Here is a 55,496-nt window from a genome sequence, read left to right as displayed (position 1 = left end):
CCACCGCGGAGATGGTGAAGATCGCCTACGAGTACAAGCCGGACGTGGTGACGCTCGTCCCCGAGCGGCGCGAGGAGCTCACCACCGAGGGCGGCCTGGAGGTCGCGGGTCAGCGCGAGTCCATCGCGAAGATCATCAAGAACCTCAAGGACGGGGAGATCGCCGTCTCGCTGTTCATCGACCCGGACCTGGACCAGGTGCGCGCGTCGCACAAGGTGAACGCGGACCGGATCGAGCTGCACACGGGCCGCTACTGCGAGGCGCGCAACGAGAAGGAGCGCGCGCGGGAGCTGGCGCGCATCGTGGACGCGGCCAAGGCGAGCGCCAAGCTGGGCATGGGCGTGGCCGCCGGGCACGGGCTCAACTACGACAACGTGCAGGCCATCGCTCGCATCCAGGAGATCGACGAGCTGAACATCGGGCACGCCATCGTGGCGCGCGCGGTGCTGGTGGGCTTCGAGCGCGCGGTGCGTGAGATGCTCGAACTGATGCGCGACCCGGGGTAGGCCCGCATGCCCATCGTCGGACTGGGGTTGGACCTCTGCTCCATCGAGCGCATCCAGCGCATCCTCGAAGGTCCGCGCGCGGAGGCATTCCTCACGCGCGTGTACACCGACGGCGAGCGCGCGTACTGCGCGCCCCGGCACGACGCGGCCAGCGCGTACGCGGCGAGGTTCGCGGCGAAGGAGGCGCTGGTGAAGGCGATGGGCGTGCCTCCGGGCGTGAAGTGGCGGGACATGGAGGTGGTGCGCGAGGGCGGTCCGCCGCGCTTCGTGCTCTCCGGCGTGGCCCGTGAAGTGATGGAAGCGCGGGGGTGGGACGCGATGCTCGCGCTCACCCATGATGCCGGCGTGGCCGCGGCCACGGTGGTGCTCCAGACGAAGTAGGGAGGTTGGAAGCCATGCAGCGCGTGCTCACCGCGAACCAGATGCGAGAGGCCGAGAAGGCCGCCCAGGATCAGCACGGGATGCCGTCCGGGCTGTTGATGGAGAACGCGGGCCGTGCGCTCGCGGAAGCCGCCCGGAGCATCGCGGGCGCGGGCGGGCGCTTCACGGTGCTCTGCGGCCCCGGCAACAACGGCGGGGACGGCCTGGTCGCCGCACGCTTCCTGCTGGAGGGAGGCGCCCGGGTGGTGGTGTCGCTGGTGGGGGACACCGGCAAGCTCACGTCGGAGGCGAAGCGCAACCTCCAGGCGCTGGAGGGCTTCGGTGAGTCGCCGCGCGCCTTCGAGGCGCTGCCGGAGGCGGGCCCGGGCGACGTGGTGGTGGACGCCCTCTTCGGCACCGGCCTGAAGCGCGCGCCGGAGGGCGTCTTCGCGGACGCCATCGGCACGGTCGCGCGGTGGCGGCGCGCGGGGGCGAAGGTGGTGGCCGCGGACGTGCCCTCTGGCCTCCAGAGCGACACGGCGGAGCCCTTCTCGCCGTGCGTGGAGGCGGATGTCACGGTGGCCTTCGGCTTCGTGAAGCCCGCGCATGAGCTGGAGCCCGGCGCGTCGCTGTGCGGCGACGTGCGGCGCGTGGACATCGGCCTGGGCGGTGAGTCCACTCGCGCGGTGTCCGGCGCGGAGCTGTTCCGCGTGGAGGAGAAGGACGCGCGCGAGGCGCTGCCCAAGCGGCGCGCGGATTCGCACAAGGGCACCTACGGCCACGTGCTGGTGGTGGCGGGCAGCCCGGGCAAGACGGGCGCCGCGGCGATGGTGGCCCTGGCCGCGCTGCGCAGCGGGGCGGGGCTCGTCACCGTGGCCACGCGCCCGGAGGCGCTGCCGTGGGTGATGGCGCACTCGCCGGAGATCATGGGCATTCCGCTGCCCGGTGAAGGCCCGCTGGGGAAGGGTGACCTGGATGCGCTCAAGGCCGCGCTGGAGGGCAAGGACGCGCTGGTGATGGGGCCGGGCATCCCTCGGGGGCCGGAGACGGGCGCGCTGATTGGCGACCTGCTGGCGTCCGTGGAGGTGCCCGCGGTGTTGGACGCGGACGCGCTCAATGCCGTCGCGGAGGATCTCAAGGTGCTGCGGGAGGCGAAGGGGCCCGTGGTGCTCACGCCGCATCCCGGGGAGATGGCGCGGCTGTGGGGCCGGACGACGAAGGACGTGCAGGCGCACCGCGTGGGCGTGGCGCTCAACCTGGCCACGTCGCTCAACTGCACGGTGGTGCTCAAGGGCTCGCGCACGCTCATCGCGGAGGCGGGCGGGCGCGTGTTCATCAACCCCACGGGCAATGCGGGCATGGCCACTGGCGGCACGGGCGACGTGCTGTCGGGCGTGTGCGGCGCGTTGCTCGCGCAGGGGATTCCGCTGCCCAAGGCCGCGTGGACGGCGGTGTACGCGCACGGGCTCGCGGGCGACCTGATGGCCCAGCAGCGCGGGTTGCTGGGCCTCATCGCCACGGACCTGCTGGTGGGCCTGGGCCACGTCTGGACGCGGTGGGAGCGATGAGCGGCGCGGAGCAGCCCACGCGCTCGCGGCGGCTGGTGTCTCCGTCACCGGAGGAGACGCACCGGCTGGGCGTGAAGCTGGGATTGCTGCTCCAGCCCGGGGACTTCGTGGGGCTGATTGGCGACCTGGGCGCGGGCAAGACGCACCTGGTGCGCGGCGTGGCGGAAGGGGCGGGTGTGGCGCAGTCGGAGGTGGCCAGCCCTACCTTCGCCATCGTGTATCCGTATGCCGGCCGCATCCCGCTGTACCACGCGGACCTGTACCGCCTGACGGACTACGACGAGCTGTACGCCACCGGGTTCCTGGACCTGGTGGGCGGTGACCACGCGATGCTGGTGGAGTGGTTGGACCGCATCCCCCAGGCCGCGCCGCGCGACTTCCTGCGCGTCACGCTCCGCCATGAGGGAGAGGACGCGCGGAGCCTCGACGTGGAGGCCTTCGGCGCGCGTCCTGCCGCGTTGCTCGAGGCGTGGCTGGGCTGAATCAGACCAGGGCGGGCTGCTCTGGCGGCCGCGGGTTCAGCACCCCGTCCGCCAGCGTCTGCACCTTCCAGCGGTGGAACGTGAGCCGCGAATCCACGCCCACCACGTCCTCTTCATCCACCGGCACCCAGTGCGGCCCGCCGCACAGCGACTCGCTGGAGACGAGGAACTGCTGGAGCGGCACCCCCGTGTTCGGCGTGCGCAGCGCTTCCGGGCAGCCGCTGATACCGGAGGAGATGAAGAGGGTGCGGTTGCGGCGCGTGGCCACCATCGCCTCGCCGTCCGTGACGAGGAAGTTCATCGCGGAGCGTTCCTTCGGCTCGCGGCTTCCCGGCACGTCCGTCAGCGTGGACACCAGCGTCATCGTCTCCGCGAGCGCCTGCGCCATCGCCTCCACGCTCACCGTGCCGTCGAGCGGCCCGCGCGCCGACAGCCGCGACAGGAACAGGTAGAAGCAGCGCTCGCTGTCCGTGGTGCCCTTGATGTTGACGCGCAGCTCCGGGTGGATGAGCCCTTCCACGGTGGCCTTGTGCTTCGCGAACTCGCGCAGCGTGCCGTTGTGCACGAAGGACCAGCGGCCGAAGTGGAACGGGTGCGAGTTGCGCAGCTCCACCGCCCCCACGCTCGCCAGCCGGATGTGCGCCACCACGGTGCGCGCCGAGACCTGGCTCGACACACGCTCGAAGTCGGGGTCGCAGTGCGCGGGGCCCACGCCATGCGCGACGAGCGGCGAGGACTCCTGCCCGTACGTGGCGATACCCCAACCGTCCTTGTGCTCACGCGACTGGATGAGGAGGGAATTCCTCTCCGTCACCAGGGCGGTATGGACAGCGGCGGGAACAGCACTCCTGAATCCAAATAATCGGCACATGGTGGCAGCTGATCTCTACAACGGCCGGCCCACGAGGGAAGTTCCACCTGCCCCCTCGGCCGATGCCAGTTGTTCAGCGGCATCCACTCAGGGACAGTGATTCATACGCGCGCGAAACACCACACGTCCGCCCTTCACCACCACGCGCGCGTGACTGATACCCAGATGATAAGGCAGATGCCGGTAACTGCGACAGGCGAACACCACCAGGTCGCCCGCATCACCCACGGCCAGCCGCCCCTGCCGTTGCAACCCCAAGCATTGCGCGGCCCCTCGGGTGGCGGCCCAGTAGGCCTCCGCGGCTGACAGGCCGTTCTCCAGGCAGGCGAGCCCCAGCACCAAGGCCAGGTTCTCCGTCATGGACGAGCCGGGATTCACGTTGGAACCCAAAGCAATGTTGACGCCAGCGTCGCGCAGCTTCCGGCCGGGCGCGTAGGGGCGCATGCGCAGGAAGAGGGTGGAGGTAGGCACGAGTACGGCGGTGACGTTCGCGGCGGCGAGCGCGCGGATGCCCTCGTCCGTCACCTGCTCCAGGTGGTCCGCGCTGGCGGCGCCCACCTCCGCGGCGAGCGCTGAAGCGCCACACGCGGTGAGCTGATCCGCGTGCAGGCGTGGCGTGAGGCCCAGCGCCTTGCCCGCGTTGAGCAGCCGGCGGGACTCCTCCACGGTGAAGGCGCTGTCCTCGGTGAAGACGTCGCAGAAGCGCGCCAGGCCCTCGCGTGCGACGGCGGGCAATATCTCGTTGATGCAGAGGTCCAGGTACTCGGCGCGGCGGTCCTTGTACTCAGGCGGCACCGAGTGCGCGCACAGCAGCGTGGGCACCAGCTCCAGCGGTGACAGCGCGCCCAGGCGGCGCACCGCGCGCAGCATCTTCAGCTCATCCGCCAGGTTCAGTCCGTAGCCGCTCTTCACCTCGGCGGTCGTCACGCCCTGCGCGAGCAGCCGCTCCAGGCGGGGCAGGGCGAGCGTGGCCAGCTCCTCCTCGCTCGCGGCGCGCGTGGCGCTCACCGTGTTGGCGATGCCGCCGCCGGCCTTGGCGATTTCGAGGTACGTGGCGCCCTGGTTGCGCAGGTCGAACTCGGCGGAGCGCTCGCCCGCGAACACCAGGTGCGTGTGCGGATCCACGAAGCCCGGACCCACGAAGCCGCCCTCGGCGTCGATGATCTCCGTCGCGTCCGTGAGCGCGCCCCTGGGCAGGCCGGACTCCGGGCCCACGTAGGCCACGCGTCCGTCCTTCACGCCAATGCCCGCTCCCGGGCGCGGGGTGAGGGCTGCTTCCGCGGGCTCGCGGTGGGTGCCCTCCACGGTGAGCACCTCGGAGGTGTTGCGCACCCACAGGTCCAGGGCTTCCATGCTCAGCGTCCTCCGCGTACGCCCGCCACGGGCGCGTTCCAACTGGTGTCACCCGAGTGCGCCCGGCCGAAGCCGCCGGACAGCTCCAGCTTCGTGCGCGACTCGCCGAACTTGAGCTGCGCCGCCACCACCGCGCCGTAGAAGTGCGTCGTCACCTGCGAGCCGGGGTTCACCAGCGACTGCTGCACGCTGAAGAACGGCACCAGGCCCAGGGACATGCCGGGCTCCGGCTGCACGGTGAACGCACAGGTGGCCTCCACGCCGAACAGGCTGCTGGTGCTGTCCGTGTCACCCAGCCCGAAGTCGGACGCGCCTCGCAGGGAGAGGGCCGGGGCCATGCCCACCTTCTCCGAGCCGATGTAATACGACACGCCGGAGTACACGCCGTAGCCGGGCGCCGGCAGGCCGACGAATTCGCCTTGCAGGCCCACGTGCCACGACAGCCGATCGCTCACGGGCACCGTCACCGAGCCGTCGATGTCGATGCCCCACTGATCATTGTGGAAGGGCTTCGCGTCACCCTGGAAGGTGCCGTTCTCCCCGCGCTCCGACAGCTGCGGAGCGTTGAGGCGGGGGCCGGCGCGCAGGCCCAGCTGGAAGAAGTTCTGCTGGGGGACGCCCGGGCCCAGGCGCATCACCATGGGCCCGGCGGTGGTGGGCGTGCATCCCGCGAGCACACCCATCACCGCGGTCATCACGAAGGGTCGGACGCGTCGTGGCATCCGACGCACTCTAGGCGGTGAGGCCGGGGATGCGCACGCCCCGCTCCTTCGCCACGTCGATGGCCTCCGGGTAGCCCGCGTCCGCGTGGCGCAGCACGCCCATGCCGGGGTCGGACGTGAGGACGCGCTCGATGCGGCGCGCGGCTTCCGGCGTGCCGTCCGCGACGATGACCTGTCCCGCGTGCAGCGAGTAGCCCATGCCCACGCCGCCGCCGTGGTGGAACGACACCCACGAGGCGCCGTTCACCGCGTTCACCAGCGCGTTGAGGATGGGCCAGTCCGCCACCGCGTCCGAGCCGTCCTTCATGGCCTCCGTCTCGCGGTTGGGGGACGCGACGCTGCCGCAGTCCAGGTGATCACGCCCAATCACGATGGGGGCCTTCACCTCGCCCTTGCGGACCAGCTCGTTGAACGCGAGGCCCGCCTTGGCGCGCTCGCCGTAGCCCAGCCAGCAGATGCGCGCGGGCAGGCCCTGGAACGCCACGCGCTCCTGGGCCATGTCCAGCCAGCGGTTGAGCGACGCCTTCTGGGGGAAGAGCTCGCGCACCGCGCGGTCCGTGCGGCGGATGTCCTCCGGGTCTCCGGACAGCGCCACCCAGCGGAAGGGCCCCAGGCCCTCGCAGAACAGCGGGCGGATGTACGCGGGGACGAAGCCGGGGAACTCGAAGGCGTTCTGCATGCCGCCCACCTTCGCCTGGCCACGCAGGTTGTTGCCGTAGTCGAAGACGTGGCTGCCGGCGGCCTGGAAGTCGTTCATGGCCTGCACGTGCATGATCATCGACTCGCGGGCGCGCTTCACGTAGCCCTCCGGGTCGCGCTTGCGCAGCTCCGCGGCGGCCTCCAGCGACAGGTCCGTGGGGATGTAGCCGTTGAGCGGATCATGCGCGCTCGTCTGGTCCGTCACGAGGTCCGGCTTGATGCCGCGCTTGTACAGCTCCCGGAACACCGACGCCGCGTTGCCGATGATGCCGATGGAGCGGCCCACGCGCTTCTGTTGCGCGTCCTTCGCCAGGGCCAGCGCCTCATCCAGGTCCTTGGCCACGACGTCCAGGTAGCGCGTCTCCACGCGGCGCTGGGCGCGGTGCGGATCGATTTCCACGCCCAGGAACACGGCGTTGTTCATGGTCGCGGCCAGGGGCTGCGCGCCGCCCATGCCGCCCAGGCCACCGGAGAGGATGAGGCGGCCGGCCAGGTCCTCGCTGCCGAAGTGGAAGCGGCCCGCGGCGGCGAAGGTCTCGTAGGTGCCCTGCAGGATGCCCTGCGTGCCGATGTAGATCCACGAGCCGGCCGTCATCTGGCCGTACATCATCAGGCCCTTCTTCTCCAGCTCGTGGAAGTGCTCCCAGTTGGCCCAGTGGCCCACGAGGTTGGAGTTGGCGATGAGCACGCGCGGCGCGTCCGGGTGCGTGCGCAGGATGCCCACGGGCTTGCCGGACTGCACGAGCAGCGTCTCGTCGTCGGTGAGGCTCTGGAGGCTCGCGACGATGCGGTCGAAGGAGGGCCAGTCCCGCGCGGCCTTGCCGGTGCCGCCGTAGACGACCAGGTCTCCGGGCTGCTCGGCCACGTCGGGGTCGAGGTTGTTCATCAGCATCCGGAGCGCGGCCTCCTGCACCCAGCCCTTGCAGGAGAGGGTGGTGCCGCGAGAGGCGCGGATGATGCGGGACATGCGGAAGACTCCTGGAAAGGGGGCGCCGCACCCTAACCGAACCCCCGGGGCCGCGGGGGGCTTGCGTGCAGGGCCAGCGTTGCTCCCGGACACGCTGGACGCCGTGCGTCAGTAGTCCTTGCGCGCGTCGATGTAGGCGCTGAAGTGGAACACGTTGGTGGAGTCGTAGAACTTGAAGTAGTTGCCCAGGCCCGCGGGCTGGCTCAGCCAGTAGGCGGTGCCCGAGCAGCCGGTGCAGATGAACGCGCCGTTGCGGCGGATGTTCCAGATGCCGGTGATGTCGTCCACGGTGGTCGCGATGGCCGGCGAGCCCACCAGCTCGAAGTCGTACTCGTTGCCGGCCGCGAACCCGTGGAAGTTCACGAACGCGGTGTTGGTGGACTGGTTCCAGGCGACGACGACGTTGGCGCTCGTCACCGGGTAGCGCCCGGTGGTGTCGGCGACGTAGAGGCCTCGGCTGGACCAGATGCTGTGGACCACCGGCGCGGACAGGGCGGGGAGTGACAGGAACAGCGCGGCGACGACGGCGGAACGGAAGGCCTTCATGGGGGATGCCTCCTGCTGCGGGGGTTGACGCGGAGCGCCGGGGAGCACTCCGCGTAGAACCCATGCTGCCTGAGCCCCGTGAGGCTTGAAATCGTGGTTTTCCGTGAAGTTGCGGGGACTCAGTAGTCGTGGCGCGCGTCGACGGTGGCGCTGAAGTGGTACCGGTAGGTGCTGTCGTAGAACTTGATGCCGGTGCCCACCGCCGCGTTCAGGCCGTAGGCGCTGCCAGTGCAACCGGTGCAGATGAGCACGCCGTTGCGCTGGATGTTCCACAGGCCGGTGATGTTGGACGCGGTCACGGACGTGACGGACGAGCCCACCAGGTCGAAGTCGTAGGTGTTGCCGTTGGCCGTGCCGTGGAAGCTCGCATAGGCGGCGAACGTGCTCTCGTTCCAGCTGATGGTCAGGTTGGAGCTCGTGGCCGGATAGGTGGCCCCGTTGTCGCCAATGTACAGGCCGTGGGTGGACCAGATGCTGTGCCCGGCCAGGGCAGGAGCGGACACAAGCAGCGCGGCGGCGGCGAAGGGACGGATGGCGTTCATGGGAAGGCACTCCAGGACTGCGGGGGGACGCGGGTGCTCCTGAAGGGGCACTCCGCGTGCGCTCCATCCTGCGTGAGCCCCGTGAAGCTTGGAAAACAAGTTTGTGACTGATACCGGGAGAGGTGTGTCAGACCCCGGGCCTGCCGGGAAGGCGCGGGCGCGGTAGAGTCGCGCCGCGCAGAGGTGGGACATGGATCAGGGACAGGACGGGAAGGGGAACGCGTTGGCGGTGCCGGCGGCCCAGCCTCCGTTGGAGAACCGGGCTCCGGACGTGGGTCCGGTGAAGACGGTGGCGGGCGGCGTGCCGGCGGTGCTGAGCGCGTTGAAGCACGTGCTGGGCGAGGCGGGCCCGTGGCGCGGCGGCAAGCTCATCTGGAAGGTGAACCAGAAGGACGGCTTCGACTGTCCCGGGTGCGCGTGGCCGGATCCCTCCCATCGGTCCGTGCAGGAGTACTGCGAGAACGGCGCGAAGGCGCTGGCGGAGGAGGGCACGCAGGAGCGCGTGGCGCCGGAGTTCTTCCGCGAGTGGAGCGTGGCGCGGCTGGCGGAGCAGTCCGACCTGTGGCTGGGCAAGGCGGGCCGGCTCACGCACCCCATGGTGTTGCGCGAGGGCGCGGCGCACTACGAGCCCCTCTCCTGGGATGAGGCCTTCGCGCTGGTGGCGGAGGAGCTGAACGCGCTGGGCTCGCCGGACGAGGCGGCCTTCTACACGTCCGGCCGTACGAGCAACGAGGCCGCGTTCCTCTACCAACTGTTCGTGCGGCAGTTCGGCACCAACAACCTGCCGGACTGCTCGAACATGTGCCACGAGTCCAGTGGCACGGGGCTGTCGGAGACGATTGGCATTGGCAAGGGGTCGGTGACGCTGGAGGACTTCGACCACGCGCAGGCCATCTTCGTCATCGGGCAGAACCCGGGCACCAACCACCCGCGCATGCTGACGGCGTTGCAGGCCGCCGCGCGCCGGGGCTGTGAAATCGTCAGCGTCAACCCGCTGCCGGAGACGGGGCTCAACCGCTTCAAGCACCCGCAGGAGGTGCTGCACCTGTTCGGCCCGGGCACGGCGCTGAACAAGCTGCTCCTCCAGGTGCGCATCAACGGCGACGTGGCGCTCTTGCAGGGGCTGGGCAAGGCGCTGCTGGACCGGGAGGCGAAGGCGCCGGGCACGGTGGTGGACCGGGCCTTCGTCGAGGGCAAGACGACGGGCTTCGACGCGTACGTGGCCCACCTGGCCACGGTGTCCTGGGACGACGTGGTGGAGCAGAGTGGGGTGCCGCGCGAGCAGATTGAAGAGGCTGCGGACATCCTGGCGCGCTCGGAGCGCACCATCTTCTGCTGGGCCATGGGGCTCACCCAGCACAAGAACGCGGTGGGCAACGTGCAGGAGATCGTGAACCTCACGCTCCTGCGCGGCAGCATCGGCAAGCAGGGCGCGGGCGTGTGCCCGGTGCGCGGTCACAGCAACGTGCAGGGCGACCGCACCATGGGCATCTGGGAGCACGCCAAGCCGGAGTTCATGGACGCGCTGTCGAAGGAGTTCGGCTTCGCGCCGCCGCGCCACACCGGCCTGGACACGGTGGGGACGATCCAGGCGCTGCACGACGGGCGCGTGAAGGTGTTCTTCGCCATGGGCGGCAACTTCCTGTCCGCGACTCCGGACACGGAGTTCACCGCGCGGGCGCTCCGTCGTGCGCGGCTCACGGTGCACGTGTCCACGAAGCTCAATCGCGCGCACCTGGTGCATGGGCAGCGCGCGCTCATCCTCCCGTGCCTGGGAAGGACCGAGCACGACGTGCAGGCCTCGGGGCGGCAGTTCGTGACGGTGGAGGACTCGATGGGGATGGTGCACGCGTCGCGCGGCGCCGTGGCCCCCGCGTCCGAGCACCTGCTCAGCGAGCCCGTCATCGTGGCCCGGCTGGCGCAAGCGGTGCTGGGGACGCGCTCGAAGGTGTCGTGGATGTCCCTGGTGGAGGACTACGACCGGGTGCGCGAGCTGATCCAGCGGTGCATCCCGGGGTTCGACGACTTCAACCGCCGCGTGCACCAGCCCGGCGGGTTCGCGCTGCCCAACGGGCCTCGCGAGGGACGCTTCACGACGAAGGACGGCAAGGCGCACTTCACGGTGCACCCGATGCCGCGTCACCGGCTGGAGCCCGGGCAGCTCATGATGATGACGCTGCGCTCGCATGATCAGTACAACACCACCGTGTACGGATTGGATGACCGCTACCGGGGCATCCACCAGGGGCGGCGCGTGGTGTTCCTGCACCCGGAGGACGTGAAGGCGCGCGGGCTGACGGCGGGGCAGAAGGTGGACCTCACGAGCCACTTCCAGGGAGAGACGCGGGTGGCGCGCGAGTTCCTGGTGGTGCCGTACAACATCCCGCGTCAGTGCGCGGCCACCTACTTCCCGGAAGCGAACGTGCTGGTGCCGGTGGCCAGCTTCGCGGACAAGAGCCGCACGCCCACGTCGAAGTCCGTGATCATCACCGTGGCCCCCAGTCTTGAGCCCTCGGCCCTGGTCCCCGCCAGCACCCAGAGGTCCGGGTGAGCCTCATGCCGTTGGTGGAAGCCTCCCTCTGGCCGGAGCCGCTCCAGGCCCTCCATGCGCGAGTCGCCGCGACGGCGCCGCAAGAGGCCGTGGCGTCGAGCGCGGAGTGGCGCGAGGACTTCGCCCGCTGGGTGCGTGGTGCTTCGCTGGAGGAGCGCACGCGCGCCCAGGCCGCCGCGTGGGAGCGGCTGTCCCCGGGCGAGCGCACCCCGGCCGAGCTCCTCTTCCTCCTGTCCACCCTCAGTGAGCTGCTCTGGCCCTACGAAGAGCCGCGCCTGGGACTGTTGAAGCAGCTGCTCGCGAGGCGGGACGCCGCGGTGACAGCGCTTCGCGAGGCGGGCGACACGGAGAGCGCCGAGCGCATCCAGAAGGAGAGCACCGTCACGGTCTCCACCGTGCTCACGCGCTACCTCAAGCGCCACCCGGAAGCGCTGTCGAAGCTGGTGCGCGACGTGCCCTGCACCTACGACGGCCGCGCGCTGCGCTTCCAGGACGCGGTGGAGGTAGACCTCAAGTACGTCATGGGCACGGGCGCGAAGTCCGTGGACCTGCTGGAGCAGCTGCGTTCGCTTCTCCCCGACACCCGCGACGGTGGCCGCGACAAGCTCACCGACTTCATCCGCACGCGCGCCGCGCGCATTCCGTGGCGCGAAGCGAGTGAGGTGCTGGGCGAGCGCCTCTTCGCGCTGGCCACGTCCCCGGACGGCCGCAGCGGCATGCGCGGCTTCCTCGCGTGCTACCCCAACGGGCGCAAGGAGCCGGACTGGTGTTCGCGCGCGGGGCTTCTGCTGGCGCGCACCGTGGAGGTGGGCGGACCACCCGCGGTGGTGGAGAACCTCTGCGACCTGCTCACGCTCTTCGACGCGCCTCCGGTGGACGGGCTGCGCGGTGCATTGGGCGCGCTCGTGCAGAGCGACTTCGAGACCGCCGCGGACCTGGGCCACGCGCGCTTCGTGCTCGACCACTGTCAGGGCACGATGCGCAAGGCCGAGCCCGCGCTGGCGCTCACGCTCCTGTGGCTGGAGGAGCGCCTGTTCCGCGCCTCCGTGCGGCGCGGCGTGCCGGAGGCGTTCGAGCGGCGCACCCGCGCTCGCGCCAAGCTGGAGTTGCTGCCTGGCTTCACGCACCTGGTGTGGCTGGCGGAGGAGTGCGCGGAGATGTGGCCGCGCTTCCGCACGCCCGCGCGGCCCGGTCTGGATGGGTTGGTCGCCTGGCGCAAGGAGGTGACCTGGCGCATGGGCAGGAAGCCCGTGCTGCGCAAGGCTGCCATCGAGTTCCTCCTGTGGTGCGCACCCGATGAAGCCTCGTCGGAGGCGGAGCTGGCCACGCTGTCGCTCGTCCGCAACGCCACGGATCGGCGGCTGGTGCGCAAGATGTTGGAGCATCCGTCTCCCCGGGCCCGCTTCCGCGCCCGCTCGCTCCAGTCCTACCTCCAGGCCGGAGCAGGGCAGGACAAGCACGCACCTCCCTCCGAGCCCTCCGAGCCCTCGACGCTGACGGCCTCCCTGCGCCACCTGCACGTGACGCGCGCGGTGCCCGTGGGCGGACGCACCTGGCTGCGCGACCGCGACCTGGAGGACCTGCTCGTGGGCGCGGTGGGACGCGTGGAGGCCGAAGCCGCCCAGCGCCATCTCCAGCGCTTCCGTGAAGAGACGCCGGAGCTGATCACAGTCCTGCTCGAAGGGCTGCGCTCGGAGCTGGCGCATGTGCAAGCCGCGCTGGGTTCGCTGGTGGCGTCGCCGCTGTCGCTGTCCATGACGGTGCACCGCCACCCGGAGCCTCCACCGGAGGCCGCGTCCGAGATCGCCTTCATCGTGTCCGTGGAGCGCGAGGGCTTCGTGCGCACGCGCCGGGTCGTCCGCGTGCCGGTGGCGAAGCTGGAGCAGCGTGGAGAGGGGCAGTGGCTGCCCACGTTCCGCCTGGGCCGTGATCGTCTGGATGCGCTGCTCGCGCGCACGGAGGCCGCGTTCTGCCTCTTCCTGGTGCCCTCCTTCGTGCGTCCGGAGCTGTGGGTGATGCCGGCCCGGCTGGCCCGGGCCTCGATGGAGGCGCAGGGCGCCTTGTCCGGCGTGCCGCGCGAGGCCGCGCAGGGGGCCTCCCGGTCCCTGGCGCAGTGGCTGGTGTACGACGTGCTGGGCCTGTGGGTGGGCGACGAGCGCCCCGACGTCATCGACGCCTCCCGCGAGGGAGATGCCGCCGCTGGCTTCGTGGTCGACCTCACCGTGCGCTGAACCCCCGGAAAAGCCCCGGGGAATTGTCCGGGAATATCCAGAAGCCCCGGCGTAATGGCCCATGAGGGGTGCTGGAACATGCCTGGGAGGGGTCCCGGGCAAACAAGTCCGTCCGTCGGCTGACGGGATGGCATGCCTCCACGCGCGCGTCGTCGCCGTGTCTCCAGGGGAACGAGAGGCATTCGTCATGAAGACTTCGTTGCGCGCGGCGTGGGCACTGTTGGGTCTGGCCGCCACGGTCGGACTGGGTGCGTGTGGTGAAGGCACTGGAGTGAACGCCGAGCACCGGCTCGTGTCGTCCTCCGACGAGCCCGTCCTCGCGCAGCAGTCATCGGCGCTGTCGGACACGCTGGAGCAGTACGCGGCCAAGTGCGACGCGGCCATCGGCGCCACGGTGCCGGACTTCAACTGCGAGCTGGGCACGATCGTGCCCACGACGAACCACGTCAACGGCAAGTGTGACCGGCCCAACCGGCTCAACCAGCAGTGCGATCCCGGCAGCCGCTTCCAGGTGCTGAAGGACACGGCGGACGTGTCCATCGTCGCGCACTGCCGCAAGCAGGGGAACGCGGCGAACTACTACGGCGACATCGCCGTCATCCAGACGAACAAGAAGAACGGCGCCACCTGCTTCTACCAGGCGCTGGGCACGCTCTACGGCGCGGACGTGAAGGCGCCCTCCAAGGGCACGGGCGCGTGGAGCTGGAAGACGCCCGCGGACACGGCGTCCATCCGCTGCGTGCGCTGCCATGACAACGGGGCGCTGGTCCGCTCGCCGTACCTCACGCAGGTGACGGGCGTGAACAAGCTGCCGGGCTCGGGCGACTACGGCTTCAACCGCGACCAGCCCTACCGCTTCATCGGCGCCGACTTCGCGACGTGGAAGGCCTACAAGGTGGAGGTTGCCGGCAACGTGTGCCTGGGCTGCCACCGCATGGGCACGAACAACCAGCTGGGCTACGACGACGGCGTGGCGCTGGACCTGGGCATCCGCGCCACCGCGACGTCGGAGGTGGCGAAGAACCCGCACTCGCCCGCGTCGCCCATCTGGATGACGCCGGGATCCACCTACTACAGCGCGGACAACGCCGCGGCCGCCGCCGCCCTCCGCGCCTGCGCGCTGCGCCGCAACGAGGTGCCGCTGCCCAACACGAACGCGTGCCGCATCACCCAGTACACGGACGTGGGCGTGCCCAACCTCCCGGGCACCTTCACGGCGGTGTGGGAGCCGAGCACGCAGTCGGAGATCCAGGCCTACGCCCGCACCTACGCGGACTATCGCGAGAAGTATGATCAGCTCTGGTCGCAGGGCTGGCGCCTGCACACGCTGCAGCCGTACGTGGTGGGGACGCAGGTGCTCTACAACGCCGTCTGGCGCCCGAGCACGGAAGGGGAGTTCCAGCTCTACGGCGCCACGTACACCGCCTTCCGGGCGAAGTACGACGAGCTGTGGCCGCAGGGCTGGCGCCTGAAGATCCTCCAGCCGTACGTCGTGAGCGGGCAGACGTATTACACGGCCGTCTGGCGCCCGAGCACGGAAGGGGAGATCCAGGTCTACGGCGCCACGTACGCGTCGTACCGCTCGACGTACGACTCGCTGTGGCCGCAGGGCTGGCGTCTGAAGCTGTTGCAGCCGTACGTGGTGAACGGCCAGACGTACTACACGGCCGTGTGGCGCCCCAGCACCGAGGGCGAGGTGCAGGTGTACGGCGTCACGTACGCGTCCTACCGCGCGACGTATGACTCGCTGTGGCCGCAGGGCTGGCGCCTGAAGCTGCTGGAGCCGTACGTGGTGAACGGGCAGACGCTCTACACGGCGGTGTGGCGGCCTGGCACCGCGGGCGAGCTCCAGCTGTATGCGTCCGACTACAGCGGCTACCGGGGCTCCTACGACGAGCTCTGGCCGCAGGGCTGGCGCCTGAAGATCCTCCGCGCCTACTGAGCGCGGTCCACCATCCGTCACCGGTCCCGGGGGGAACCGTTTCCTCAATGAACCTGCCGAGCGAGGAGTCCGCCGTGCCGCGTTTCCACTGCGAGATGAAGTCGGAGCAGAAGGGGGCGCGCGCGCGGGCCCCGGATGAACGCCCAGGGACCTACGTGGACGGGGTCCGGTGGCGCCAGTCGCGGGCCCGGGTGCGGAGCGGATCCACGGGGGGATACCTGCCCGCGCGTCACGAAGCGCGGGACGAGACGGTGGCGCCCGAGCCGTTGAACCGCGATGAGGCCCAGCGGGCGCTCCGGATGCAGGTGGCTCCGGAGCCCGCGGCGGCGTTCCCGGAACCGGCGCAAGAGCCCCGTCCTTCGCCCCCGCCAGAGCAGGCGACCTTCGGCGAGCTGGTGGCCACGTCCGCCGCGGCGAGGGCCAGCTTCGAGCGCATGGCTTGCGCGGCGGCGTGCAACGCCACGGTGCTGCTGGAGGGGGAGACGGGCACGGGCAAGAGCCGCGCGGCGCTCGCCATCCACCGCGCCGGGGCTCGAGCGAACGCGCCGTTCCTCGTCGTGGACTGCGGTGCGCTCCCGGCCAACCTCCTGGAGAGCGAGCTGTTCGGCCACGAGAAGGGGGCCTTCACCGGCGCCATCCAGCGCCGCGTGGGCGCCTTCGAGGAGGCCGACGGAGGCACCATCTTCCTGGACGAGATTGGCGAGCTGCCCGCCGAACTCCAGCCCAAGCTGCTGCGCGTGCTGGAGAACCGGGAGATCCGCCGGCTGGGCTCCAACACGCACCAGGCGGTCAACGTGCGGGTCATCGCGGCCACGCACCGAGACCTGCGCGCGGAGGTCCAGGCGGGCCGCTTCCGCGCGGACCTGTTCTTCCGCCTCGCGGTGGTGGGTATCCCGCTCCCGTCGCTGCGCGAGCGCACGGAGGACATCCCTCTCATCGTCGAGCGCATCCTCGCGGGGCTGGGCGCCACGCCCGAACAGCTCGCGCAGTTCACCACGCCGGACTTCCTCACGCGGCTCCAGCGCGCCGCCTGGCCGGGAAACGTGCGTGAATTGCGCAATCACCTGGAGCGCTGCCTCGTCTTCCAGAGCGCGCTGCCGCCTACGACGCCGGATGCCATGAATGCCCTGGCCCCCGCCGTCCCTCGCGCGGTGGACGCCTCGTTGACGTACGCGGAGTCCCGGCGCCGGGCGCTGGAGACCTTCGAGCACGACTACGTCGAAGCGCTCCTCAAGCTGCACGGAGGCAAGGTGTCCCAGGCCGCCGCCGCCGCGGACATGGACCGCGTCTACCTGTACCGGCTCCTGCGCCGGCACGGGCTCAAGAGCTGACGCGAGCCGGGCTCACAAATCCCGCGCGCGGCGGGGGCGGGTGTCGGAGAATCCTCCGCATGTCCGCTCCCATCCTCGACCTGCACTCGCTCCCGGCGATGCCCGCCACGCTCCTGCGCGCGGCCAATCCCTTCGGGAAGTCCCGGGGCAGCACCACGCTGCCAGCCCTGACGCTGCGGGCGCATGGTTGCCGCGCGTCGCCCGTGCTGCTGGAGCGCTACCGGACCGCGTGTGGCTTCGACGCCGATGGCTTCCTGCCGCTCACGTATCCGCAGGTCATGGCCACGCCGCTGCACCTCCAGCTGCTGAGCCTGCCCGACTTCCCGTACTCCGCGATGGGCATCGTGCACGTGCGCAACCGCATCCAGCAGCACCGCCGCCTGCCGGACACCGCCGCGCTCACCGTGGCCTGCCGCTTCGACGGTCAGCGCGAGGTGCCCGCGGGCCAGGAGTTCGACATCGAGACGCGCGTCGAAGCCCAGGAGAGTGGCGAGCTGCTCTGGCAGGCCGTCAGCACCATGCTGCGCCGCCACGCCGGGCGGAAGGACAAGGACAGCGCGCGCAAGGCATCTCCGCCGGAAGACACGCGCTTCGCGTCCAGCCGCCCCGCGTCCTGGAGCATCCCCGCGGACACCGGACGCCGCTACGCGCGGGCCTCCGGCGACTTCAATCCCATCCACCTCACCGCCGTCACCGCGAAGCCCTTCGGCTTCTCTCGCGCCATCGCGCACGGCATGTGGACGCTCGCGCGCTGCGTGGCGGAGTCGGGCGAGGCGGCCCACGCGGACTCGCTCCAGTTGGATTGCGACTTCAAGAAGCCCCTCTTCCTTCCGTCCCGGGTGACGTTCCAGACGGCTCGCGAGTCCGCGGGCGTGGCGTTCCGGGTGCTGTCGGAGGAGGGGAAGCCGCACCTCGTGGGGCGGCTGGGCTGACGAGACGGGCGACGCGCCGGCGGGCCGGAGAGGGGCCCGCCAGACGCGTCAATCACTCAGCTCCGGGAGGTCCGGCAGACTGTCCGGGTCCAGCTTCATCAGGGCGCACAGCCGGCTCAGCGTGGGGATGGTGGGGACCATCACCCCTCGCTCGACGCGGGCCAGGACTTCCACGCCCAGTTCCAGATGCTCCGCGACTTCCTCCATGGAGAGCCCCGCCTGCTGCCGCGCTGCCTTCAGCGCGGCGCCAAGCGCTTCGGCCCGCTCTCTCCGACTCTGTGTCATCCCCCGAGCATGGCGCCATCTGGCCCGCACGTCACTTGAATCCCACACGCCCCCCTCGTGGACGGTGGCCCGGCCGGGGGGCGCCTCCCCGGGACGTGAAGTCCCCAACAGCCCGTTTCCCCCAGGCTCCAGGCGGCGCCATGCCCCCCGCCAGGCCTTCCGGAGCGCTGTCTCCGCGACCCTGGCCCGCCCCGGAGGACGGGGCCGGGTGGGGTGGCCGCGCGTCCCGGCCGTGCGCACGCTGCTGCCCAGGAGGGGCCTTGCGCATTGGCGCCGGACAGGGGCTGTGTTACGCCGCCGCACCCTGTCTTCCATCTTGGGGACCCCAATCGAGGAGAAGTGAATGACCCGTCGTCACGTGCGAGTCGTCGGCGCGATGCTCCAGAACGAGATGGGTCGCTACCTCATCACCCAGCGTCCTCCCACCGCGTCGCTGCCCCTCCTGTGGGAGTTCCCGGGCGGCAGGGTGGAGGAGGGGGAGCAGGACACGGTGGCGCTCGCCCGCGAGCTGCTCGAGGAGATGGGGGTCCAGATCCAGGTGCTCGAGCAGGTCATGCACACCCGCCACGAGTACCCGACCTACGACATCGACTTCCGCGTGTTCCGCTGCCGCCTGAGCTACCCGGACGCGGAGATCCACCACCTGCGCGTGCATGACCACCGCTGGGTGGCGCTGGAGGAGATGGGCCAGTACCGCTTCCCCGACGCGGACGCGAAGACCCTGGCCCGGCTGCTGGACCTGGACCACTGACCGTGCGCGCCACCACGCGTCTTGTCGCCGCCGCGGGCCTCCTGCTGTCCGCCGCCTGCTCCAGCTCCCGTCCCGCGCCCACGGCCTCCAACGCGCCGGACGCCGGCATGCCGCAGGTGCCCGCCACGGGGCTCGAGGGCTGTCTGCTCTACACGGATGGCCGCCAGACGGGCGCGGTGCCCCGCGAGGTCCCGGAGCTGTCCGGCCTGGCCGCCAGCCAGCGCCACCCGGGCATCTTCTGGGGACACAACGACTCCAACAATGCCTTCGAGCTGTTCGCCCTGGACGAGACGGGCGCGGTGAAGGCCACGCTGAGCCTCACCGGCGCGGACCCCCGCGACATCGAGGACGTCGCCGTGGGCCCGTGCGCGCCCGGCGGCAAGGACTCCTGCATCTTCCTGGCGGACACCGGAGACAACTTCGAGCGGCGCAAGGAGGTGCGCCTGTTCCGGTTGCCCGAGCCCACGTCCGTCGCCAACGCCACGCTCCCGGTGGAGGCGCTGCCCTTCACCTACGAGGACGGCGCCCATGACGCCGAGTCCCTGATTGTCGACAGCCGCTCCGGCCAGGTGGGGATCCTCACCAAGACGCGTGCGTCCCTGGGCGACCTGTACGCAGTGGAGGGCCTGAAGCCCGGCGCCACGGGCAAGGCGCGCAAGCTGGGCACCCTGCGCGTGCCGGATGACGTGGACCGCCTGTCCACCGCCGCCGCCTTGCACCCCTCCGGCGAGCGCCTGCTGGTGCGCACGTACACCCGCGTGTGGGAGCTGCGCCGCCCGGACGCGAAGCGGCTGGAGGACTTCGTCCAGGCGCAGGTGGTGGAGGTGCCGGGCGCCAGCCAGGCCCAGTCAGAGGCCGTGACGTTCCTCCAGGACGGCCGCGGCTACCTGTTGGGCAGTGAGTTCGCAGGGGAGCCCCTGGTCCGCGTCGACTGCCGCTGATCGGACAGTCGGGCCCGCGTTCGTCATCGTCCTGTCACGCCCTGCGGTTGACGGCTTGGCGGGGGTGACCATCTTTGGCCGGCTAAGGGAACCGTCACACGACATGGTGTCTGTGTGTACGGGGGAGGGGGAGGGCGAGCGTGCCGACGATGAAGCCACAGGACCTGCCGCCGGGGATGGGCCCGCGCGGAAAGAAGAGCGACAAGCCAACACCCACGAAAGGTGGGTTCAAGTTCGGCTCACCACTGGGCTACATCCTCCTGCTCGTGCTGGGGTTCCTGCTGTTCCGGAACGTGTTTCAGGACGCGGGCGTGCGCCGGGTGTCGTACAGCCAACTTCGCGACGCGGTGGAGAACAATCAGTTCAGCCGCGTGCAGATTTCAAACGAGTGGGTGAAGGGCTTCCTCAAGGACAACGCCCAGCCTCCTCCGGGTGAGCGCGGCACGCTGCGCAGCGAGCCCAGCGCCCTGCCGTGGATGGCCTACCGCGTCCCCGGTGACGAGGGCCTGGTGCCCCTGCTTGAGCAGAAGGGCATCCAGTTCGAGGCCGTGCCGCAGTCCAGCTTCAGCGAGGTGCTGTGGATCTGGCTCATCCCGATGGGCCTGCTCATCCTCTTCTGGAGCTTCATGATGCGCCGGATGTCCGGCGGCATGGGCCAGGGCCCGCAGAGCGTCATGTCCTTTGGCAAGACGCGCGCGAAGGTGCAGGCGGAGTCCGACACCGGCGTGGGCTTCAAGGACGTGGCCGGCGTGGACGAGGCCGTGGAGGAGCTCAGCGAAATCGTCGAGTTCCTCAAGACGCCGGAGAAGTTCCGCCGCCTGGGTGGCCGCATCCCCAAGGGCGTGCTGCTCGTGGGCCCTCCTGGCACGGGCAAGACGCTGCTCGCACGGGCCGTGGCGGGTGAGGCGGGCGTGCCCTTCTTCAACCTCTCCGGTTCGGAGTTCGTGGAGATGTTCGTCGGCGTGGGCGCGGCCCGCGTCCGGGACCTCTTCGCCCAGGCCACCGCGAAGGCGCCGTGCATCATCTTCATCGACGAGCTGGACGCCATCGGCAAGAGCCGCAACTCGGGCGTGGCCGGCGGCCATGACGAGCGCGAGCAGACGCTCAACCAGCTGCTCGCGGAGATGGACGGCTTCGACAGCCGCGCGGGCCTCATCATCCTGGCGGCGACGAACCGTCCGGAGATCCTGGACAGCGCGCTGATGCGCCCGGGCCGCTTCGACCGGCAGGTGCTGGTGGATCGCCCGGACAAGCGCGGCCGCGAGCGGGTGCTGGAGATCCACGCCAAGGGCGTGAAGCTGGCCACGGACGTGGACCTCAAGGTGATTGCCTCGCGCACGCCGGGCTTCGCCGGCGCGGACCTGGCCAACGTGGTGAACGAGGCGGCGCTGCTCGCCGCGCGCAAGAACCGCGACGCGGTGATGCGGGCGGACTTCGAGGAGGCCATCGAGCGCGTGGTGGCGGGTCTGGAGAAGAAGAACCGCCGCATGAACGAGCGCGAGAAGGAGATCGTCGCGCACCACGAGGCGGGCCACGCGGTGGTGGGCTGGATGCTGCCCTACGCCGAGCGGGTGACCAAGGTGTCCATCATCCCGCGCGGCTTGGCGGCGCTGGGCTACACCATGTCGCTGCCGCTGGAGGACCGCTACCTCATGTCGCTGGACGAACTGCGCGACAAGATGGCGGGCATGATGGGCGGCCGCGCGGCGGAGGAGATCTTCATCGGCGAGGTGTCCACCGGCGCATCCAACGACATCAAGCAGGCGACGGAGATCGCCAAGATGATGGTCCGCGACTACGGCATGAGCACGCTGGGTCCGGTGGCGCTGAGCGGTGAGCAGGGGCCGGGCTTCTTGCGGTCCGCGGGCCTGCCGGAGTCGCGCAGCTACTCCGAGCAGACGGCGCGGATGATCGACGAGGAGGTCCGCAAGATGGTCTCCGAGGCGTTGGACCGCGCCCGGGACGTGCTCAACACGAACCGCGAGAAGGTGGAGGCGCTGGCGGCGCGGCTCCTGGCGACGGAGGTCATCGAGGAGGAGGCGATGATCCTCATCCTGGGGCCCAAGGTGCAGGCGCAGCGCGGCCTGCTCCACCCGGAAGCGCGCTCGGTCATCTCCGCCCACCCCGTGGGGGGCACGGAGTCCGAGCCGCCGGTGCCGCCCACGCAGCACGCCGCGGGCAAGCTCGACTCGTAGCGTGTGCCTGCCTGCCCTCCGGGCAGCCCTTCGCCCACCGGATCCACCGCCAGCCTGCGGTGACCGGTGGGCGAAATTACTTTCCAACGACAAGGAGGCGTCGCCGTGGAGAACCGGATCGGGAAGAGCTACGTCGCGCGGAAAGCGTTGTTCGCCAAGGGCCTGAAGGACGGCCGGCTCACGGTGCAGGAGATAGAGGAGGCGCTGCCCGCGGGGACTCTGACGGCCGCCGAGCGGTGGCTTCTCTACTACTCCCTTCGCGCCGCGCAGGTGGAGATCATCGACGAGGTGACCGGGCAGGTGGATCACGGCTTCATGGCGGAAGCGCCGCCAGCGGCCCCGTCCAACCACTAGGCGCGTTGACAGGACCGTCCTCGCGGTTAGGTTCGCGCCGCTCATCGAGGTTCGTTTCTTCCAACCCCTGGCGCAGGTTCGACAATGGACGGCAATCCCCGCAGCGACGAGACCCCGGAGACGCAGGCCCCCTCCGACACCCAGGTGGAGGCGGCTGACTCCGACACGCAGGCCGAGGCCGCCCAGGATGGCGAGGTGGCGCGGCTCCAGGCGGAGCTGGAGGCGGCGCGCCGCCGGGTGAACGAGCTGGCCCGGGGGCTCCAGGACCTCACCAAGGACCGCGAGGAGTTCAAGCAGCGCATCACCCGCGAGCGGGAGCGCATGCTGGACGTGGAGCGCGGCAACGTGGCCCACACGCTGCTGGAGGCCATTGACGAGCTGGACCTGGTGCTCAACTCCAGCCAGCAGGACACGTCCCCCGTGGTGCAGGGCGTGCGGATGATCCGCGACAGCCTGCTGTCCAAGGCCCAGGCCACCGGCATCGAGCGCATCCAGGTGGTGGGGCGCCCCTATGATCCGAACGTCGCCGAGGCGGCGGACATGGAAGTGACGCCCATCCCCGCGGACGACCAGAAGGTGGTCGCCGAGTTCCGCGCGGGCTACCGCCTGAAGGACCGCATCATCCGCCCCGCCCGGGTGAAGGTGGCCCGGTACGTGGCCCCAGCCCAGGCCTGAAGTCCCTAGGGCCCGCGACCCCACGGGTGTCGCGGGCCGGGAAGGGGGGCGGCCACCGGACTGTTGGGCCCTGACGCCATGGCCCGCCGTGTAAGCTGCCACCCCGTGTCCGTCCGACTGTTCAGCGTCCTTTTCGCGGTGGCGCTCGCCCCGGTGGCTGGCGCCGCCGAGGATCCGCTCAAGCCCTGGCTCCAGGCCCGGGTGCGCGAGCATCTGGCCTACTTCGCTTCCCCTTCGCCAGCGATGCCGGACACCCCGGCCACCGCGGGCGTGTCCTCGCTGTGGCGCGAGCGCCCCGCGGGCTACGCGGGCCTGCCCCACTTCACGCCCCCCACGTCGCTGGCGCCGCTGATCCGCGCGGTGGAGGCGGGCGTGGTGAACATCACCACGGTGGGGCCCGGCGCGGTGGTGGGCGCGGTGAAGCGCTCCACCGGCTCCGGCTTCGTGCTGACGCCCGACGGGCTCGTCGTCACCAACAACCACGTGGTGGCCAACGCGCAGGGCCCGGCGGTGAACCCCACCGGCTCCGGCGTCACGCCGGGCAAGGACGGCCCCCGCGAGGTGCCGGTGCAGCAGGTGTCCGTGCGGCTGGCGGACGGCCGCGAGTTCCCCGCGGACGTGGTGGGCCGGGACGCGTCCACGGACGTGGCGCTCCTGCGGCTGAACGGCGCCGGGCTGGGGACGCTGCCCGCCGTGTTCCTGGGCGACTCCGACGCGCTGGAGGTGGGGGACTGGGTGGTGGCCATCGGCAACCCGTTCGGCCTGGACCACTCGGTGGCGCACGGCATGATTTCGGCCAAGGAGCGCGTGCTGGGCGTAGGCCAGTTCGACGACTTCATCCAGACGGACGCGCTGATCAACCCCGGCAACTCCGGCGGCCCGCTCTTCAACATGAAGGGCGAGGTGATTGGCGTGAACACCGCCATCATCAGCGAAGGGCAGGGCATCGGCTTCGCGGTGCCCATCAACCTGGTGAAGGACCTGCTGCCCAACCTGCGGGAGAACGGGAAGCTGGAGCGCGGCTGGCTGGGCGTCGTCATCAACGAGGACGGCGCGGACCCCACCGCCACGGCGCCGGTGGTGAAGGACGTCTACCGAGGCAGCCCCGCCGCCCAGGCGCACATCCGCCCCGGGGATCGGCTGGTGGCGGTGAACGGCCGGCCCATTGGCAGCTACCTCCAGCTCCTGCGCAAGGTGGCGCTGCTTGCGCCGGGCACTGAGGCGAAGCTGACGCTGCTGCGTGACGGCGGCACCCAGGAGGTGGCGGTGCGGCTCGTCGCCCGGCCCGCGCAGGAGGCCACGGAAGGGCTCTCCAACCGGGGCGGCAGCAGCGCGAACGACCTGGGGCTGGTGCTGCGGGATTTGACGCCGGAGGTGGCCGCGCCCCTGGGCTACGAGGCCTTCCTGGGCGCGCTCGTGTCCGGCGTGGTGCCGCGCAGCCCGGCGGAGCAGGCCGGACTGCGCGCGGGCGACGTCGTCATGGAGGTGAACCGCCGCCGCGTGAAGGATGCCTCCGGCGTGAAGGCCGCCCTGGAGCGGGGCAGCGCCGGGGCCAGCATCCTCCTGCGCGTCCAGCGGGGCGACGCGCTCCAGTACATCGCCATCGCCCGCTGAACGCAGTCCGCTACTTGCCGCCCGCGTCCTTGCCGTTGAGCCACAGCCCCAGCTGGTTGCCGGTGCGGCCCTCGGTGACGAGGACGGCCTCGATGCGGGCGTTGACGCCGTAGTTCTTCCCGCCGCCCTTCTTGGGCAGCGTCCACACCGACTGCGGGGTGAAGACGACCTGCGCGCGCACGCCCCGCGCCGTGAACATGCGGTTGAAGGTGCCGCCGTTCCACATGTCCGGCGCCGTGCCGCTCACCGTGAGGTAGTTCATCACCGGGTTGCCCTGCGAGTCCGTCTTCTTCGGGGCGCCGTGGCACAGGCCGTACTTCCCGCCCGAGAAGAAGGGCGTGATGTTGATGGTGAACTCGTTGGTGCCGGGGTTGAAGTCACCGGGGGACAGCATGCCCGCGTCGTCCTCGGTGACGATCATGTACAGGCGCTTGCCCGTGTACTTCTTGCGGAAGGCCTCCGCCTGCTGCTTGCACTGCGGATCCACGAGCGCCCCGTCACACTCGCCCACGTACTTCTCCAGGAAGGCCCCCAGCCCGCCCAGGGGTTCGGACTCGTCACGCAGCTTCGCGAAGCGCGAGTCGACGTCGGCCAGGGCGAGCGTGGGCACAAGGAGGGCGAAGGCGGCGGCCAGGATGCGATTCACGGCGGGAAACTCCGGAAAAAGGGGGGAAGGACAGCCCGGGGATGGTGCCACTCCCGCCACGCCGGGGGCAGCGCTTTCCCGTGAAACGGGACGTGGTGCGTCATGGTGAGTCAGGGTGCTCCAGGGTGGATGTAGGTGATTATTTGCCTACATCTGGCTACCGTGTAGTTTGCCCCTGTCCCCACCTGTTTCGGAGCCCTCCCCGAATGATCACGCAGCCCCAGGAACGCCGCTCCAATCTTCGCTTCGACAAGATTTTTACCGTGTACCTGTCCACCCAGGACGGAATGATGCGGGGCATCGGCCGCAACATCAGCGCGCGGGGCATGTTCATCGAGGTGCGCGACTCGCTGGGGCTGGGCGAGAAGCTGAAGGTGACGTTCGCGGGCGAGGACGGCACGGAGATGACGTGCCTGTGCGAGGTCCGCTACCAGGTGGCGCTGGCCTTTGGCCGCAAGGACGGGCGTCCCGGCAACAGCCGCGGGGTGGGGCTGCGCATCGTGGCCTACGAGACCATGGACGACGCGCCGCTGCTCCTGGTGGACCGCGAGCGGGTGATGCACTGAAACACCACGGGGCACGGCCCTTCCCGGCTGAAGCGGGAAGACACCGTGCCCCGGGGGGCAAACGCAGGGCGCTGGCTTGAGGCCGGTTACTGCGAGAAGCCTTCCAGCAGGTAGTGGGCCTCGATGCGCTTGAGCGCCAGGATCATGGCGGCGCAGCGGCTGTCCACGGCCTTCCCGATGCAGTACGGGCGGCTGTCGTGCATCTCCGTCTTGCGCGGCTGGTTGCGCGAGATGTCCCGGATGATGCGGTAGTTGCGCTTCATGGCGCGCTCGAGGCGCTGATCGACTTCCGCCTCGCTCCAGCGCTCCATGCGCTTGTTCTGGATCCACTCGTAGTAGGACACCGTCACGCCGCCGGCGTTGGCGATGATGTCCGGGATGAGCTCGATGCCGCGCTTCTGCAGGACGCGGTCGGCCTCCGGGGTGGTGGGGCCGTTGGCGCCCTCCGCGATGAGCTTGACCTTGAGGCGCTCCGCGACGTCCGCGGTGATCTCGCCACCGAGGGCGGCGGGGACGAGGATGTCCGCCTGCACGTCCCAGAGGTCCTTCTTCTCGATGCGCTGGGCGCCGGGGAAGCCCACGACGGAGCGCTTGAGGTTCTTGGGGTCCGCCACGTAGGCGGCCAGCGCGTTCACGTCGATGCCGTCGCCGTTGAAGATGGAGCCGTCAGCGTCGTTCACCGCGAGCAGGCGCGCGCCCATGTTCCCCAGGATCATGGCGGCGTGGCTGCCCACGTTGCCAAAGCCCTGGATGACGAAGGTCTTGCCCTTCACGCTCTCGCCGCGGTCGGCGTAGTAGTCCTCGATGCAGAACGCGACGCCCTGGCCGGTGGCCTTGCCGCGGCCTTCCGAACCACCGATGCGCACGTCCTTGCCGGTGACGATGCCGCGCAGGTTGTGGCGCTCGCGCTCACCGTCGGAGAACTGGCGGTAGAGGAGCGCCATGATCTCCGGGTTGGTGCCCACGTCCGGCGCCGGGATGTCGATGTTCGGCCCGATGAGGCTCTTGAGCCGGTACATGAAGCGCAGGGTGATGGCCTCGATCTCCTCGCGGCCGTACTCGCGCGGATCCAGCTGGATGCCGCCCTTGCCGCCGCCGAACGGGACCTCCGCGATGGCGGTCTTCCAGGTCATCTCCGCGGCGAGCGCCTTGAAGAGATCCAGGGACACCTCGCGGTGGTAGCGCAGGCCGCCCTTGTAGGGGCCACGGGCCTGGTTGTGCTGGACGCGGTAGGCCTTGAAGCGCTGCGACTCACCGGGGACCAGCTGGTACACCAGACCGTCCGGCAGGCGCAGGTGGCCGTGGCGGATGGCGACGTCCGAGCCCAGCAGGGCGCGGCCGTTCAGGATGAGGTTGCCGTTGGCCAGGCGCTCCAGGCCTTCGGGGTTGCGCACCTGGGTGACGGACAGGTCGGCGAAGGACTTCGCCGCCTCGGCGGACAGCGGCACGAGCCGGTCCTTGAGCTTCGCGGTGACGTAGAAGATGTGCTCGTAGTCGGGCTCTTCGAGCTCCAGACGCACCCGCTTGTCCAGGCCGATGAGATCCGCCGCGTAATTGAAGATCTCCATCGCCTCCGTGTAGATGGTGCGCTTGGGCGTAGGGGCCGGGGCGCGCATGAAAGTCTCTTCGCTGGCCATGATGGAACGTGCTCCTTGAGGGCCCACCCGGATGGGGGCCACTGGGGAAAGCGGCGCCCTTATGAGCACAGCCGCCACGGGGATTCAACCAGTCTGGCGGCAGGCCATTTCTCCAAATTATGGAGAAAAGTCGCGGGCTTAGCCGACGCGGTGTGTCACCCCAACAGATGCGCCGTGTCATCAATGTCAGGGCTTCTGGGGGATAGAAGCGGGCAGGGGGGGCGGGGGCTCGAAAATCCCCTGAGAAACTCCTTGCCGGGTCCGGATGCGGATGGTACTTACGCGCCGCTTTCGGTGCGCCGACATAGCTCAGTTGGTAGAGCAACTGATTCGTAATCAGTAGGTCTCCGGTTCAAATCCGGATGTCGGCTCCAAGAAGAGAAAGGCCGGTTGCCCCTGTGGCAGCCGGCCTTTTTCGTTTTCGCGCTCCGGAGATTCGCATGCGGCTGCCGTGGCTGGTGTTGTGCCTGTGGTGGGCGCTGGTCGGGTGCGGCGGCGGGACGCGGGTCGTCCGGCTCGACACGGGGCACGGTGCACCGGTTGTCCATGTTCCTCGTGCGGAAGGAGTGGGCCGGCCGGTCGCGCTTGGTGGTGAGGCTCTGAAGGAGGCGGTGGCTCGGCTGGCTCCGGGGCTTCGGTTGTCGCCTCGGGCTCAGGACGCGGCTCGACGCCTCTTCGAGGTGGAGTCCCGGAGCGGTTCGTACCTGGTGGATGTGCAGCGCCGTCGCATTACGCCACTCGGGCCCGGGGAGACTCTGGCCGCAGAGCTGTCGCAGCCGGATGTGGAGCTGACTCGCGCGTACTTGCGTTGGTGTGGACGGACCGGACGCGCGGGTGACTGTCTGGGGCTACTGAAGGAGAGCCCGGTCGTCACGGAGGATGCTCGCTTCGCCCTGGCGCTCGCGCTGGCGAAGGGGGCGGTGCTGGACGAGCTGTGGGACGCCGTGAAGGACATGGCGAATCCCGAGGCGCTGGTGCAGGCGGCGTTCTGGACGGCGGCCACGTATGCGTTGCTCTGGACCGTGCCTGAGCCCGCGACGAAGGGCGTGGCGGCGGTTCTTACGGCAGCGCTCATTGGCTACGTGGGCATCGATACGTTCTGGGCACTCATCCAGGGCTTCCGGCACCTGATGGCCGAGGCGGACGCGGCGCTGACGTTCGATGAGCTGCGCGGGGCGGGGGAGCGGTTCGGCAAGGTGATGGGCCGGCAGGCGGCGCGGGCGTTCGTGATGCTGGCGACGGCTGCGATTGGGAGTACAGGCGCGACCTTGAGCGCGAAGCTTCCGGGCTTGCCAGGAGCGGCTGGGGCCGCTGTCCGGACCGAGGCGGAAGCCGGTGTGGTCTACGCGGCCGTGGGGCAGGTCGAGACGGTCGCCATCGCCGCGGACGGCTTCACGTTCGGCCTCGCGCCTGGTGCAGTGGCGATGTCCGCGCGCGGCACGGGATCAAGCACTGGGGCGTCGGGTGTGAAGGCATGGAAGTCCTTCAGTGGTTTCAAGCATGCGATGGGCCCCGCGGGGCCTGGCATGCAGTGGCACCACATCGTCGAGCAGACGCCCGGGAACGTGAAGCGTTTTGGGCCCGAGCCCATACACAATACGGAGAATGTCATTGCCGTTGACGTGAGAGTCCACGAGCGGCTCAGCGCGTATTACTCTTCCAAGCAGCCTTTTGCTGGACGAGTGACCGTTCGTGAATGGCTTCGTGGGCAGTCCTATGCGCAACAGCGGGAGTTTGGCCTCCAGATGCTCAGGAAATATGGAGCGATTCCATGAAGGCAGATGCTTGGAAGAAACTCTCCACTGAGGCGTTGGTGGAGAAGTATCGAGAGGCCTCCGCGAAACACGGACACCTCCTGGATGCGCTGAAGACGCGGGCCGCGAACAAGGAGTATGACCGAGTCATTGCCATCGATGCGGAGCTGAAGGGGCGCGGTGAGAAAGCGCAGGGGGGAATCCTGACGCTGCTGGGCGACGCAGAGCCGGGGACACGGTTCTGGGCAGCGACGTCCGCGCTGAGGTTCTCCTCTGCGGAGGCGGAGCGAGTCCTTGCAGAACTCGCGAGGCCCCCGCTGAGCCAGATTGGCCTCAGTGCGGCAATGCTACTGGATGCGTGGAAAGACGGAACCTACACGCCCAGGTGATGGCTTGAGAACATCGAGGCTGGGATGTGGCGATGATACTTGCGTCTCTCGTTGGCGGTCTCACGCGGTGAACGCACCACTCGGGTGCTCAACATGGCACCCTGCTCGACGGGAGGCGCTGGGTGCGAGGCCGAGGGAAAACAGCAAGACTGACGGGTGAGGACCGGCTGGAGATCCGGCGGCGTGTCATCGCTGGCGAGACCTTCGTGCCGTCAGGCGCTTGCCGCGGCGGACCTCGGCGCCGCGGACGGCGTGAGGAGCACACGGTCCGGCACGTGGAGGCAGAAGCACGTGCGCCCCTCCTTCCGCTCCAGGCTGATGCGCCACTCCAGGCTGCTCACCAGCCGTTGGGTGATGGCCAGCCCCAACCCGGATCCGCCCTCCTTGGTCGTCACCCACGGGTTCCAGATGCTGTCGCGCAGCGCCTCGGGGACTCCGGGCCCGGAGTCCCAGCACTCCACCCGGACGCCCCCCTCCGCCAGTGAGGCGCTCACGCCGAGACGTCCCCCGGACTCCACCGCCTGCGCTCCGTTGCGCAGCAGGTTGGCGAAGACCTGAAGCACCATGTCCGGATCCGCCAGCACCACCAGGTCCTCCGGCACCTCCACGGAGACGGAGAGCCGCTTCTCCTCCACGGGCTCGCGGATCAGCTCCAGCGCGCGCTTGAGCGGACCCACCAGCGCCACTGGCGCGAGCTGAGGCGCGGGAGACTTCAGCTTGCGCAGCGTAGCGAGCATCCGCTCCAACCGCGCCACCTCCTCGCTGCCAATCTCCACGTCCTGCGGCTCCAACGTGTGGCCTTTGCCGCTGCGCCTGAGCAGGTAGCGGAAGAAGTTCAGCGGGTAGGCGATTTCGTGCGACAGCTCTGCGCCCAGCAGCCCGAGCGTGAACCGCTTCTCGTCGCGCGTGGCCTCCACGTCACTGCGCCGCAGGGCCTCCAGTTCCTTCAGCGCCTCGGCGTGGTGCAGGGACACCGCGCCCAGGCTCGCGATGGTGGCCAGCAGCGTGAGGTCCTCGCTGGTGTAGAGGGCGGCCTGGTGCTTGGGGGGCAACAGCAGCACTCCGCGCAGCCGCCCCAGGGAACGCATGGGCACCACGAGCAGGCGCTGCCACGGCGTCTCCAGCGTCCACACGTGCTGGCCTGTGTTGAGCCGCTCCCGCGCGTCCTCGGGGAGGTTGGGGACCGCCGTCAGCTCTCGCGCCTCCAGCACGCGCACGGGGCCGCTGGTGGGCAGCCATCGGGACACGACCGCCTCCACGGCCTGACGGATGGCGGGCATCTCGTGGAGGCTGGAGAGCTGGTCGCTGAGCTGTTCGATGCTGGGGCGGAATTGCGACGCGGCTGGGAAGAACAGCCACAGCGTCAGGCGGTTGCAGGCCATGAGCCCGCCCACCAGCACGGGGACGGAGAGCAGCGTGGGGAGCCACGTCTCCACGCCCTCGCGCACCAGCAGCCGCAGGGCGAGCCAGGTCAGGAGCGCGCCGCCCAGCGAAGCCAGGACGATGGGCCCCGCGAGCAGTCGCCGCGACAGCACCACGTCCGTCTCCAGGATGTTGTGGCGCACCAGCGCGAAGCCGATGGACAGCGGCAGCAGCGGGATGACGAAGGGAACGAACAGGTGCACCACGCCGCTGCCGGACGCGAGCGCCACGAAGAAGCCCACGGCCAGCGTCGCGGGCGCGGCGGCCAGTCCCCACGCGGCGGACAGCAACTCGGCCCGCTCCCGCCCGCTGCCCCGGCCCAGGCGCAGCACGATGGACAGCAGCAGTACGGCCATGCTGGCCGGGACGCCCTGTCCCACCACCTGGCGCGTGGTGGACGCGTCATGCCCCAGCCATGGCGCGACTACCATCCACGCCGCGGCGCCCACGCCCCAGGCCGTCACCGCCAGCAGCACCGTGCGCAGCAGCGCGCGCCCACGCTTCGGGGGCTCGGGGAAGGCATAGGCCAGCCACAGGAAACCCAGGTCGAAGCCCACGCCGCCCAGGGAGAAGGCCGCCGGGAGCCCCGCCGTCGTGTGGTAGTCGTAGAAGCTCAGGAAGAGCAGGTACGCGCCCACCGTCCACGCGGCGTAGGCGCGTGCGCCCGGGCGGTGTCCCGCCATCACCAGCACCACGCCTCCCGTCCAGAGGAGGAAGAGCGCCACCACGGCGTAGAAGCCGAAGAAGAAGCCCACCTCGTTGGTGCCCAGCGCCAGCAGGGGGCGCCGCACCTCGCGCGGGCCTTCGGACGTGGAGAAGGTGAGCCGTGCTTCCGTGGCCCCGTCTCGCGCCAGCGCGGCGATGCGCGCGGCGGCGGCCTGGGACGGGAAGGGGAGCTCGCGCGGCAATGCCTGTCCTTCGATGGCGACGAGCCGGTCGGGATACTTGAGCGGGAGCCCCTCCTGCGCCCAGGCCGGCATGGAGACGTTGGAGAAGTCCGCGTACGGATCCACGAAGAGCCCGGGGAAGGGCGCTCCGAAACCGCGCCAGGCGTTCACCGCGGCCGCGGCGGCCACTGCCAGCAGCAGGGCCACCGCGGTCACGGCGAGCCACGTCACGGACCTGGATTGGCGCCAGGGGACGTTGCCGGAGGAGGGCATTCGCGCAAGCCTATCCCACCTCGACCCGTGGCTTGCGCGTGGTCAGGATGGCGCGGAGGAGGATTCCAATGGGCGTCCCGGGCCGCCATACCGGGTCGAACGCACTGCCTCCTCCGAATATGAACCGCTGGAGCCAGCGTCCTCCCTTGCGTCCCAGCTCCGCCCGCAGCGCATCGAGCCACGACAGGAGCTCCCCCGCGTCCGCGGGGAATGCGGGGGTGACCAGCTCGTCGCGGAGCGTCTCGAGCGCATGCTCCAGCCGGAGCGCCAGGGCGCCGTGGTCGCGATTCCCCTCGGGATCCAGCAGGGTGTCGTCCCCATCCCAGAGCGCCATCAGGTGGCGCGCCAGCCACATCAGGGACTCCCTCCACCGGGAGGAGGACAGCAGCCTGCGCGCCATCACTCCGCGCACCCGGAGGTAGCCCGAAAGCAGGCGCTGACCCTCGGCGTCCAGGTCGTCTCCCGGTGTCACCGCATGGACCTGGACCCAGTTGTACCAGGCCAGTGCGCGAATGATGGCCGGCTCGGACTCCGCCACGCCGCGCGCGGGGAGCCGGCTCGGGCAAGAGCGGGTGAGCAGCAGGGCGAAGCAGACGGGGTCCGCCGCCGCGAGCATGGCCGCGAGGGCGTTGACCCTGCCTGCGCCGAGCTTGGGGTTGTGGCCCTCCCGGTCCCACGCGTTGAAGTGCTCGTGCGCGGTGCCGGGGCCGTCATCCACGAGAGGAGGAACATCCGCGGTCCGCTGAAGGATTTCCCGCAGCTCGTGCACGTGCAGGTGTGGCGCCTGGCGCAGCACGACGGCGGTGGCGGCGGTGGCCAGCGCGGAGGCCACGCTGGAGTCATCCACGAGTCTCTCTTCGATGCTCGTCACCCGGTACATCTCACCCGGAGCGCTGAATGCGACCGCGGGGCCGAACCGGTTGATGGGGGCGCAGAACGTCTCGTTGTACCGGCGGTACCACCGGCCCGCGGTATCCGTGGAGGAGACCGCGAGCACCTGCGGCTGGCTGGCCAGCTCGTCGGCGCCCAGGGCATATGAGACGGGTCCGTCCCGGCAGTGGTTCTTGGTCGAGTCGCCCACGGCACAGAGGATGGGGACACCCCTTCCCCCGCGCCCCACCCGCTGCGCCTCGCGGAGCACGGCCCGGAGATGGCGCGGGGTGCCCCACAGTGCGTCGCCCATTGGAATGAGGACGAGGTCCGCCTTCCACGCCTGGATGGCGTGCGCCAGGATGAGCGCGAGATCCGTGGGCGCGAGCCACGAGCTGTGCACATCTGCTTCGGTGGGAACGAGGCGGAACAGCCCCAGCTGGACGGTGGGGCCCAGGGCTTCCTGAAGCGTGGCCGCCATGCGAGTGCCATGGCCCACCGCGGTGGGGCCCCTGTACCTGGACGGCGGGCGCGGCAGCCCATGGAAGACCGGAGGCTCGAAGCCCTCCGGGAGCTCATCGGGGAGTCCCGAGAAAGACTCATCGATGATGGCGATGCGGGGCGTGGGGTGCTCCGGTCCGAGGAGGGCATTCGCCTGCGTCAGCCCGATGAGGTCGAGCGCGGATACGAGCAGTGACTCCTCGTGGGCGACGACCTGGGGCTCGGGGATCTCGCCGTGCTTGGGTATTCCTCCCGCGCCCTGCCACAGGTCGAGCAGGGGGAGTTCGGTGCACACCTCGTCATCGATGCCGACGAAGCCATCCACCCTGTCCTCGGTGGAGACCATCAGGCCTCCCCGGCGGGCGCACAGGACGGGCTGCGCGGTGACGAGCTGGGGGCCGGGTGGAGGAACCTCATGCTTCCCCATGAGGTAGAGCTGGAGGTCTCCGATGACGGCCCGCGGGGTGTGACCGTCGAGCCCCGGGCCAGACCAGACGACGAGCGTCTTGTCGCCATACATGGCCATCAGCTCTTCATCGAGCTCTTCGTCCAGAATGACCCTTCGCGCGTATCCGAGGTGCTTCAGGCCCATAGCGCCCCCTCCGCGACGACGGCGAGCCGCCGCCCGAGCTCTTCATTCCTGTCGGCATCGCCCTCGGGGCGGATCCCGTGCGCGAGCCTGGCGAAGCTCCCCAGCCACAAGGCCAGTCGCTCCAGCCGGGCCTCCCTCGCAAGCGTGATCGCGGAGTCAAGCAGCGCCGGCATGGCCCGGACGAGGCTCCCGGAGGGAAGGCCCAACACCGACGGGACGCTCACCCCGCGCGTCCGCTCGTCCTCGGCGCAGTCCAGCGCGTCGTCCATGCACTGCAAGGCGAAGCAGAACAGGTCGTAGCTGCGCTCCAGCAGTTCGGCCCGCCGCGCCTGTCCGGTCTGCCGCAGCAGGCACCTCGCCGCCGTTCCTCCCCAGCGCAGCTTCTCTCGCGTCTGGATGGCGTACGTGCGCGGGTCCAGCTCACGCCGCGCCATCGTCCGCAGCTCCAGCGCGGTGCCGCGACGGAGCGAGGTGAGGGCCCGCGCGAGGGCCTCGCGCGCCACCCGTCGGTCGCCCGTGGCCGCCGTCAGCTCGCGCTCCCACTGACGCAGGAAGATGCCGCGAAACAGCAGCAGCCCCATGTCGGGAGCGACCTGACAATCCACGAGCCGGTCAGCGATGAGCCCATGAATAGCTGCGCAGTGGTGCGCGGCGCGGTAGTGCGCGAGCGCGGCGTCGGAGACGAGGCGGGTGCCGGGGTGCTCCGGATCCTCCGCCACATACCCGGGGAGATCGCGGTTGATGTCGAGCACCCAGAACTCCTCCCAGGCGCCGGTGGGCTCCTGGGTGATGCCCAGACGGTGGGGCAGGGTTTGTCCGTAGTCCTGGAGCGGAGTCGGAAGGCGGCGGAGGACTTCCTGGAAGGTCGCGTCCATGCTCATGGCGGCCCCCCTCACCAGATGTCCGAGACGAAGTGGTACCAGGCCAACCCTCGGAACTCGCTGCTCCGGGTGTTGACCGCCGCGAGCGCGTTCGCGTGCTTCTGGCCCCAAGTCCCCTCGGGGGCATACGCGCGCATCGTCTCGAGCACGCGCTGGAGCCGGGTCGGGTTGCCCGGATCCGCCGCGTAGTCGCTGATCCGGAGGTGGAAGTCCTCCACCTCTCCCGGCTCCTTGGAGAGCAGTTCGCGCCAGAAGTGCAGCGCGTCCTGTGAGATGCGGTTGCGGAAGTCGGGCTGGGCGTAGGGCCCGATGGGCGAGATGGGCGCGTACTTCAGCTCGGACAGCAGGGCCTTGAGCCCATCGCGTTGTTTGTCGTTGAAGCGAGCATCCGTGGGCGTGCCGTCGACAGCGTTCAATGAGGCCAGGATCGCGTTGGCTTCCTCTTTGGCTTGAACGGGCGAGTTGATGAACAAGGCATCGCGCAGCGCCTTCACGTTCTGGCCGCCGTCGCTCTCGTTGAAGAGCGCCCTGAGCACCCGGCGCACCGTCTTTCGCTGATCGTCGGCGACCCTGTTGGGAACGGTCGTGGGGGTCCTCTGTGTCTCCTCCGCGGTGGCCTCGTTCGTCTTCTTCTCGTCCGTCATGGCGATTCCCCTCCCTTGGCACTGCGCGAAGGCCTGCCATGGCAAGGATTGAACCAATGCCTTGTCCCACGGGGGCGCCGCGGGCTTCCGTCGTGCGGGTGGACGTTTCCGACCAGTGTCGCGCGATGGTTGGTCGGTTCCGTCCACGACTCCGGGCGTTGGGGCCGGGGCCACATGCGAGGGTATTCCGTGGCGGTGGCACATGGCTTGCGGTGTCTTGGACCGCAGGAGTACGAACCCGACTGGCCCATGAACATCCTCATCGTTGACGACCAGCGCAGTGCGCGTCGCATCCTCGCGAGCATCCTGTCCACGCAGGAGGGACTGGTGCTGCATGAGGCGTCCTCGCTCGAAGAAGCGCGGAGGGTGCTGACAACCACCGCCATCGATATCGGGCTCATCGACGTGCGGCTGGACGCGGACGCCCGCAATCGGGATGGGCTGGTGCTGGTGGCGGAGATCCGCGAGAAGTTCACGGCGCTTCCCGTCGTCGTCACGGCCTCCAGCGAAATGGAGGAGATCCGCGCGGCCATGCGAGCGGGGGCGTACGACTACATCCTCAAGGACGAGCTGTGCGAGGAGTTGGTGCTCCCCATCATCCAGGGGCTGGGCAGCCGGCGCCGGTTGGAGCACGAGGTGCTGCGCCTCCGGGCGCGCCTCACCCCCGAGACGGGCATCCAGGGGCTGGTGGGCACCTCTGAAGACATTGGCCGGCTGCGCACCGCCATCCAGCGCGTCGTCCTCTCGGATCGGCCGGTGCTCGTCACCGGGCCCACGGGAGCGGGCAAGGAGGTGGTGGTGCGCGCCATCCACGCGCTGGGTCCGAACTCAGCGGATCCGCTTCTGGACCTCAACTGTGGCGCCATCCCGGAGCTGCTGATGGAGTCCCAGCTCTTTGGCCACGAGCGGGGTGCGTTCACGGGGGCGGATCGGCGCCAGGACGGCTACCTCACCGCGGTGCGCCGGGGCACGCTGTTCCTGGACGAGCTGGCCGAGCTGCCGTTGTCCCTTCAAGCCAAGCTGCTGCGCGTGCTGGAGACCGGGCGATTCCGCCGGGTGGGGGCTACCGCCGAAGAGCACTTCCAGGGACGGGTCGTGGCCGCCACGCACGCGAAGCTGGAGGAGCGCGTGCGCCAGGGGCGCTTCCGGGAGGACCTCTATCACCGGCTCAATGTCCTCAACGTGCGCGTGCCCTCCCTGGACGAGCGCACCCAGGACATCCCCGCGCTGATGGCCCACTTCTGCCGCCAGCAGCCGCGCCCGCTGCGCTTTTCCCAGGAGGCAGTGGAGGCCCTGTCCCGGCGATCCTGGCCGGGCAACGTCCGGCAGCTTCGCAACTTCATCGACCGCCTTGCTGTCTTTTGTGACGAGGATCCCATCGGCGCGGAGACGGTGGCTGCCTATCTGGAGCCTTCGCAGGGCCCGGTTCCCGCCGAGGACGGTCTCATGGCCATGGCGCGCGCCATCCTGCAGCTGCCCGTGGCGAACAAGCTGGAGGCCATCGAGTCCACCCTGCTCAACGAGGCCATGGCGCTCGCTGGCGGCAACAAGAGCGGCGCGGCGCGGCTGCTTGGCATCGGGCGTAAAGCAGTGGAGAGACGGTTGGAGCGCAAGGACGAGCCGCCCGAGGTGGAGTAGCCCGCGGGCCTCGGACGCTTTCGTCCATCGTGCCCGTGCCTTCTGGCTGAAGCCGGCCAATGTGCACTGGGTGGATTGCTCCCGCCACCGCGTTCTCCCTCGCGGGTCGGCGCGTGACGGTGACGGCACGACGGTTGCTGTCCTCTGGATGACGGACGGAGCGCCAGGCCCGGCGTCGCCCACTCCGCCCAGGGGGAAACATGCCATCGAAGAATGCTTCGCTGCTGCCTCATTACGAGTCATTGCGCGGTCAGCTCCAGCACGCGCTCGTCGTGGATGCGCAAGCAGGAGAGCTGCTGCACAGCCTGCGGACGCTGGATGCGCCTTTGGCGCAGCTGTTGCCGCAGAACGTGGTGGCGGCGACCGCGCCGCATCTGGAATTGGCCTTCGCGTGGTACCCGGAGAACGCCCCGCTGAGTCTCTACTTGTATTGCAACAACGTGCCCGTTCCCGGCTCGAGGGGCATCTTCTCCGGCGGGCGGCTCTTCCTCCCCATCCCCGCATCGATGCTGAAGCCCTCCGGGACGGAGAACGAGCTGGTAGCGGTCATGCGCTTCCTCATCGGAGGCTGGAAGTACCAGCTCTGGGTGGACGTGGGCGGCCAGCGCGAGTTGCTGGACCAGGGCCGCGACAATGACCCTGGCAATCCGAACGACGACAGCTTCATCCGCACCGTGCGCTTCGGAGGGGGGCAGTCATGAGCATGCGCATCCGCTCCGAGCAATTCAGCAGAGGGCTCATCGTGCTCGCGGGAGTGCTGGCCTCGAGTGCCAGCGCGCAGGACCTTCCTCCCGAGATCTCCGCGGTCAACGCCACCGACTCCGCGGCCAAGCGCGACAGTCAGCCCACGGTGGACCCGTGGATGGCCTCCTCCTCGACGGCGCTCTTCGGCCGGCCGACGGTGGGGGAGTCGTTCAAGTTCTCCAGTGAAGCCAGCAGTACCGGGACGGTGCTGTCGGTCGGCTTCTCACCCGGCGCGCTATGGGCTCCGGGCAATCCGAAGCTGACGAACCTGCAGGTGGCGAGCGCCTACAGCATTGGTGACGGCATCGGATCCTTCTCCCTCAAGTGGGCCGCGCCCTTCCGGGACGTCCGCACCTTCTCCACCGCGGACTGGCAGCGGGTCTCGGATGCTTCCGTGAAGGCCTACGAGGCTTGTGACGCCGAGGTGAAGGACAAGAGCGAAGAGGGTCTGGCTCCGTGCCTGGAGAAGCGCACCGCCGCCGAGGACTCGGAGATTGCCCGCATCCGCCCCGGTCTGAGCCTGGGGGCCAGCGTGGGTTACGGGTTCCGCTCCCAGCGGCTGGAGCGGCTGGCCGCGAACGTTGCCTACGATCAGAAGCTCTGGAGCGGAACGTCGCTCATCATCAACGCGGACATGGAGTCGCAACTGCGGGAACTTCCGCAGGAGGACGGCGGCCTTCGCGTGGAGCGAGCCTGGCAGGCGGGAGGAAGTGTGGGCCTGGCCTGGAGACCCGGGGTGGCATTCCTGAAGCAGCGGCTGGAGCTGTCCGCGGGCGCGAAGGTGCTCCAATGCCTCCAGAGCTGCGGGGAGAACCCATCGAGCGTGAAGTTCGGCCCCCAAGCCAGCTTCGCCCTGGACAAGAACACGGTGCTCGGCGCGTCCGTCAACTGGACGGGCGAGGCCTCCAGCCTGAGGGATGCGCTGGTGGGCGTGGCCGTGTCGCACAGCTTCGGGTTGCTCAAGTAGCGGCGCTGCCGGGGAAAGCGCCCCCCGCTTGTAGGCGCGGCGGGCTTCACAAGGGGACAGGGGAAGGCCCGCCCTGGCCGGCGGACCCCCTGGAGACCTGAACCCGCCGATAAGCGCAAGGCTGCCCGCCGGGCTGCTTCCTCTGGTACGGAGGGGGGAATCTGTCGCACAACATCGCCCGTTAACTGGCGCGTTCGGGTGGTCTAGAACGCCGCCGGCCCTCTTCTGGAGCAACAACCGTGAGCAGTCTCATGAAGGAGTCCGTGCTGCGCGTGCACCACTGGACTGACACCCTCTTCAGCTTCGTCACCACGCGGGACCCGGGTTTCCGCTTCGCCAGCGGCCAGTTCACGATGATCGGCCTGGAGGTCGAGGCCCGCCCGCTGCTGCGCGCCTACAGCATGGTGAGCGCGCACTATGACGACCACCTCGAGTTCCTGAGCATCAAGGTGCCCGGCGGGCCCCTGACCTCCCGGCTGCAGCACCTGAAGGAGGGCGACAACATCCTGGTCAGCAAGAAGGCGACCGGCACGCTCGTCCTCAAGCACCTGCTCCCCGGCAGGAACCTCTACATGCTGAGCACAGGAACGGGCCTGGCGCCGTTCCTCAGCCTGGTGAAGGACCCGGAGATGTACGAGCAGTTCGACCGGGTCATCCTCACGCACACCTGCCGGCGGGCCGAGGAACTGGCCTACCACGACCTCTTCCTCCACGAGCTGCCGCACAACGAGTTCTTCGGGGAGCTGGTGAAGCAGAAGCTCACGTACTACCCGAGCGTCACGCGCGAGGACTTCCGCAACACGGGTCGCATCACCGACCTCATCCAAAGCGAGAAGCTGTTCAAGGACGTGGGCCTGCCTCCGCTGAACCCGGAGGTCGACCGGGTGATGCTCTGTGGCAGCCCCGGCATGCTCTCGGACCTCACGACGATGCTGGAGGAGCGCGGCTTCCGGGAAGGTACCCCCGGAGAGCCCGGCCACTACGTCACCGAGAAGGCCTTCGCCGAGCGCTGAAGCGGCCACGACCCGCTGCCTACTTGAGCGGGTTGTAGCCGGGTTTCTTGTAGAGGCGGTCCCACTGGCTGGCGATCTCCGGCCGGTAGACGGCTTCCGCCCAGTCCGTCGGGGAGACCTCTTCGATGGCGACGGAGATGGCGCCCTCGGAGCTGCCGAGGGCCTCCATCACGTCCTTCACGATCCGCTCGGCGAGCTGGGTCTTCTGCTGCTCGGACTTGCCGGGGTAGAGCTTCACGGTGACGTGGGGCATGGGCCGATCCTCTACTTCTGGGACGGGTCCTTCGCGGGGACTGGCGTCTTGAACGTCTCCTTCGCGACGTTCATCGCGGACAGGGCCTTGGGCCAGCCGCAGTAGAAGGCCAGGTGCGTGAGCGCCTCGACGAGCTCCGGCTCCGAGACGCCGTTCTCCCGGGCCTTCTTCAGGTGGAAGGGCAGCTGTTCGGTGTTGCCGCCCATGGTGAGCGCGGCGACGGTGACGAGGCTGCGGTCGCGGGGCGCGAGCTCCGTGCGCTCCCAGACGTCGCCAAACAGCACGTCATCCGTGAGCTGCACCATCTTGGGCGCGAAGTCGCCCAGCTGCTTCTTCAGCGCGGAAGGTTCCTTCTTCATGTTCATGGCTCCCTGGGACGCAGGCGGTCCCTTGGCGTATTGCTCGTCGCTGACCTTCTCCAGCCAGGTGACGGCCTTGCCGCCGCTCTCCTCCTGGATGGCGATGTGGCTCATCCGGGTGGCTGGCGTGGCGCCGTGCCAGTGCTTGACGCCCGCGGGGATCTGAACGACGTCGCCCTCGCGGAACACTTGAATGGGGCCGTCCCAGCGCTGAAGCCACCCGGTGCCGGACGTGACGATGAGGGTCTGTCCCAGAGGATGGACATGCCACGCGGTGCGGGCGCCGGGCTCGAAGGTGACGGAGCCACCGGTCGTCCGCCCGGGCGGCTTCGCTCCGAAGAGGGCCTGGCGGTGCACGGTGCCAGTGAAGTGCTCGGCCTCCGCCAGCTCCACGGGCCGTGAGCCTCCGCGCGAGATGGCGATCTCCTGGTCTCCCTGGGCCGGTGCCGCCGCCACCGGGGCCCCGTAGAGGGGGAGGGCCACGGCGACGAGGACGCATGACAGACGCAGCGGGTTGCACGGTCTCATGCCGGGATGGGTACGCCCATCTTCCGCCGGTCGCCAGGAGGCAGGCGTGAACGGGCTTTGAACCCAGGTTTGACAATGAGGGCGCGGTGAAGCTCTACACCCGTGCTTCAATCCCATTGCGACGTGATGTTTTATGTGGCTGGTTTTTGCCTTGCTGAATTGCAAGGAGTTGCCGGTTTCCGATATTCAGACAGGCGCGGTACTCACCGAGAGGAGCTCCCGATGCTGACGCGTGTCGTGAAGAGTGCTTTCGTTGTGATGGGGCTGTCCCTTGCGCTGGCCTGTGGCGGAACGGAGACGGCGGAGGTCGACCCGACGGAAGACGTTTCGGCGGAGGTCCAGGCGCCCACGGCGGATGCGGTCTCGGATGACGTCTCCGCCCAGAACAAGCCGGGCTGCGGCGCCTGGAAGCAGCCGTGTTGCGAGTTGAAGTACTGCAACCAGGGTTACGAGTGCGATCCCTCGACCCTGAAGTGCTTGCTCTGAAGCCCGACTTGGAGCGGGCGGCGGATCCATGAAGAGCAAGGCCGGTGGCCACGGTGCCGCCGGCCTTACGTCTGCATGCCGCTTGATATGAAGCCCAGTCCCCATGCTGCAGTTCCATGGGAAGGAACGCCAGTGCCGCGGCGATGCTCACTGGGAATCAGTGCATGCGGCAAGGGCTAGAAGAGAATGTCCAGGGTTCCAGAGCGCCTCATCAATGCGGGTCGAATGGCTTCGTTGTAGAAGAGAGCATGCATGTTGTTGTTCTTTATGTTGTTGTTCTTTATGTTTGTTGCGAATTGTTTTAGCGCTTGCCCTGGGATGGGGCGCGCATGGCCTGGAGTGAAAAGCGCCTGTCGGTCAGCGCGAATGACTCTTGTCTCCCATTGTGCCGGATTGATTCTTAGGTAAATATGTAGCCATGTCACAAGGATCGAAATAGAGCGCAGCGTGACCATGTTGTATTCGTTGCTGAAGTTCTTGGCTTCCTTGACCGTGTTCTGATGCATCATGGGATGTTTTCCACCATAGAGTTGTGCGTATTGGAGCCTTTGATCACCTCCGTCCCCGGCGTAAGTCATCAGCTTTTTCCAGGTATAGAGCTTGGGCGTGACCGTCCCATACGCAACTCTCGCTTCAATCAGATCAAGCATCATGATTCCCAAGGGAAGCATTGGCGGGAGACGGGAGGTTTCGGAGATGAACATCGCGCCAAGCGTATTGGGAAGTTCAAGAATGTCTTGTTGAACTTCCTTGCACTCGCGCTTCATTACCCGTCGCGCCACTTGCGCAAGTTCTCGATCACGCCCCTCGGTCGCCATCCGTTCGTGCTTGATCTCGTAGATCGTCTTGTTCGAACGATCGGCATCTTCGTCAAAGATAATCAGATTTTTTCGAGCTGTCTCACTGCGGGAAACGGCGAATGGATTTCTCACGGAGTCTATCACCGCGGTGATGTAATCTCTGAATTTCCCGGTCGACGAGTTGCGCTCAAGCATGACTCCACCGACTTCATACATCCCGGTGTCATAGCCTGAGTCAATTTCCTGGGCCGCCGCTCCGCGCCACTGCGGGTGTGGCGCCCATCCTGATCAAGCAACGCGCCGCACCTCCGCGCGCAGCGGCGCGAGCGTGAGACGAATGGCGGCGTCCCAGCGGTCCGAGAGCACCAGAGCGCGCAGGTCCAGGATGTGCTGGCCAGACGCCTCCTTCCATCGAGCTCCCGGGCGCTTCATGCGCAGGGCGACCAGGGACTTGCAGGTGGCCTCCACGTTGCCGCTGCCAATAGGCAGACCTCGCGCTCGTGCCTCGGCGTAGTGCATCCGCTCGCCATGGTTCTCCAAGTAGGTGAGCGCCTCATGCACCGGCCGACGGTCGCCGAGGACGACGTTTCGCTTGCCGCTGGCGTGCAGCGCGCTGACGAGGGTCCACACCGCCCCGGGCGTGTTGAGCAGGGACAGCTTCCACTTCTCCGCCAGGGCGGAGGCATGTGCTTCACCTGCCACCACGAGGGCCGCGGCCCCGAGCTTCTCCATCAGGTGCCAGAAGTCCACCAGACGCACCACCGAATCAGCCGCGGGGGCGTGGGCGCACAGCGCCTCGTCCAGCAAGGCGTGCAACTCGGGAGCGCCATCGGTGAGGGCGGTGACGTGCAGGGCGCGCTGCCTGGAAACCAGCGCCTGGACGTCGCGGGCCAGACGCTCCGCCAGGCCTCGGGCATCAGCTTGAGGCATGCGGCCGTAGCGCACGGCGCCCAGCGCTTCGCCCTGGGCATCATGGAACGTGAGGCAGGCGGCGTAGGCCATGCGCCAGGCGACGTCCACGGGGCGTTTGGGGGCGTCCTCGCGAGGCCGTCCCACGGGCCGCTTCTTCGGTTCCTCCATGGGCACTGCCACCCGGTCCACGCTGACGCTCACGCTCCGCGTGCCTTCGGGAGCCTCTAGGGCCTCGGCCATCGCCGCCTCCACCTGGGAGCGCTGGTGCCCATACCCCGCGCCCACTTCATGGCCCATCCGCTCGAAGGAGGAGCGGCAGTAGGGCAGGACACCCAATTGATGCGCCGTCGCTTCCGCCTCGCGCGAAGTGCCACGGGCCAGCAGGTACGCCATGGGCACCGCCGCCTCGGGCAGCCAGCCCTCGGCCACGCACCCGGCCTGCACGCTGAGGGTGTCCACCGTGGGGCCATTCCTGACGCCCACCTGCCGGTAGAGGCTGCGCTCTACTTCGACGGGCCCTTGCCGCGTTTTGTATGTCGCCGGGTACCGGCCGACACGCGCATAGTGCTCGCCCTGGATGAGGACTCGGGGAGCGTCGACGTCGAGCCCTCGAAGCAACCTCCGCTTCAGTTGCAGCTCCGTCTCGTCCATCCCTGCATTCACCGCCTGCCACGCGGCGTCGAACGCGGCCAGGTCCCCGCTGGCCGCACCCACCACGCCCTTCTGGGCGCGCTGCAACGTCTCCTCCAGCGCCTTGACGCTGTCCTCGAACCCTTCCGGCACTTCGATGGTGACCTTCGGCATCGGCGGATGTCCTCCGCTGGCACAACCCGCCAGAACTCTTTCATGCTACCGGCCACCAAGCACCCAGCGCTCCCCCAGCCTGTCAGCTCACTCGCTGCTCAGCATCAGATCCACACCCGCCACTGCTCGATCGTCTCCATCGTCCACGGGCACTTCATGGTGCCCGCGCGATCGGCTTGGAAACTCTGGGGCTCATCGATATTGGGACCCAGTCCCCCTTGTTCAATGCATTCGTTGAGTTGGCAGAGAAGCCAGGTGGTGTGCGCAGGCTCCCATGTGCTCCACTTCGCTGCTCCTGTTTTTCGGAACTCAAGGGATGTTTTCATTTGGATTTTGGTGTTGGGCCTGGTGGTTGAGAGTGAAGCGCTGAAATCATGTCTGTCTGGGGCGAACGCAATGCGCGCGAGAGGCCAGGAGCCTCTCGCGCGGCTAAGCATTGCTCCGGCATTGACTTCACTACGTCTCGTGCGCCTCAGCCCGCGACGGGGGCAGGGCGCGCCTTGCTGGGAAGAGCCGTCACGATGGCGAGCTGGCGCTTGCGCGCGTCGCTGGCGACCTTCGCGTACTCCTTCTCCGCCTCGAGCTTCTCGGCGTGGAACCGGGCCTCGGCCTTCTTGAGCTCGGCTTCGGCCTCCATCCACGTGCGCCGCTTGTCCTGGGCCTTGGCGCGATCTTCCAGGGAGAGCTTCGCCCGCTCGTCGAGCGCGGCCTTGAGCTCCCCCTCCGCCTTGTCCAGCGCCTGCCTGGCTTCGTTGGCGGCCTTGTCCGCGGACTCCTTCTGCGCCTTCGCCGCGGCAAGGGCTTCTTCCGCCGCCTTCAGCGCCCTCGTGGCGACGTCCTGCGGAGGCACCAGCTTCTCAAGCTCCGCCGCCTTGCCGTCGCGGGCGAGCTGCAGGGCGACGATCTTCTCCGGCTCTTCCCTCTTCAAGGCCTCGAACTGCTTCTTCACCTCCGTCCGGGCCTTCTCCGCCTCGTCCACCGGAGGACGGGCCTTTTCGATGCGCCGCTCCTTGTCCAGGAGGGAGATCGCGAGCTCCGCGTCGATCTCGGCGATCAGCCACTCGGCCTGGGCCGTCTCCAGTTCGATCTGGTTCCGCTCGAACTCGTCCTGCTGCTTCTTGAGCTGCTCATCCACTTCCTTGGCCTTCTTTTCCAGGTCCTGGGGCAGCACCTGGGGAGGCTTCGAGGCAACGACATTCGGCTGTGGCGTGGGCATGGACTGCTCCTTCTGGGTGGGTGTTACGGGAAAGGTGTTGGCTCAGGGGACCTGGGTCGTGGCCTGGCCGGGGGTGAGCGTCTGGATCACGCCTCCCCAGGTGCACATCAGCTTCGAGGTGTTGTTCAGCGCGGGCATTTTCCCGATGAGCACCGTGGGCGCTCCCGTCAGCCAGGGCGCGGGCGTTACCGGCACGCAGGGCATGGGCACAAGCACGCCCAGGGCGGCGGCCGTCGCCGCAGCCACGGTGGGGTTGCTCACCGAGGTGCACATCCCGAACGGGGGGATGTTCACGAACGGCGCGTGATCCATGATCGTCGCCGCCGGCGGACCTCCGACGAGCACCTTGTTCGTGGGCAGCACCGCTAGCGTGCTCGGCGCCACTCCGAAGCTGCACTGCATCGTGGCTCCCATACAAGTCTGCAAACTCATGCCGGTTTCCCTTTCAGTTGGGTCAGTCCCATTGCGACCTTGATGAGCCACGGGCGGGTATCCGCTGGCGCGAACTCCTCCGGCCCCTCGATGGGCGCTCCGTGCTCGAAGACCGTTCGTTTCGCGAGCTGCCCGTCCGCATGGAACTCCAGTGCCTCGCCGTGGAACTTGCCGCTCACGTAGGAGGTCCGGCTGCGGATCTGGCCGTTGTCATAGAACTCGACGACCTCGTCCGTGAGCTGGCCCTTCGCATAGCGCGCCTTGCGGAGCAGGGTCCCTTGCGGGCTGAAGCTCTCGTGGTCTCCGTGCAGCTTTCCGTCCCGGTAGTGGGCCTTCAGCGCGGGCTGCCCCGTCTCGGCGTGGAACGCGGTGAAGGGGCCGTGCAGCACGCCTTGGGAGAACGTCTGGATGAGTCTCTTCTGTCCGTGCTCCTGGACAGACGCCTCTCCGTGCAGTTGCCCATGGCTGAAGGTGAACTGCTGCGCCAGCGTGCCTTCCTCGTACAGCTTCAACACCCCGTGTGGCTTGCCTTCAGCGTCGAGCGTGTATTGCTTGCGCTTGCGGCCCTGCTCGTCGCGCTCGGTCACCGTGGCGGTCTTGTCGTCGGGCGGGCTCAATTGATCTTCACCAGTCCGCCCTTCACGGTGAGCGTCGCGCCGCCATCCACGATCTGGGCCATGCTGGCCTTGTTGGTCAGCTCCATGCCCGCGTCGTTGACCAGATTCTGGCTGGCCTTGTTCGTCAGGTTCGTTCCCGCCTTGTTGGTGAAGTCCGTTCCCGACTTCTGGGTGAGGCTCGTGCCGGCGGTGACCGTCAGCTCCTGCTCCGCCTTGAGCGTCAGCGACTTGCCGGCCTTGATTGTCACGGCCCCCGTCACGTCGAGCGTCAGGTCCCCCTTCACCGTGAGCACGTAGTCACCGTCCACGTCGTGGGTGAACTTCGCCTTGCTGGTGTGCGACTCCTCACCGGTGATGGTCAGCGTCCGCTTGCCTTTGACGTCATGGGTCTCATCCCCGGTCTCCACGGTGATGACGCGGTTGCCCTTCTTCACCGTCAACGTGTCGTCCGCTTCCTCGATGGTCGTGGTGCGGGCGTTCTTGACGGTGACGTTCAGGTCCTTCTGGGCCTGGAGGAAGACCTCCTCCTCGTCCTTCTTGTCCTCGAAGCGCAGCTCGTTGAAGCCGTCGCCCTCCTTGGAGGACTGCGTCTTGAGCGTGCTTCGCGTCTGGTTCTCCGGAAGCGCGTAGGGGACGGTCTGCTGCGCGTTGTAGATGGCGCCCGTGACGAGCGGCCGGTCCGGGTCCCCTTCGAGGAAGGTGACCAGCACCTCCTGGCCCACGCGCGGCAGGAACAGGCTTCCGAAGGACTTGCCAGCCCAGCCCTGCGCCACGCGGATCCAGCACGAGCTGTTCTCGTCGCTCTTGCCCTGCTGATCCCAGTGGAACTGCACCTTCACGCGCCCGTACTTGTCGGTCCAGATCTCCTCGCCGCTCTTGCCCACGACGAGGGCGGTCTGCGCGCCCACCATCACCGGGCGGGGTGTCCGCGGCGCGGGCCGGAAGGGGACATCCGCCGGGAAGGCCTCGAAGCTGTTGCTGTACGCCTCGTCCGTCGCTGCGTGGACCACCTGGCGCAGCACGTAGTCCCCGTTGATGCTGGCCCGGTCGTGCTCCGCGAGCGTGAACCTGCCCCCCGAGGTGAAGGCCCGGACCCGTCCCCGTCCGCACAGCGTCTTCGCTGGCGCCTCGGCGGCCTGCTTGCGCAGCTTCACCCGCGCCTCTCCGTCCGCCTGCTTCAGGAAGCCGCCGGGGTACTCGTAGCGCCGCAGCGAGGGACTGGCGCCCGCGGGCACCTCCGCGCTCAGGGGGGCGGTGGGGACCTCGAAGTCGAAGTCGCCCATCGCGTGCGCGGTGGGGACGAGCTGCTGCTCCAGCGTGCACTCGGTGAGGGTGTCCTCGGGCCGGAGCGTCGTGTCCTGTCCGGCCACCCGCACCTGCTCCAGTCCCGCGCAGGCCGTGTGCGCGGAGGCGTCGTCCGCGAGCACCAGGGTGTGCTTTCCCTGCGCGTGCTCGAAGAAATAGAAGATGCCCTCGTCCTCCAGGAGCCTTGAGACGAAGTCGAAGTCGCTCTCCTGGTACTGCACGCAGTAGTCGCGCGGGGCATACGTGCCCTTCAAGTCCTTGCGGAAGTCGCCCAGGTTGTGGCGCTTGAAGGTCGCCTCGACGATCTCCGGTACGCTCAGGTTCTGGTGGATGCGGCTGTCGCGCGTGAGGGTGAGCAGCCACAGCCAGGGCCGCAGCTCCGCGAAGTAGGTGGTGAAGTCCTTGCGCGTGCCGGCCTGGATGAAGCGCGTGACGAGACCGTGGATGTACCGCGGCGTCCCGTCCGGCAGCTCCAGCGTCACCGTGGCGCCCTGGCCCACCACCTGCGTGAAGTCCAGGTCGCCGTGGCGCGAGTGCAGCTCCAGGTCGAAGCGGAAGGGCGCGCAGAGGCGCTCCTCGCCATGGAAGGAGCGCGCCAGCAGCACGTCCTTGCCCAGGGGCGTCTCGATGCTCAGGTAGATGGAGTCCTGGGTGTCCATGGGCGGCTCAGGCGCTTCGGATGTGACGGCTGGAGAGGCGCACTTCGAGAGGCTCGGCCGACGGCGTGATGGGACTCAGCCAGGAGGTGCGTCCCAGCCTCGGTCCGCGATTCAGCTTCCTGCGGCTGCGCAGCCTCAGCGCGGGGGCATCCTTCGCATCCAGCAGCAGCACGAAGTCGAAGGAGAGGTGGGGCGGCGCCACCAGTCGGGTGTACGTGACGGCCGTGCCGAAGGCGGTGTGACCCGGGAGGAGCTGGACGAACTCGCGCCACGGCAGCGGGCCGAACCGCAACGTGAAGCGCGCTTGCGGATCCCACGCGCGCGTGCCGAGCACCGCGCCCCGGCCGAGCGCCAGGCTGCCCGTGCCGATGCGTGTCTGCTGTTCGGGCGCGAGCGGAAGCCAGTCGCCCACGAGCGGCTGGCCCTCCACTCGGGTCCCCAGTCGCTCCGCCAACAGTTGCTCCAGGGCCGACATGGAGTCGTGCGCACCCGACGTGAGGACCCGGGTGTGGGGAATCAGTCCCAGCTGGAGCCGCTCCGGCCAGTCCAGCGTGCCCAGGACCGCGCTCAGGTACCGCGCGAATGGGTGGTGCCGGGGATGGCTCACCCCCATGCCCACCCGGCGCCGGGCGCGCGCCTCGTACATCAGGGACACGAGGCGGTGATTGAAGATGTCCAGGAAGTCCCGCAGCGCGGAGTCCCCGTCACGGAGCCGGTCGCGGAGCAGCTCGGTGAACGGATCCGGCAGGGGGCCGTGCGCTCCGGCCATCCCGAGGAAGTTCACCCACAGCTCCAGCGTCCCGTCCTTGTCCCGGCGGAGCGAGTCCACGTCCGTGGCGGGGAAGGCCATGGACGTCGAGGAGCGGAAGCGGACCTTCTCGAGCGGGTCCGCCTTCGTTCGCAGGTTCATCTTCAGCAGGCGCACGGCCTGGACGCGGTCCTTGTGTCGCGGGGCACCCTTCCTTCGCCAGTCCGCCTTCCTTGGCAGGTCAATCCTCAGCCGGCGCACGGCCTGGGAGAAGTCGAAGCGGTCCTTGTGTCGCAGGGCCTTCTTCCTTCGCCGGTCCTGCTTCCTTCGCAGGTCTATCTTCAGCAGGCGCACGGCCTGGTAGAAGTCGAAGCGGTGCGCTTCCTCCCGCAGCCGCTGGTTCACAGAACGTGCATCTCGCCGGACATGGGTGGCCATTGCTTCCTCCTCTCCGTCTTTCCGGTGAGCGGGTTGTGCGCCTCGAGCGTCAGCCGGACCAGGGTGTTCACCGGCGCGTTGAGCCCGAAGAAATGGTTGAGCACCGCGCTCAGCAGCAGCGCGCTGCCGCCCACGAACCGCGACTCATCCACGGTGAGCACCAGCTCCAGGCCCCGGCAGAAGCCGCGCCAGCCGTCCGCGGTCATCGGGTGCACGAACTCGCGGCTCCCCAGCATGAGCAGCCCCTGGAGCTGGTCCTCCAGTGCCTCGTCGCCCTCGTACCCGTGGCGCCGGATCATCTCCCGCAGCACCTCCACGCCATTGGGGAGCGCGGTGATCGAGTGGTTGCCGAAGGAGACCTGCGAGACGAACTGCCAGAGGGTGCTCCCTCCCAGCGGTGGATCCCGCTGCGGCGTCGGCGCTTTCAAGAGGCGCACCTCCTGGAGCGGGAGGCCCCCCGCCCACTGCAGCTGGGCGCCGGAAGGCAGCCGCGAGGCGAGGTGCCGGTTGGTGCAGAGAATGCGCGCGTAGAGCGTCCGCTCGTCCGGGACGCTGGGGTTGAAGTCCAGGTCCAGGAAGGACAGGTACAGGTCCGTCCCCAGCGCCTGCTCGCCACGGGCGGGCTCGCGGCGCGCGCTCCAGAACGTCCGGGGCTTGCGCTGCCCGACGGCGTGGTTGAAGGCAAACATGGGCGAGACCACACCCGTCGAGTCCTTTTCGTTCGTGGAGGCGCGCACATCCTGGATGGAGTGCACCTCCGTGGTGGACTCCCACTGAGCGTCAGGAACCAGCCGGTACTCGGTGCGCCGGTGATCCACCCGGATGGGCTCGCTGACCCGGGGGAAGAGGTTGACGACGGGGGTGCAGCCCGTGAGCAGGCTTCGGTCCGAGAAGCCGGGCCGGTCGTCGGGTTTGACGTCCAGCGGGATGGCCAGCTCCAGGAGGTTGCCCTTCGCCGCCTGGACGTTCTGTCTGCCGGGCTCCAGGTCGAAGAACAGGAACTTCTCCGGGAAGACGCAGTACTCCTGCAGGAGCCGGTGGCCGGTCCGCCCGTGCCGGTGGCCCGGGAGCATCGCTTCGTCCGCGGCGAACCCCACCGGCCGGATGGGCTGTCCTGGCAGCAGCCGCAGCTCCTCACGCCTCTGTGAATCCCGCTCGCCGGAGAGGACGGCCAGCCCGAGCGCGTGGTGCGCGAGCAGCTCGTAGAGCCAGCAGGCCTCCATCGCGCCTCCGCCGAGGAACAGCCGGAGTGTGTCCATCTCCAGGCTGGCGAAGGGACGGCGCTGTGATTCCAGCCGGATGGACAGGACCGCCTGGGCGGGGCCCCGGTCCGTCGAGAGGGGCTTGAAGTCCTGGATGGAGCGGAGGCGGACCTCCTTCACCTCCACGGGCCACAGCGTGGTGGGGTAGCGGGTCCGGAACCAGCAGCTGGCCTTGCCCGGTGTCTCCTTCGTGAACAGCGGGGTGTCCTGAGGGAGCGTCAGGCCGCCGGGAGGAACGGCGCCAGGCTCCGGCACCAGGCGGGCGATGGCCATGGAGGGCATCGGCTCCACCAGATGGGGGGCGATGAGGCCCAGCAGGGCGGTGCTGATCTCCGGGAGCTGTTGCTGGAAGCCGTGCTGCACCCGCGCGGTGAGGAACGCGAAGGACTCCATCAAGAGCGCGGTGTGCGGATCGTCCCAGGCCTGGTCCACCAGGCCCAGCCGCTGGGAGACCTTGGGGTGCTTCATGGCGAAGCGCCCGGTCGACTCCCGAAGTTGAGCCAGCTCCTGTTGATACACCCGCAGCAGGGCATCTCTGGGTTTCACGTGGGACCTCCCGCGCGGTTGCGCAGTTCCAGGGCGAAGGTGAGGGGCTCGGCCCGCTTCTCCATCCACAGCAGGCCGGACACGAGCACGCGCAGCACGTCCTCCCGGGTGGCGTGCGGCTCCACCGCGACCCGCACCTCGCCCAGCCGGGGCTCGAAGGCGGTGATGGTGTGTGCCAGCACCTGGGCCAGCCGGGCGCGGTCCGTGGACGACGCGGAGCGGAGCGTCGCCATGTCGGGCAGGCCGTAGTCGAGGACGGTCCACGCGTCCGGCGCGAGTGTCTCCGCCTGCTGGAGCGTGAGGCGGCTCCGGGTGTTGAGCAGCCGGGTCAGCTCCCGGTGCACCGACTCCCGCAGCTGCTCCTCGCTCAGGGTCTTCGGCAGGTGGGCTCTCCGCCGCCGCGGCTCATCGTCAATGAGCCGATCGAACAGGGGCATCGGGGCCACATGATTGTCATTGCGCTGTTTCATCTCGTGGCTCCGGTGCCCCTGTCGTGGGGACCTACGCGTTCTTCTCCAGGTCCCAGGACGCCGAGACATCACCGCTGGCGGTGCCCGGGCTGTCCTGCTTCTGCTGCTTGTAGGCCCACTTGATCGCCGTGTAGTTGAGCGAGAGGGTTTCGATGGGCAGGTCCCCACCACCCGCGCCCACCGACACCGAGCCGATGATCACGTTGTCCAGTTCGTAGGTGAAGAAGGCCACCGGCGCGCTCTTGGAGTCCTCTTCGCTCGCCTGGTAGATGGTGATGACGGCCTTCTTCAGGTTGTTGCCACCGCTGCAGTAGTGATTGAGCGACGGTGACGTCTTGTCGACGTACTTGGTGATGGTGAAGTCCTGGTGGGAACACCGGCCGTGCCTGCGGCTGGTGTTGGAGGCGGAGCCCGCGGAGAGCGGCATGGACACGCCATGGCTGAAGGAGAGCAGCTCGATCTGATCCTTGCCCTCCGTGGTGGTGGACTGGCCGGCGAGCGTCTTGACGTCAGGGAAGCTGATGTAGATGTTTTGCATGGTGGGTTATTCCAGGCGTGAAAGGGTTCAGGCCGCGGGCGGCGGCAGGCTGGCGACGAGCCGGATGGAGGCGTTCAGCTCGTTGAGCTGGAAATGGGGCTTGAGGTAGACGATGGCCTTGTAGGAGCCCACCTTGCCGGGCACCTCGGTGACGTCGATCCGGGCCTCACGCAGCGGCTGCCGGGCCTTGATGTCCTGGGAGGCCTCGTCGTTGAGCTGGACGTAGTCGCTGATCCAGTTGTTGAGGAACGAGGCGACGTTCCCGCGCGTCATGAAGCTGCCGACCTTGTCGCGCATCATCGCCTTGATGTAGTGGGCGAAGCGCGAGGCCGCGAGCAGGTAGGGCATCATCGACGACACCTGCGCGTTGGCGGTGGCGTCCAGGCTGGCGTACTTCGTGGGCTTGTTGGTGCTCTGCGAGCCGAAGAAGACGGCCTTGTCGTCCCCCTTGCGGTAGACGAGCGCGAGGAAGCCCAGGTCGTTGAGCTCCTTCTCCCGGCGGTCGGTGATGGCCAGCTCCGTGGGGATCTTCACGACGTCCTCCCCGCTGTCCGTGGTGAAGGTGTGCAGGGGCAGGTCGGAGACGGTGCCTCCGCCCTCGAAGCCGCGGATGGCCGCGCACCAGCCGTACAGCGAGAAGGCGTGGGTGATGCGCTCGCCCAGCTTCCAGGCGGCGTTGCCCCACAGGTACTTGCCGTGGGCCTTGGCGCCCTCGCCGCCCTTGCCTTCGACGCTGAGGTCCTCCTCGAAGATGAAGCCATCCACGGGGACCGTGGCCTTGCCGTAGGGCAGCCGCATCAGCACGCGCGGCAGCACCAGGGTGGCGTAGCGCGAGTCCTCCGTCTCCCGGAAGCTGCGCCACTTGATCATGTCCGACGCCTCGAAGCGCATGGCCAGGTCGCGCGGCACGTCGAGCCCGGTGAAGTCGTCGTCCTTGAGGCCGAACAATTTGGGACTCGCGGCGGCGATGAAGGGCGCGTGGGCGGCGGCGGCCACGTTGGAGAGGTTCGTCAGCAGCGCCACGTCCTGCGGCAAGTGGGTGAACTCGTAGTCGCCGATGAGCAGGCTGAACGGATGCCCGCCGAAGGTGCCGTACTCCTCCTCGTAGACCTTCTTGAAGAGCGCGCTCTGGTCGAAGTCGATGGCGCTCTCCAGGTCCACCCGCAGCTCCTCCTTCGTGGCGTGCATCACGCGCAGCTTGAGGCCGGTGCCGGTCTCCGTGTTCTTGACCAGGGAGTGCAGGCCGCGCCAGGTGGCCTCCAGCTTCTGGAAGCTTTCGTCGTGGAGGATGTCGTTGAGGAGCCTGGAGAGTTCCTCGTCGACGTGGGCGATCTGGACCTGGAGCATCGTCACCGTGTTGGGACCGACGACGACCTCCTCGGTCTCGATGAGGTCGACGAGGATCGCGGTCAGCGCCTGCGCTTCGTCCGGCAGCTGCTCGTCCTTCAGGTCACCCTTGATCTGCCTGACGAGGCTGTTCACCAACTTCGCGTCGATTGCGGTTGCTTCCGTGGACATGGCTGGGTTCCTGGGCTGGGATTACGGGTGGGTGGCGTTGAACGCATCGAGCTGCTGCTGGGTTTCCGCACTGGCGGCCTCGGCGGCACCGTGGAGCTCCTCCAGGCTCGCGTGGAGCGTGTCGAGGTTTCCGACGGCGACGGGGGCCTGCAGGACCGTGTGGATGTCATTGATGCGGGCTTCGATCTTCTTCACGGTCTCCAGGGCCTGGCGGGCGTCGCGACGGGCCGCGATGGCCTTCTCCCCGGTCTTGGGGTCCATGAACCGGCGGGCCTGGATGACCCGGGCGTCGGCGGCGGACGTGATGGCCTGCTGGTGCTTCTTGATGAGGACCCCGGCCTGCGAGAGCTCCAGCTCCGCCGGGAGCGAGGCGGGGAAGGCGGCCTGGAGCGCCGTATCGAGCGCGGCCGGAACGCTCGGTGTCGTGGCGTAGGCCTCCGCCGCGGTGGTGATGGCGCCGGCGTTGGCCTGCGGCAGCTTCTGGAGGAGCACCTTTTTGGCAGTGGTGAGCCTCTCTCCGTCGCTGGTCTGCTCGTCCTTGTCGGCGCCCAGCGCCCTCTCCAGGTCCCGCAGGGGGACGCCAATCCCGCTTTTACCCTCGGCGATGTGGCGGAGCGCCTCCACCGCCTTGGTGAGTTCAGCCGCCTTGGCCTGGTCACTGGCCAGGGCCTCCAGCCCGATGACTGACTGGAGGTCGTTCGCCGGGCCCGCCTTGAGCGCGGCCAGGGCCTTCGCGACGGCGTCGGCGTCGGCGGCCTTGACCGCGCCGCTCAGCGTGTCGAGCTGGCCGATCAGCGCCTTGCCCTCGCCGTTTGCCAGGAGCTCGTCGATCTTCTCGCGGAGCCTGGAGGCGACACCGGGTTGTTTGAGCGCCGCGGGGTCCGCTCCCGGAAGCAACTGCTTCAGGTGGTCGCAGGCTCCCTCCATCCGGTGGACCGCCTTGGCCGCCTGGATGACGCCGACCACGGCCCCCACGCGGTCCAGGAACGCCTGGGCCTGCGTGCTGAGCGTCCTGGCGGCGTTGACAGCCTTGGTGAAGGGCTCGCGGCGCCGATCGACTTGATCCGCCTTGGCCTTGGCCGTGGCCTTGGCATCGAACACCTTCTTGAAATCGGCGTTCAGGTTGTCATTGCCGCTCAGCTTCGCCACCACGTCCACCAGACGCTGGCGCTCGCGCAGCAGCTTGTTCATCTGGGGGGCCTGCTTCACGATCTGGAGCGGCTCGAAGTCCTCCATCTTCTTGAAGGTGAGCCCGGCCGGCCCCGCCTTCCCGCCAAGCTTGAGCGTGGGCGCGAGCTTGCCCATGAACTCGTCGAAGGTGTCGCGGTCGATCTGGACGAACTTGCGCTGCTTGAGCAGGTCGCCCGGATCGGTATTGCCCAGCAGGTCCGCGAGGATGCCCACCACCAACGGGAGCTCCATCTTCTTGGCGGAGCCGAGCGTCTCCACGTCGTAGGTGATCTGCACCCGCGGCGGCCTGTTCCGGTCCAGCCAGTGCTGCTTGCTTTCACTGCTCATGGTCTTGCTTCTCCTGTTCGTGGGTTGCGCGCTTCACTTCGCGTCCCGGATGGCGAGCAACGCGAAGATGGATTTGAGGTCGTCCGTGCCTGGGACCAGCTCCTCGAGGAGTCTCCCGAGCGGCATCGCTCCCCACTGCACGGCCCGCTTCACCAGATAGGGCGTGGGGCTGTGGGGCTCCGTGCGGAGCAGGTAGTCGGAGGCCTCTGTCAGCCATTGATAGGCTTCAGCCCGGCTCTGGATCT

The 55,496-nt window shown here is 68.8% G+C and carries 51 protein-coding genes and 1 tRNA gene (1 of these 52 running past the window's edge); 24 read left to right on the top strand and 28 right to left on the bottom strand.

Going from position 1 to position 55,496, the window contains the following annotated elements; all coding sequences use genetic code 11:
• The 4 genes in view from D7Y15_RS05770 to tsaE are tightly spaced (at most 14 nt apart) and all read left to right on the top strand, a layout consistent with a single transcriptional unit that may run on beyond the window.
• A protein-coding gene (locus D7Y15_RS05770) for a pyridoxine 5'-phosphate synthase (RefSeq protein ID WP_120550607.1) crosses the window boundary here: on the top strand, nt 1-506 show its 3' portion. The gene continues 220 nt to the left of window position 1, outside the view; 506 of the gene's 726 nt are visible here — the last part of the coding sequence; its start codon lies beyond the left edge, outside the window; the stop codon is at nt 504-506.
• Nucleotides 507-512: 6 nt separating this feature from the next.
• A complete protein-coding gene (locus D7Y15_RS05765; RefSeq protein WP_120574344.1) occupies nt 513-887 on the top strand; it encodes a holo-ACP synthase in 375 nt (124 codons plus the stop codon).
• A gap of 14 nt (nt 888-901) precedes the next feature.
• Nucleotides 902-2,434 (top strand): NAD(P)H-hydrate dehydratase, encoded by a 1,533-nt coding sequence (locus D7Y15_RS05760; RefSeq protein ID WP_121751931.1) that lies wholly within the window; start codon nt 902-904, stop codon nt 2,432-2,434.
• On the top strand, nt 2,431-2,916 hold the full coding sequence (gene tsaE / locus D7Y15_RS05755) for a tRNA (adenosine(37)-N6)-threonylcarbamoyltransferase complex ATPase subunit type 1 TsaE (protein WP_120574342.1): 486 nt from the start codon (nt 2,431-2,433) through the stop codon (nt 2,914-2,916). Before D7Y15_RS05760 ends, tsaE begins: the two co-directional genes overlap by 4 nt.
• A 1-nt stretch (nt 2,917) precedes the next feature.
• On the opposite strand, the gene D7Y15_RS05750 is transcribed toward tsaE, so the two are convergent.
• The 6 genes from D7Y15_RS05750 to D7Y15_RS05725 all read right to left on the bottom strand — a co-directional run bounded on the left by D7Y15_RS05750 (nt 2,918) and on the right by D7Y15_RS05725 (nt 8,616).
• On the bottom strand, nt 2,918-3,787 hold the full coding sequence (locus tag D7Y15_RS05750; RefSeq protein ID WP_120574341.1) for a class II glutamine amidotransferase: 870 nt from the start codon (nt 3,785-3,787) through the stop codon (nt 2,918-2,920).
• A gap of 87 nt (nt 3,788-3,874) precedes the next feature.
• The gene (gene hutI / locus D7Y15_RS05745; RefSeq protein ID WP_121751930.1) at nt 3,875-5,140 is read right to left on the bottom strand and encodes an imidazolonepropionase; all 1,266 of its coding nucleotides are present in this window, start codon (nt 5,138-5,140) and stop codon (nt 3,875-3,877) included.
• A 2-nt stretch (nt 5,141-5,142) separates the two neighbouring features.
• Nucleotides 5,143-5,862: a hypothetical protein gene (locus tag D7Y15_RS05740; RefSeq protein ID WP_120574339.1), complete on the bottom strand. Its 720-nt coding sequence runs from the start codon at nt 5,860-5,862 to the stop codon at nt 5,143-5,145.
• A 10-nt stretch (nt 5,863-5,872) separates the two neighbouring features.
• On the bottom strand, nt 5,873-7,528 hold the full coding sequence (gene hutU / locus D7Y15_RS05735; protein WP_120595766.1) for a urocanate hydratase: 1,656 nt from the start codon (nt 7,526-7,528) through the stop codon (nt 5,873-5,875).
• A 108-nt stretch (nt 7,529-7,636) separates the two neighbouring features.
• A complete protein-coding gene (locus tag D7Y15_RS05730; protein ID WP_121751929.1) occupies nt 7,637-8,074 on the bottom strand; it encodes a hypothetical protein in 438 nt (145 codons plus the stop codon).
• Between the two features lie 119 nt (nt 8,075-8,193).
• On the bottom strand, nt 8,194-8,616 hold the full coding sequence (locus tag D7Y15_RS05725) for a hypothetical protein (protein ID WP_121751928.1): 423 nt from the start codon (nt 8,614-8,616) through the stop codon (nt 8,194-8,196).
• Nucleotides 8,617-8,806: 190 nt separating this feature from the next.
• Between D7Y15_RS05725 and D7Y15_RS05720 the strand changes: the two genes are divergently transcribed.
• The 5 genes from D7Y15_RS05720 (at nt 8,807) to D7Y15_RS05700 (ending at nt 17,603) form a co-directional block, all read left to right on the top strand.
• On the top strand, nt 8,807-11,167 hold the full coding sequence (locus D7Y15_RS05720) for an FdhF/YdeP family oxidoreductase (protein ID WP_121751927.1): 2,361 nt from the start codon (nt 8,807-8,809) through the stop codon (nt 11,165-11,167).
• A 5-nt stretch (nt 11,168-11,172) separates the two neighbouring features.
• On the top strand, nt 11,173-13,398 hold the full coding sequence (locus tag D7Y15_RS05715) for a hypothetical protein (protein WP_121751942.1): 2,226 nt from the start codon (nt 11,173-11,175) through the stop codon (nt 13,396-13,398).
• Between the two features lie 187 nt (nt 13,399-13,585).
• The gene (locus D7Y15_RS05710) at nt 13,586-15,340 is read left to right on the top strand and encodes a hypothetical protein (RefSeq protein ID WP_148712699.1); all 1,755 of its coding nucleotides are present in this window, start codon (nt 13,586-13,588) and stop codon (nt 15,338-15,340) included.
• 47 nt (nt 15,341-15,387) lie between these two features.
• Entirely contained in the window at nt 15,388-16,671 is a 1,284-nt protein-coding gene (locus D7Y15_RS05705; protein WP_120574334.1) for a sigma-54-dependent Fis family transcriptional regulator, read from the top strand.
• Nucleotides 16,672-16,730: 59 nt separating this feature from the next.
• A complete protein-coding gene (locus D7Y15_RS05700) occupies nt 16,731-17,603 on the top strand; it encodes a MaoC family dehydratase (RefSeq protein ID WP_121751925.1) in 873 nt (290 codons plus the stop codon).
• A 48-nt stretch (nt 17,604-17,651) separates the two neighbouring features.
• Here D7Y15_RS05700 and D7Y15_RS05695 read toward each other — a convergent pair whose 3' ends face one another.
• Complete coding sequence (locus D7Y15_RS05695) at nt 17,652-17,888, bottom strand: helix-turn-helix domain-containing protein (RefSeq protein WP_043321491.1); 237 nt, start codon at nt 17,886-17,888, stop codon at nt 17,652-17,654.
• A gap of 343 nt (nt 17,889-18,231) precedes the next feature.
• Here D7Y15_RS05695 and D7Y15_RS05690 point away from each other — a divergent pair, with 343 nt between their 5' ends.
• From D7Y15_RS05690 to D7Y15_RS05665, 6 genes are all read left to right on the top strand, one after another.
• Nucleotides 18,232-18,639, top strand: a complete 408-nt coding sequence (locus D7Y15_RS05690; protein ID WP_120574332.1) for a (deoxy)nucleoside triphosphate pyrophosphohydrolase — start codon at nt 18,232-18,234, stop codon at nt 18,637-18,639.
• Between the two features lie 107 nt (nt 18,640-18,746).
• On the top strand, nt 18,747-19,580 hold the full coding sequence (locus tag D7Y15_RS05685; RefSeq protein WP_233596552.1) for a hypothetical protein: 834 nt from the start codon (nt 18,747-18,749) through the stop codon (nt 19,578-19,580).
• 176 nt (nt 19,581-19,756) lie between these two features.
• Nucleotides 19,757-21,775 carry an ATP-dependent zinc metalloprotease FtsH gene (ftsH, locus tag D7Y15_RS05680; protein ID WP_120574330.1) on the top strand — a complete coding sequence of 673 codons (2,019 nt, stop codon included), beginning with the start codon at nt 19,757-19,759 and terminating at the stop codon, nt 21,773-21,775.
• 105 nt (nt 21,776-21,880) lie between these two features.
• Complete coding sequence (locus D7Y15_RS05675) at nt 21,881-22,129, top strand: RNA polymerase sigma factor region1.1 domain-containing protein (RefSeq protein ID WP_120574329.1); 249 nt, start codon at nt 21,881-21,883, stop codon at nt 22,127-22,129.
• An 84-nt stretch (nt 22,130-22,213) separates the two neighbouring features.
• The gene (locus D7Y15_RS05670) at nt 22,214-22,804 is read left to right on the top strand and encodes a nucleotide exchange factor GrpE (protein ID WP_121751923.1); all 591 of its coding nucleotides are present in this window, start codon (nt 22,214-22,216) and stop codon (nt 22,802-22,804) included.
• A 78-nt stretch (nt 22,805-22,882) separates the two neighbouring features.
• Complete coding sequence (locus D7Y15_RS05665) at nt 22,883-24,418, top strand: trypsin-like peptidase domain-containing protein (protein ID WP_199745886.1); 1,536 nt, start codon at nt 22,883-22,885, stop codon at nt 24,416-24,418.
• Between the two features lie 10 nt (nt 24,419-24,428).
• Here D7Y15_RS05665 and D7Y15_RS05660 read toward each other — a convergent pair whose 3' ends face one another.
• Nucleotides 24,429-25,064 carry a DUF6066 family protein gene (locus D7Y15_RS05660; RefSeq protein ID WP_121751921.1) on the bottom strand — a complete coding sequence of 212 codons (636 nt, stop codon included), beginning with the start codon at nt 25,062-25,064 and terminating at the stop codon, nt 24,429-24,431.
• Between the two features lie 206 nt (nt 25,065-25,270).
• Here D7Y15_RS05660 and D7Y15_RS05655 point away from each other — a divergent pair, with 206 nt between their 5' ends.
• Entirely contained in the window at nt 25,271-25,630 is a 360-nt protein-coding gene (locus D7Y15_RS05655) for a PilZ domain-containing protein (protein ID WP_120574325.1), read from the top strand.
• 86 nt (nt 25,631-25,716) lie between these two features.
• On the opposite strand, the gene D7Y15_RS05650 is transcribed toward D7Y15_RS05655, so the two are convergent.
• Complete coding sequence (locus D7Y15_RS05650) at nt 25,717-27,267, bottom strand: Glu/Leu/Phe/Val dehydrogenase (RefSeq protein WP_120574324.1); 1,551 nt, start codon at nt 27,265-27,267, stop codon at nt 25,717-25,719.
• A gap of 298 nt (nt 27,268-27,565) precedes the next feature.
• Between D7Y15_RS05650 and D7Y15_RS05645 the strand changes: the two genes are divergently transcribed.
• The 3 genes from D7Y15_RS05645 to D7Y15_RS05635 all read left to right on the top strand — a co-directional run bounded on the left by D7Y15_RS05645 (nt 27,566) and on the right by D7Y15_RS05635 (nt 29,410).
• Nucleotides 27,566-27,641, top strand: a tRNA-Thr gene (locus D7Y15_RS05645).
• Between the two features lie 66 nt (nt 27,642-27,707).
• Nucleotides 27,708-29,042, top strand: coding sequence for a hypothetical protein (locus D7Y15_RS05640; protein ID WP_121751920.1), 1,335 nt, complete (start codon nt 27,708-27,710; stop codon nt 29,040-29,042).
• Complete coding sequence (locus D7Y15_RS05635) at nt 29,039-29,410, top strand: DUF2019 domain-containing protein (protein WP_158624247.1); 372 nt, start codon at nt 29,039-29,041, stop codon at nt 29,408-29,410. The genes D7Y15_RS05640 and D7Y15_RS05635 overlap by 4 nt, the downstream gene beginning before the upstream one ends.
• Nucleotides 29,411-29,622: 212 nt before the next feature.
• On the opposite strand, the gene D7Y15_RS05630 is transcribed toward D7Y15_RS05635, so the two are convergent.
• The 4 genes from D7Y15_RS05630 to D7Y15_RS05615 are packed head-to-tail and all read right to left on the bottom strand — an operon-like array spanning nt 29,623 to nt 35,480.
• Nucleotides 29,623-31,992, bottom strand: coding sequence for a PAS domain-containing sensor histidine kinase (locus tag D7Y15_RS05630; protein ID WP_120574321.1), 2,370 nt, complete (start codon nt 31,990-31,992; stop codon nt 29,623-29,625).
• 10 nt (nt 31,993-32,002) lie between these two features.
• Nucleotides 32,003-33,955, bottom strand: a complete 1,953-nt coding sequence (locus D7Y15_RS05625) for a S8 family serine peptidase (protein WP_121751919.1) — start codon at nt 33,953-33,955, stop codon at nt 32,003-32,005.
• Nucleotides 33,946-34,836 (bottom strand): hypothetical protein, encoded by an 891-nt coding sequence (locus D7Y15_RS05620; protein ID WP_120574319.1) that lies wholly within the window; start codon nt 34,834-34,836, stop codon nt 33,946-33,948. The genes D7Y15_RS05625 and D7Y15_RS05620 overlap by 10 nt, the downstream gene beginning before the upstream one ends.
• Nucleotides 34,837-34,847: 11 nt before the next feature.
• Entirely contained in the window at nt 34,848-35,480 is a 633-nt protein-coding gene (locus tag D7Y15_RS05615) for a hypothetical protein (RefSeq protein ID WP_120574318.1), read from the bottom strand.
• 249 nt (nt 35,481-35,729) lie between these two features.
• Between D7Y15_RS05615 and D7Y15_RS05610 the strand changes: the two genes are divergently transcribed.
• The 4 genes from D7Y15_RS05610 to D7Y15_RS05595 all read left to right on the top strand — a co-directional run bounded on the left by D7Y15_RS05610 (nt 35,730) and on the right by D7Y15_RS05595 (nt 39,842).
• On the top strand, nt 35,730-37,118 hold the full coding sequence (locus tag D7Y15_RS05610) for a sigma-54 dependent transcriptional regulator (RefSeq protein WP_158629014.1): 1,389 nt from the start codon (nt 35,730-35,732) through the stop codon (nt 37,116-37,118).
• Nucleotides 37,119-37,318: 200 nt separating this feature from the next.
• Nucleotides 37,319-37,819, top strand: coding sequence for a hypothetical protein (locus D7Y15_RS05605; RefSeq protein ID WP_147451939.1), 501 nt, complete (start codon nt 37,319-37,321; stop codon nt 37,817-37,819).
• The gene (locus D7Y15_RS05600) at nt 37,816-38,829 is read left to right on the top strand and encodes a hypothetical protein (RefSeq protein ID WP_120574315.1); all 1,014 of its coding nucleotides are present in this window, start codon (nt 37,816-37,818) and stop codon (nt 38,827-38,829) included. Before D7Y15_RS05605 ends, D7Y15_RS05600 begins: the two co-directional genes overlap by 4 nt.
• Nucleotides 38,830-39,080: 251 nt before the next feature.
• Nucleotides 39,081-39,842 carry a ferredoxin--NADP reductase gene (locus D7Y15_RS05595; RefSeq protein WP_120574314.1) on the top strand — a complete coding sequence of 254 codons (762 nt, stop codon included), beginning with the start codon at nt 39,081-39,083 and terminating at the stop codon, nt 39,840-39,842.
• A 19-nt stretch (nt 39,843-39,861) separates the two neighbouring features.
• Here D7Y15_RS05595 and D7Y15_RS05590 read toward each other — a convergent pair whose 3' ends face one another.
• A complete protein-coding gene (locus tag D7Y15_RS05590) occupies nt 39,862-40,095 on the bottom strand; it encodes a tautomerase family protein (RefSeq protein ID WP_121751916.1) in 234 nt (77 codons plus the stop codon).
• A gap of 11 nt (nt 40,096-40,106) precedes the next feature.
• Nucleotides 40,107-40,982 carry a carboxymuconolactone decarboxylase family protein gene (locus tag D7Y15_RS05585; protein WP_233604836.1) on the bottom strand — a complete coding sequence of 292 codons (876 nt, stop codon included), beginning with the start codon at nt 40,980-40,982 and terminating at the stop codon, nt 40,107-40,109.
• A 222-nt stretch (nt 40,983-41,204) separates the two neighbouring features.
• Between D7Y15_RS05585 and D7Y15_RS05580 the strand changes: the two genes are divergently transcribed.
• Complete coding sequence (locus tag D7Y15_RS05580; protein ID WP_121751915.1) at nt 41,205-41,468, top strand: hypothetical protein; 264 nt, start codon at nt 41,205-41,207, stop codon at nt 41,466-41,468.
• A gap of 176 nt (nt 41,469-41,644) precedes the next feature.
• On the opposite strand, the gene D7Y15_RS44055 is transcribed toward D7Y15_RS05580, so the two are convergent.
• From D7Y15_RS44055 to D7Y15_RS44630, 13 genes are all read right to left on the bottom strand, one after another.
• Nucleotides 41,645-42,463 carry a hypothetical protein gene (locus D7Y15_RS44055; protein WP_148712698.1) on the bottom strand — a complete coding sequence of 273 codons (819 nt, stop codon included), beginning with the start codon at nt 42,461-42,463 and terminating at the stop codon, nt 41,645-41,647.
• Between the two features lie 93 nt (nt 42,464-42,556).
• Nucleotides 42,557-43,984 (bottom strand): ISKra4 family transposase, encoded by a 1,428-nt coding sequence (locus tag D7Y15_RS05575; RefSeq protein WP_121751914.1) that lies wholly within the window; start codon nt 43,982-43,984, stop codon nt 42,557-42,559.
• A 472-nt stretch (nt 43,985-44,456) separates the two neighbouring features.
• Nucleotides 44,457-45,200: a hypothetical protein gene (locus D7Y15_RS05570; RefSeq protein ID WP_121751913.1), complete on the bottom strand. Its 744-nt coding sequence runs from the start codon at nt 45,198-45,200 to the stop codon at nt 44,457-44,459.
• 42 nt (nt 45,201-45,242) lie between these two features.
• Complete coding sequence (locus tag D7Y15_RS05565; protein WP_302052619.1) at nt 45,243-45,614, bottom strand: DUF4280 domain-containing protein; 372 nt, start codon at nt 45,612-45,614, stop codon at nt 45,243-45,245.
• 14 nt (nt 45,615-45,628) lie between these two features.
• The gene (locus D7Y15_RS05560) at nt 45,629-46,249 is read right to left on the bottom strand and encodes a toxin-antitoxin system YwqK family antitoxin (RefSeq protein ID WP_121751911.1); all 621 of its coding nucleotides are present in this window, start codon (nt 46,247-46,249) and stop codon (nt 45,629-45,631) included.
• Nucleotides 46,246-48,213 (bottom strand): type VI secretion system Vgr family protein, encoded by a 1,968-nt coding sequence (locus tag D7Y15_RS05555; protein ID WP_121751910.1) that lies wholly within the window; start codon nt 48,211-48,213, stop codon nt 46,246-46,248. Before D7Y15_RS05555 ends, D7Y15_RS05560 begins: the two co-directional genes overlap by 4 nt.
• A 7-nt stretch (nt 48,214-48,220) precedes the next feature.
• A complete protein-coding gene (gene tssG, locus D7Y15_RS05550) occupies nt 48,221-49,399 on the bottom strand; it encodes a type VI secretion system baseplate subunit TssG (RefSeq protein ID WP_121751909.1) in 1,179 nt (392 codons plus the stop codon).
• A complete protein-coding gene (gene tssF / locus D7Y15_RS05545; RefSeq protein ID WP_158629013.1) occupies nt 49,363-51,207 on the bottom strand; it encodes a type VI secretion system baseplate subunit TssF in 1,845 nt (614 codons plus the stop codon). Before tssF ends, tssG begins: the two co-directional genes overlap by 37 nt.
• Nucleotides 51,204-51,644 carry a type VI secretion system baseplate subunit TssE gene (gene tssE, locus D7Y15_RS05540; RefSeq protein WP_158624241.1) on the bottom strand — a complete coding sequence of 147 codons (441 nt, stop codon included), beginning with the start codon at nt 51,642-51,644 and terminating at the stop codon, nt 51,204-51,206. Before tssE ends, tssF begins: the two co-directional genes overlap by 4 nt.
• Before the next feature lie 64 nt (nt 51,645-51,708).
• Nucleotides 51,709-52,215 (bottom strand): type VI secretion system tube protein Hcp, encoded by a 507-nt coding sequence (locus D7Y15_RS05535; RefSeq protein ID WP_120574302.1) that lies wholly within the window; start codon nt 52,213-52,215, stop codon nt 51,709-51,711.
• Between the two features lie 27 nt (nt 52,216-52,242).
• Nucleotides 52,243-53,733: a type VI secretion system contractile sheath large subunit gene (gene tssC / locus D7Y15_RS05530; protein WP_121751907.1), complete on the bottom strand. Its 1,491-nt coding sequence runs from the start codon at nt 53,731-53,733 to the stop codon at nt 52,243-52,245.
• Between the two features lie 21 nt (nt 53,734-53,754).
• Nucleotides 53,755-55,251, bottom strand: a complete 1,497-nt coding sequence (gene tssB, locus D7Y15_RS45585; protein WP_120574300.1) for a type VI secretion system contractile sheath small subunit — start codon at nt 55,249-55,251, stop codon at nt 53,755-53,757.
• A 33-nt stretch (nt 55,252-55,284) separates the two neighbouring features.
• A partial coding sequence (locus D7Y15_RS44630; RefSeq protein WP_199745885.1) for a hypothetical protein occupies nt 55,285-55,496 on the bottom strand: 212 nt, incomplete at its 5' end.

It is taken from the genome of Corallococcus sp. AB030, assembly GCF_003668965.1.
Lineage (GTDB): Bacteria > Myxococcota > Myxococcia > Myxococcales > Myxococcaceae > Corallococcus > Corallococcus exiguus.
The sequence above is the reverse complement of the archived record's forward strand: the minus strand, read 5'-3'. Positions and strand labels throughout refer to the sequence as shown.

Excerpts from the sequence above, each read along its gene's own strand:
- D7Y15_RS44055 (WP_148712698.1), bottom strand. The coding sequence starts at position 42,463 with ATGCTTGAGCGCAACTCGTCGACCGGGAAATTCAGAGATTACATCACC.
- D7Y15_RS05620 (WP_120574319.1), bottom strand. The coding sequence starts at position 34,836 with ATGAGCATGGACGCGACCTTCCAGGAAGTCCTCCGCCGCCTTCCGACT.
- D7Y15_RS05640 (WP_121751920.1), top strand. The coding sequence starts at position 27,708 with ATGCGGCTGCCGTGGCTGGTGTTGTGCCTGTGGTGGGCGCTGGTCGGG.
- D7Y15_RS05600 (WP_120574315.1), top strand. The coding sequence starts at position 37,816 with ATGAGCATGCGCATCCGCTCCGAGCAATTCAGCAGAGGGCTCATCGTG.
- D7Y15_RS05685 (WP_233596552.1), top strand. The coding sequence starts at position 18,747 with ATGCCGCAGGTGCCCGCCACGGGGCTCGAGGGCTGTCTGCTCTACACG.
- D7Y15_RS05720 (WP_121751927.1), top strand. The coding sequence starts at position 8,807 with ATGGATCAGGGACAGGACGGGAAGGGGAACGCGTTGGCGGTGCCGGCG.
- D7Y15_RS05710 (WP_148712699.1), top strand. The coding sequence starts at position 13,586 with ATGAAGACTTCGTTGCGCGCGGCGTGGGCACTGTTGGGTCTGGCCGCC.
- D7Y15_RS05585 (WP_233604836.1), bottom strand. The coding sequence starts at position 40,982 with ATGAGACCGTGCAACCCGCTGCGTCTGTCATGCGTCCTCGTCGCCGTG.
- D7Y15_RS05690 (WP_120574332.1), top strand. The coding sequence starts at position 18,232 with ATGACCCGTCGTCACGTGCGAGTCGTCGGCGCGATGCTCCAGAACGAG.
- D7Y15_RS05750 (WP_120574341.1), bottom strand. The coding sequence starts at position 3,787 with ATGTGCCGATTATTTGGATTCAGGAGTGCTGTTCCCGCCGCTGTCCAT.
- tssC (WP_121751907.1), bottom strand. The coding sequence starts at position 53,733 with ATGTCCACGGAAGCAACCGCAATCGACGCGAAGTTGGTGAACAGCCTC.
- D7Y15_RS05725 (WP_121751928.1), bottom strand. The coding sequence starts at position 8,616 with ATGAACGCCATCCGTCCCTTCGCCGCCGCCGCGCTGCTTGTGTCCGCT.
- D7Y15_RS05630 (WP_120574321.1), bottom strand. The coding sequence starts at position 31,992 with ATGCCCTCCTCCGGCAACGTCCCCTGGCGCCAATCCAGGTCCGTGACG.
- D7Y15_RS05570 (WP_121751913.1), bottom strand. The coding sequence starts at position 45,200 with ATGCCCACGCCACAGCCGAATGTCGTTGCCTCGAAGCCTCCCCAGGTG.
- D7Y15_RS05670 (WP_121751923.1), top strand. The coding sequence starts at position 22,214 with ATGGACGGCAATCCCCGCAGCGACGAGACCCCGGAGACGCAGGCCCCC.
- D7Y15_RS05695 (WP_043321491.1), bottom strand. The coding sequence starts at position 17,888 with ATGACACAGAGTCGGAGAGAGCGGGCCGAAGCGCTTGGCGCCGCGCTG.
- D7Y15_RS05700 (WP_121751925.1), top strand. The coding sequence starts at position 16,731 with ATGTCCGCTCCCATCCTCGACCTGCACTCGCTCCCGGCGATGCCCGCC.
- D7Y15_RS05705 (WP_120574334.1), top strand. The coding sequence starts at position 15,388 with ATGAACCTGCCGAGCGAGGAGTCCGCCGTGCCGCGTTTCCACTGCGAG.
- D7Y15_RS05590 (WP_121751916.1), bottom strand. The coding sequence starts at position 40,095 with ATGCCCCACGTCACCGTGAAGCTCTACCCCGGCAAGTCCGAGCAGCAG.
- D7Y15_RS05650 (WP_120574324.1), bottom strand. The coding sequence starts at position 27,267 with ATGGCCAGCGAAGAGACTTTCATGCGCGCCCCGGCCCCTACGCCCAAG.
- hutU (WP_120595766.1), bottom strand. The coding sequence starts at position 7,528 with ATGTCCCGCATCATCCGCGCCTCTCGCGGCACCACCCTCTCCTGCAAG.
- D7Y15_RS05565 (WP_302052619.1), bottom strand. The coding sequence starts at position 45,614 with ATGGGAGCCACGATGCAGTGCAGCTTCGGAGTGGCGCCGAGCACGCTA.
- D7Y15_RS05535 (WP_120574302.1), bottom strand. The coding sequence starts at position 52,215 with ATGCAAAACATCTACATCAGCTTCCCTGACGTCAAGACGCTCGCCGGC.
- D7Y15_RS05580 (WP_121751915.1), top strand. The coding sequence starts at position 41,205 with ATGCTGACGCGTGTCGTGAAGAGTGCTTTCGTTGTGATGGGGCTGTCC.
- tssB (WP_120574300.1), bottom strand. The coding sequence starts at position 55,251 with ATGAGCAGTGAAAGCAAGCAGCACTGGCTGGACCGGAACAGGCCGCCG.
- D7Y15_RS05595 (WP_120574314.1), top strand. The coding sequence starts at position 39,081 with ATGAAGGAGTCCGTGCTGCGCGTGCACCACTGGACTGACACCCTCTTC.
- D7Y15_RS05665 (WP_199745886.1), top strand. The coding sequence starts at position 22,883 with ATGGCCCGCCGTGTAAGCTGCCACCCCGTGTCCGTCCGACTGTTCAGC.
- D7Y15_RS05575 (WP_121751914.1), bottom strand. The coding sequence starts at position 43,984 with ATGCCGAAGGTCACCATCGAAGTGCCGGAAGGGTTCGAGGACAGCGTC.
- D7Y15_RS05730 (WP_121751929.1), bottom strand. The coding sequence starts at position 8,074 with ATGAAGGCCTTCCGTTCCGCCGTCGTCGCCGCGCTGTTCCTGTCACTC.
- D7Y15_RS05740 (WP_120574339.1), bottom strand. The coding sequence starts at position 5,862 with ATGCCACGACGCGTCCGACCCTTCGTGATGACCGCGGTGATGGGTGTG.
- D7Y15_RS05610 (WP_158629014.1), top strand. The coding sequence starts at position 35,730 with ATGAACATCCTCATCGTTGACGACCAGCGCAGTGCGCGTCGCATCCTC.
- D7Y15_RS05615 (WP_120574318.1), bottom strand. The coding sequence starts at position 35,480 with ATGACGGACGAGAAGAAGACGAACGAGGCCACCGCGGAGGAGACACAG.
- D7Y15_RS05715 (WP_121751942.1), top strand. The coding sequence starts at position 11,173 with ATGCCGTTGGTGGAAGCCTCCCTCTGGCCGGAGCCGCTCCAGGCCCTC.
- D7Y15_RS05555 (WP_121751910.1), bottom strand. The coding sequence starts at position 48,213 with ATGGACACCCAGGACTCCATCTACCTGAGCATCGAGACGCCCCTGGGC.
- tsaE (WP_120574342.1), top strand. The coding sequence starts at position 2,431 with ATGAGCGGCGCGGAGCAGCCCACGCGCTCGCGGCGGCTGGTGTCTCCG.
- hutI (WP_121751930.1), bottom strand. The coding sequence starts at position 5,140 with ATGGAAGCCCTGGACCTGTGGGTGCGCAACACCTCCGAGGTGCTCACC.
- ftsH (WP_120574330.1), top strand. The coding sequence starts at position 19,757 with ATGGGCCCGCGCGGAAAGAAGAGCGACAAGCCAACACCCACGAAAGGT.
- D7Y15_RS05760 (WP_121751931.1), top strand. The coding sequence starts at position 902 with ATGCAGCGCGTGCTCACCGCGAACCAGATGCGAGAGGCCGAGAAGGCC.
- tssE (WP_158624241.1), bottom strand. The coding sequence starts at position 51,644 with ATGCCCCTGTTCGATCGGCTCATTGACGATGAGCCGCGGCGGCGGAGA.
- tssG (WP_121751909.1), bottom strand. The coding sequence starts at position 49,399 with ATGGCCACCCATGTCCGGCGAGATGCACGTTCTGTGAACCAGCGGCTG.
- D7Y15_RS05625 (WP_121751919.1), bottom strand. The coding sequence starts at position 33,955 with ATGGGCCTGAAGCACCTCGGATACGCGCGAAGGGTCATTCTGGACGAA.
- D7Y15_RS05635 (WP_158624247.1), top strand. The coding sequence starts at position 29,039 with ATGAAGGCAGATGCTTGGAAGAAACTCTCCACTGAGGCGTTGGTGGAG.
- D7Y15_RS05765 (WP_120574344.1), top strand. The coding sequence starts at position 513 with ATGCCCATCGTCGGACTGGGGTTGGACCTCTGCTCCATCGAGCGCATC.
- D7Y15_RS05655 (WP_120574325.1), top strand. The coding sequence starts at position 25,271 with ATGATCACGCAGCCCCAGGAACGCCGCTCCAATCTTCGCTTCGACAAG.
- D7Y15_RS05605 (WP_147451939.1), top strand. The coding sequence starts at position 37,319 with ATGCCATCGAAGAATGCTTCGCTGCTGCCTCATTACGAGTCATTGCGC.